Genomic DNA, 46,720 nt, shown 5'->3' on the forward strand with positions numbered 1-46,720 from the left:
GCTTGCAACTTTGGCCGTTGGTGATTCAACTCTGATCCTTGGACGCTCCGGCTCGCAGCAAGTCCAATTCGACCGCGCAATCGCAGACGAGAAGGAACTTCGCCAAGCACTTGAAGCCCGCATGGGTGTCAAGGTGACCGGAGTCAAGGTCATCAAACTCGACATGGTCAACGATCTCACCTTGGTTGACGTTCGCTACCGGGTCCCGGCCAAGCGCTGAACTTACGCAAATCGCCAGACCGGCCTCGACCTCGTGAAAGAACTGGAGGACACCATGACGCACGAACTACACAATCTGACGAACCTCGAACAAATCAGCCTCGATGACATGAACGCACGCGCCGCGATGCTCACGCGAGTCGACCGCAAGTACGTCGTGCCCACGGATTGCTTGGATGAGTTGCTCGCGCTCATGAACCCCGCAACACAGATCCTTGAAATCGGGGGGAAGATTGAGCAGCGATATGCCTCGTGCTACTTCGATACTCCCGAGCTGCACTCCTTCATGGACACCGCGCACAAGCGCCGCCGCCGCTACAAGGTTCGTACGCGCTCTTACCTTGATTCGGAGCTGGCCTTCCTTGAAGTTAAGACCCGAGGCCCGCGCGGGCACACCGTCAAGAAGCGCTTGGCCTACGACTTCGCTCAGGCAGCGCGGATGGAACTGAGTCGCGAGGGCAGGTTTTGGGTGGCCGAAAGGCTCGAGGCCGCTCAGTGCTTTGACGGCGTTGGTCGGGTTGATTCCCTGGTCTCCGTACTCTCTGGAACCTACACGCGTTCGACGCTTCTCATGGCAGACGGTCAGGGGCGCGCGACGATTGACACCGATCTGAACTGGGACTCGTGGGGACGTGAGCTTCAGGCTCCCCACATTGCGATTATCGAAACGAAGTCTGGTGCCGCTCCTTCTGAGCTAGACCGACTGCTGTGGGCAAACAGGATCCGTCCCTCGCGTATCTCGAAGTATGCGACTGCGATGGCTCTGCTGACTCCGGACTTGCAGACAAATCGGTGGACTCGGGTCATCGATCGTTTCTTCACGATGAGGCCGACGCTTCAGCAGGCACTTGCTGCATGAGCAGATCACGGGGTTGATCCCGTAACAAGCTGTCCCGCGAAGTGTGCGTGATGACCCAGAGGTGCTGCGCGGGACTAGGCTGGGGGGTGTGGAGATTCCACATCCCCCAGTTCTAATGAGATCGTGAGGAAAAAATGACACTGCCTTCAGAGAAACTTGCTGAGCTCGGCCTTGAACTGCCTGAGGTCGCTAAGCCTGTTGCCGCCTATGTCCCTGCCATTGAGGATCGCGGTGTTGTGCGCACCTCCGGCCAGCTTCCCCTGGAAAATGGCGAGCTAGCCTGCATTGGTGCGGTCGGTGAAGATGGTGCGGATCCCGAAGACGCTTACGAGGCCGCACGCATTTGTGCGTTGAACGCGATGGCGGCTGCAGCTGCAGTTGCGGGCGGTGTGGATCGTTTGGCTTCGGTAGTTAAGGTGACTGCCTTTGTTGCGTCCTTGCCGAACTTCTACGGACAAGCTGCTGTGGTTAATGGAGCATCTGAACTGCTGGGCGAGGTTTTCGGCTCGCAGCACGCGCGTTCAGCTGTGGGTGTTGCAGCCTTGCCGCTGAATGCCTCGGTTGAGGTCGAAGTGGAGTTCGCACTCCGATCCAAGTGAATGGGATCGCTCAGCGATCTATTTAGCAAGGATTTAAACTGAAATAAAGGTTTGCGTGCGGGCGTTCCTGTGAATACCCGCTGGTTAATAGCTTTATTCCAAGGAAGAGGACGAAATGGCAGAGACTTTGCCCGAGGCAGCAGCGCCGGGAACTGGACAGCAATTCAAGCTGGTTGACGTATCGACCACCCCCTCTGAGGGCGGTTGCGGTTGCGGTTGTGGCGGCCACGGAAAGAAGGAACAGGCTGCTCCTGCAGCATCTGCACCCGAGTCGCACGGAGGCTGTGGCTGCGGTGGGCACGGACATAAGGCCGAGGCTGCCCCCGCCCGTGAATCACACGGCGGTTGTGGTTGTGGCGGACATGGACACGGTGCTCAGGAAGCTCCAAAGGCTGAGGCAGCTGCTCACGGGGGCTGCGGTTGCGGTGATCACGGCCAGGGAACAGCGCACGTTGTATCGCAGGATCCCGCCGTTCGTGAGGACGAGCTTGTTATTCATTCCCTGCCTAAGGTTGTTCGCCATGCTCTGCTCTTTGCTGCGATGGATAACCTGCCGCTTGGTGCATCGCTGATTGTTGTGGCACCGCATCAGCCTGTCCCGCTGTTCAACTACCTGCAGGAAAGTGAATCGCACTACCGCGTTGAGACCATCGAGACCGGTCCGGTCGACTGGCGCTACCGCGTGACACGTCTGTCCTGATCATCGGACGCTTTATGCCCGCGAGCCCCGCGCTCGCGGGCATTTTAGTTTCAATACAAAAGCCCGAGATATCAACGAGGTTTTCGCTGATATCTCGGGCTTGTCTGAGCCGCCTGTGGGAATCGAACCCACGACCTATTCATTACGAGTGAATCGCTCTGCCGACTGAGCTAAGGCGGCCGGGCTTATCTGCACTTCACTACTGAGGTGGAGAAAAGCTACCTGAAGTACTTTAGCGGTTACCACTTGTGAGAAGCAAACGTTTCGTGACAGAGGTGATGTGGGATTGCCCGCACAGCAATGTGCGATACAAGAGTCAGATCGCTCGGCGAATGTTAGGCTGAATTGTGTTGACACAAGATGACGAAAAGTCAGAAAACCCGGCTGAGATCCCCGTAGTGCTCCTGGTTAACCTTGGCACTCCCGAATCGCCCAGCCCCAGCGATATTCGCCGTTTTTTGCGTGAATTTTTGAGTGATCGTCGAGTAATCGAACTTCATCCTCTGATCTGGAAGCCAGTTCTTGAAGGCGTGATTCTTCCTTTCCGCCCCTCTCGAGTCGCACCAAACTATCGTTCGATTTGGACTGAGCACGGTTCGCCGCTCATGGCGTATTCCATCGCCCAAGCCGAATCTCTTTCAGAGCTGCTTGGTGGTCAGGCGAAAGTTGCGCTCGCTATGCGCTACGGAAAGCCCTCTATTGAGAGCGTCCTTGATGATGTGTTCGCGAAGGGGCATCGCCGCGTCCTTCTTCTCCCCGCCTATCCGCAATATGCCGCGTCATCTGCGGGAACAGTCACTGACGCATTAGCGCGCTACATCCTGAAACGTCGCAATCATATGGAAGTGCGCACGATCCGTTCGTTCCCTACGGAACCCGCCTATATTGAAGCCCTAGCCTGCGCTATCGAGGAGGACTGGGCGCGCCGGGGTCGCCCTGATTTCGCATCTGGAGACCAGCTCCTTGCGTCTTTCCATTCCATCCCTCAGAAAATGCACGATGCGGGTGATCCCTACAAGCAGGAGTGTATGGCGACGGCAAATGCACTCCGAGCGCGCTTAAATCTCGACGAAGACCAGCTTCTAGTGACGTTCCAATCGGTTTTTGGGCCCGCGAAATGGTTGGGGCCGGCGACCATCGATACCGTCGCCGAGCTTGCTCGTCGCGGGACCCGGCGTCTTGATGTGATTTGCCCTGGCTTTATGACGGATTGCCTAGAAACCGTTGACGAGATTGCAAAGCTCAATCGTGATGCTTTCCTCGAGGCCGGCGGCACCGACTTTACCTATATTCCTTGGGGTAATGCATCTGCCGGTGCTGTTGATACTTTGGGTGCGATTGCCCGTCGTGGGTTAGCGGGTTGGGTTAATTTCTCTGACGAGGCCTAGCTGCTTCTGCGCTGTTGAGCTTCCTTTGCGCGCCATTTGTTCCAGATGCGCGCAGCGCCAACCCCGAGTCCCAGTGCGATGACGGTGGGCACAAGCAAGGTTGCGCCTCGGTGTGTAAATTCAATAACCAAGCACAGCGCCGTCAGCGGTGCGCTCATTGATGTGCCAAGAACGACCACGGCGCCGATGAAGGCGAAGCAAACGATTGCGGTCGTGTCGCCGGGGTAGATGTAGGACCAGAGAATCCCCAGAACCGCACCGCTAGATGCGCCTAGCGCAAGACCGGGGGTAAGAGTTCCACCCCATGCACCCGAGCGAATAGTGGCGAGCGTTCCGATAAGTTTTGTGAATCCATCGATTGCAAGAGAAGCAAGTAACGCGACTCCGATTCCCGCTGCCGCGCGGCCTCCCTGTCCCAAAACGGCTCCATCAAAAGCAAGCTGAGCGGTTGATTGTCCGTTTCCGGCAATTGATGGAACCCAGACAGTGATCACTCCGATGAGGGTGAAGATGGGGATCATCCAGGCAAGTAGACGCCAACCGGTGGGGCGAGCAGCAGAGCATGCTGAAACAGCGCTCTTGAAGAGGACTCCGATGATTCCAAGAACCGGTCCGATGATGACAGCCCAGAGTGTCAGTGATGCTGTCGGAAGGAGTTGGGTGGTCTCGGGAAGCGTGTAGAAAGGATCGCTTCGAACCCAGCCGTGTGCGACGAGGACTGCTCCGCCACTGATGATCAGTGCGGACCATACCGCGCTGGCTGTGACCTCGATGAGAAGAATTTCAAGTGCGAATACCGCTCCCGATAGAGGGAGCGAATAGACTGCAGCAAGACCTGCACCGGCCGCGCAGCCGACAATAATGCGTCGCTGCTCAGGCGGAAGATAAAGAAAATCAGCGATCTTTCCGCCCAAAGAGGCGCTAATCTCACGAGGAGCGACTTCACGGCCGATTGAAGCGCCCATGCCGACAATGACGATCTGGTTAATTGCGTGCCAGAAAGTCAGGAGAATCGGCATCTTCTGACCATTAACTGCTTTGGCCAGTGAGACGGGTCTGCCCCCGACGCGTGCATAGAGATACCAGGAAATTCCTCCGATAAGGCCTGCTCCTCCCAACGCGCAAACCCTGTGCCACCAAGGGACTGAGGAAATTGCGTGAAGAAGGGTGCCGCTTGCGTCACCAAAGACAAGGCCCTCGATCAGGTGGAGAAGATGCGAACACCCGGCACCAACTAGCCCTGCCGTTATCGCGGTCATAAGTACCGCTAGCCCCATGCGAATGCGGGGCGACAGCCGAGAGATTGGTATACCGGGTGTGCTCACACTAGTTGAGAGTACTAGCGCTTCTCGACTTCATCCAAGCGCGTATTAACGTCTGAACCAACGCGGATCAATACGTTGAGGTCTTCATCGGAGATGTCGTCACTGATAATGTCGCGCAGAAGTGCTCGCTCAGCCTGTTGGGCGGAGGTGACAAGTTTCTTGCCTGCATCGGTGATGGTGATTGTGCCACCGCGACGATCGAATTCGTAGGCGGTGCGAACGATGAGATCACGATCGGCCAGACGACGATAGGTGTGTGTCAGACGCGAAGGGCTAAAAATGACCGATTGGGCAAGTTCTCCCATGCGGATTCCAATTTTACCGGCTGAAGCGACCTCATCGAGGACGCGATATTCACCGAGTGAAAGTCCGAACTCGCGCTTGAGCGTTGCCTCCAGAGCCGCGGAAGCCCTAGTGATAGTAATGAAAAACTGTTCGATCTCGCGAGCCCGCTTTGCTTGGTTCATGTCCCTTCTCCGTTTTAGCCTTCATCCTTGAGGTTCTCTAACGAAAGGACAGTTTATAGGTTTTGATCAGGCCATACAACGCTTGAATCGAAAATGAGACAGGCAATTTTGAGGGTACAGAAAATTAATAGTTAATATCGAAAATGTGATAGCGTGGCTTCGAAAAGTGCATTACTCGATCGCAGAAAAAGAATTCTTCTCTGTGATTGACGTGTTTTCGAAGGGTGAAAACTGTGCAGAAGAAAGTCGTTGTATTAGTTGATGACCGTGATGGTTCGGTTGCCAAGCAGACAATTTCATTCGCATTCAAAGGCGTATCGTATGAAATTGACCTTTCCGACCAGAATGCTGAGCAATTTGAGCTCGATATGTCACCGTGGATCTCCGCAGCTCGCAGGGTGGGTGGGCGTCTCAACAGTCGCCGTGCCACGCCGTGTGGGGATGCTGAAGCAAAGAGTGTCCGCGTGCGTCGTTGGGCTCGTGAAAAGGGGATCGAACTGAGCGATCGCGGTCGGATTCCATCTGCCATTATTGAGCAGTTTGAAAAGGAAAATCGCTGATCTTTGTTCTGAATTACTTTGATATAAATGCGGGGTATTTCTCATTGAAATACCCCGCATTTATATTTGTATTCAATACGTTTTGTATCGAGTGGTCAGTTTTCGTAACCTGTACCGGTTTAGATTGACCTTGTATGCACTGAAATAGCTAAAACCGCAGGTCAGCTAGGCAATGCCTGGAAGGCTCACTTCACCAGCAATAGATCGATTCATCCACTGTGCGAACTCTTCACCCTGCAATCCCTGTGAGAGCAAAAAGATTGTCTTCGCATACAGGGCCTCAAGCGTCATGTCATGCGCGCTAATCGCGCCCAAGCGCGCCAGAGTGCTCCCGGCCTCGTAATGGCCCAACACAACCTCGGCTTGATGGCACTGCGATGCAACGATCAGGGGAACCTCGGCCTCGCGCAGTTCCTGCAAAACATCCACAAAACCCGGGTCTGAAGCGGGAATATTTCCTACGCCGTATGCACGGATGATGACGGCCTCGGGCAGGGGAGTGAACATGGAACGTAAGCGAGCAGCGCTTAGGCCAGGAACAATGTCCACAACTGCAACGTCGTGGCGGGCGTAAGGCGCAGGATTAGCCCAGCCCTCACCGGCCTCGACACTGTGATACCAACGCCAGGGGGCACCTGTACGTGCGACAGGTAGTGTCGAAGGTGAGTCAAAGCCAGCGAAGGCCCATGATGAGGTCTTCGTTGAACGATTTCCTGCCAGCAACATATGACCAAAGAACAGAGTCACACCGCTGACCTGGGAACTTCCAGCAGCGCGTAATGCGCCCGTCACATTCGCGGAGGCGTCGGTGCCGACGACGCCCAGCGGATACTGCGAACCCGTTAAAACAATGGGTTTTGTGAAATCAGCCAGCGCGTACGACAGCGCCGCAGCGCTATAGGCCATGGTGTCGGTCCCATGGAGCACCAAGAAAGCATCAGCTTCATCGCCGTGAGCGCGGATATCGTCGATGATCATCTGCCAGTGGGTCGGTGTTGTTTCCGAAGAATCGACCAGCGGTGAGAGCTGAGACATCGACACGTGCCCCGAAAGCTCGATTCCGTCGAATTGGGTGTTGAGCCATGACGCCATATCGGCGCCCGGTCGCAAACCATCAGGAGAATCAACCATCCCGATTGTTCCACCTGCATAAGTCACATGAATCCTCATAGTGCGTCCTCTTCCATCATTGGATAGCGAAAAGAAACGAGAGCAGAGGGGTGGTTATTCGCCTAAGTGGCGCGTGGCCTCGTCATTTGAAGAAAACTTACCCCGAATTGCATACCAACCACAAACCATTGCCACGACCACTACTCCGAAGAGCGCGAGAGTCCAACGGCCATTGGTGCTGGTGACATTTGAAGCGACGACAATCGCAAAGAAAGCTAGCGAGATGTAGTTTGTGAAAGGTGCACCCGGCATGCGGTATGAGGGGCGCTCCTCCTCGCCGGCGCGCACACGCTTGAGGAATGCGTTGAGCAGTACCCCCAGCTTCCTTGCTGAAAGTTAAATTCAGTGCCTCTATCAGTCTTCCGAGACGGAATTACCCGTACCGGAATCGCTGATGTCGGGGTCACCTGAAGTGTAGTGTACGACGTTCTGTGAACCCGTAAAGGTAATAGTCTTTGCGGATTCCAGGTTGACAGAGTTGTTTGATCCGTCGATGACCAGACTTGTGAGCGCGTGTGTGGATGTGAGCTTCACATTGGAGGACTGAATGTGTACGTTCTCGGCGTCACTCGGGACGGTGACAACGGTGTTGGAATCGGAGACTGTGAAAGTCTTTCCTGTTGTGCCCTTGGCAAGGTTCTTCGCCTGATCAGCGGCTTCGGATGCTCCTGCACTCGCATAGCTAGCAGCTGAAGAAGCGGCGGCCTTGCCTTGTTCGGCGGCATCAGAGGCGATGCTTTGGGCCGTCGCCTTTGCTGAATTTGCAACATCTGAAGGAGATTGGGTGATTGTCTGGCTACAAGCTGCAATACCCATAGTCGCAGCGAGTCCCAGAGTTGCAAAGAGGGCAAGCGTGGTGCGCGATGAAGTTGTGTGGGTCATTGATCAATCTTTCGTGTGGAAGGAAAGCGAAGTGGCTGGAGCGCACGGAAAAGGTGCGCCCCAGCCACTTGCTGTCAGAATGCGGGAATGAAGATCTCCACGCGGCGGTTTGCCTGGCGGCCGGCCGGGTTATCTGAACCATCGGAGTTCGTGTTGGGTGCAACCGGCTTGCTCTCGCCGAAGCCCTGAGAATCCAAGGTTGTAGTGACGCCGTCCTTCTTCAGTTCGTTGACGACGGCGGAAGCGCGTTCCTCAGACAGGGTCTGGTTGGAAGCATCGTCTCCAATCGAATCGGTGTGGCCGTACACGTGTGCAGCCGGGACCTTCGCATTCGTGAGGACCTCAGCAAGCTTCTTTAGGGTTGCTGCTGCCTCGGGACGAATATCGGACTTGCCGAAGTCGAAGAGAACGCCGTCTTCCAGGGTGATGGTCGTGCCGCAGCTCTCGACGGGCTTGAGGCTATCGACCTTGGGGAACTTACCAACCTTGCCAACGGTCGGGGCCTTGTCAGCCTTCACCTGCTGGCCGTTCACCATTGCGGTGCCATCGCCGTTGTTGATGATGTTCAAGTTTGGGCCGTTGTAGACACCGCCGCCCTTGCCATCAAGGTTGTAGTTCACCGAAGTCTTGCTGTTGCTGTAGTTGCCGGAGCCGTCGGAGCTAATCACGATGTTTTCACCGGTCTCGGAGTTGTTGTAGACGCCGGAACCGTCAGGGCTGATCGTGATGTTCAGGGTGCTTGAGGTGTAGGTACCGGAGCCATCCGCGCTGATCGTGATGTTCAGTCCGTTGGATGAATCGCTGTAGACGCCACCGCCAGTGCCATCGACAACAATGCTCACAGGTCCTTCGTTAATAACGCCGGAGCCGTCACCATTGTTGACGACCTGCTTGTCGCCGTTATTGGAGACACCTGATCCATCGCCGCCAAGGACAGTATTTCCGCCGTTGGTCACCAAGCCGGAGCCGTCACACACAGCGGGGGCAACGGTTACACCGGGAACTGAGGAAATCTTAGCGGTCGCGTCAATGACAGCCTTGTCGGCATTTGAAGCGAATACGCCGATTGGTGGAACTTTAAAAAGTGGAACTGGCGGAATCTCGCCGGGCTTGTAGCCTGCGACAGCGGGAACCGCGGAGGTGGCTGAAGCCGTTGCCTCGGGGGTTGCCTCACTCGTCGAGGAGGTCGATGCGGAAGGCGCGCTCTGAGAGCATGCGCTCAGCGAAACGAGTGCGGCCAAGGTGGACAATGCGGTCGCCGTACGGAAAAAGTGGCGTTTTGATGTTGTGTCACTCATGCGCAAAGTTTAAAAGGATCATGCTGGACACTTCCTGTATGGCCTCTACTGAGTCACTGATCGAAGTTGATCTGGTTGCGATTATTTGATGCTTGCGCGAGTGATGGGGTGTTGCAGACAGGGCGCGTTCAGGATGTCGCTATTTTTGTTTTTATCTCAGCGAAACAGGGGAATAATGCCGCACGCGTGACGCAGGTCCCGTGACACATATGCGAAAAGAATGAAAGAATATGTGCATGACCTACAAACTGGTGCTGCTCCGCCACGGCGAGAGCGAATGGAATGCAAAGAACCTCTTCACCGGTTGGGTGGATGTTCCGCTGTCGGACAAGGGCCGCGCGGAAGCAACCCACGGTGGTGAGCTCCTTAAGGAATCCGGTGTTCTGCCGGACCTCCTGTTCACGTCGATGCTGCGTCGTGCGATTATGACCGCGAACCTGGCACTTGACGCTGCTGATCGTCACTGGATCCCTGTTGAGCGCAACTGGCGCCTCAATGAGCGTCACTACGGTGCGCTCCAGGGCAAGAACAAGAAGGAAATCCGCGACGAGTACGGCGAAGAGCAGTTCATGCTGTGGCGCCGTTCCTTCGATGTGGCTCCGCCCGCAATCGAAGCAGGTTCTGAGTTCTCGCAGGATCAGGATCCCCGCTACGCCGGTGAGCCCGTTCCCATGAGCGAGTGCCTCAAGGACGTCATCGCCCGTCTGCTCCCTTACTGGGATGAGACCATCGTTCCTGCGATCAAGACCGGCAAGACCGTCATGATCGCCGCGCACGGTAACTCGCTGCGTGCGATCGTCAAGCACCTCGATGAGATCTCCGATGAGGACATCGCCGGAGTTAACATCCCCACCGGCATTCCGCTGGTGTACGAGCTTGACGAGGAAACCCTCAAGCCCATCAAGAAGGGCGGCACCTACCTGGACCCCGAGGCCGAGGCGAAGATCGCTGCGGTCGCCAACCAAGGTAAGTAATTTCTGCAATAAACGCGGCGGTTTCGAATTTCGGGACCGCCGCGTTTGTGTTACGCGCGTCCTTGCACAGCTGTTCACCATTCAAAGGCGCAGAAAGTGCGTGAACTGATAGAATATAGACCGCAGTTCAGCTGAAGCGCAGGAGTTTCTTCTATGTCATTTGAGATCGGTCAGACCGTTGTTTATCCTCACCACGGCGCCGCGAAGATTGAGGAAATTTCCACCCGCGTTATTCGCGGCGAAGAGAAGACGTACTTGACTCTGCGCGTAAGCCAGGGTGACCTCACCATTCAGGTACCCGCTGAAAACGTTGATCTTGTCGGCGTGCGCGACGTTGTTGACGAAGACGGTTTAGAAACGGTGCTCTCGGTCTTGCGCGCTCCCTACATTGAAGAGCCCACAAACTGGTCGCGTCGTTTCAAAGCCAACCAAGAGAAGATCGCGACGGGCGATATCGTCAAGGTTGCTGAGGTTGTTCGAGATCTTACTCGCCGTGATGATCAGAAGAAGCTCTCCACCGGAGAGAAGCGCATGCTGACGAAAGCGCGCCAGATTCTCAGCTCTGAACTTGCACTTGCTCGCGATATCGATAAGACCGCTGCGGCTGCGCGCCTTGACGAGGTCTTGGCTGAGGGCTACGATGAGTCCCTCGCAATCGCGGATGACCTCCCGGAAGAAGACACGGAACAAGAGTGACCTCAACATCCCCGGCTCAGGTTTTCGCGGTCATTACTGCGGCCGGATCGGGTACGCGCTTGGGCTCAGATCGCCCGAAAGCTTTGGTTGACCTCGATGGAATGCCTTTGGTTGAGCACGCGCTTAGGAACCTTCATTCCGGCGGCGTCGATTGTGCTGTTGTGACAGCGCCTCCAGATCGTTTTGATGAATTCCAAGCACTTCTGGATACTGCTGAATTTCGCGATATTGTGCGCGTTGTTCCGGGTTCGCCCCTGTCCAGGCAGGCTTCCGTCGCGGCCGGACTCGAGGCGCTTGCCCAGACGGCGGACACTCTGAATGATGACAGCCCCGTCTTGATTCACGATGCAGCCCGCCCTTTGGTCTCCCCTCAGCTGGTTTCTCGCGTGATTGCGGCTCTTCGTGCAGGTGAGCAGGCGGTGATCCCAGGCCTCGCGGTGGCGGATACGCTGAAGAGCTTCCGTGAAGTTCCCGAGGCCTTGGCAGGGCAAGCGCAGGACGCGCGCTATGTTGACGCGACAGTTGACCGCGCGGGTTTGGTTGCCGTTCAGACTCCGCAGGGTTTCCCCTGGAAAGTGATCCGTGAGCTGCATCGGCGTGCCACGGCCTCGGCGAATAGCGAAGCCACAGCGCTCACTGACGATGCCGGGCTTGCTCAGCAGGCGGGAATTCCCGTCCGCATTGTTGCCGGTGAAGGTCGCGCATTGAAGATTACGACGCCAATCGATCTGGTTTTTGCGCGCGCAATCATTGCTGAAGACGCTCGGGCGTGACGACCCTTACTTGTATTTTTTCTTTTTCCTTGCTTCTCCGTGATAGTTTCACTGGTAGGCCTACGGTGGTAGGCATATAAGGAGTGAACATGAGTGAATCGACGACCCCCCAATCGATGGCACCTTCGGAGAAGAAGAAAACATCGATTCTGACGAAGCCGGTCATTGAATGGGCTTTGTGGGACTGGGGTTCGGCAGCATTCAATGCTGTTGCAACGACTTTCGTCTTCTCGGTCTACCTGACCAGCGATGGGACTTTCACCGATAAGGGAACCGCTAGTGATTACCTTTCGTGGGGTCTTTTTGCTGCAGGCATCATCATTGCGCTTCTCGCACCGATTACCGGTCAACGCGCTGATCGCCGCGGAAAAGGCGGTCTTGCCCTGACAGTGTTCACGATCTTGGTCGTTATTTGTCTGGCGCTGATGTTCTTTGTCGCTCCGGAAGGACCTTTGGGGCCGCGCGGAGGCCTCTTCCTTGGCATTACGCTTTTGGGCATTGGCAATATTTTCTTCGAATTTGCATCGGTCAACTACAACGCGATGCTTAACCACCTCTCAACCAAAGAGAATATGGGTCGAATTTCCGGTCTGGGATGGGGATCGGGCTACGTCGGTGGCATTGTTTTGCTGCTGATTCTCTACGTTGGGCTGATCAGTCCCGAGGTCGGATGGTTTGGCATTACCCACGCGAATGGATTGCATATTCGCGTCTCGATGGTGATTGCTGCAGCGTGGATGCTGCTGTCTGCACTGCCTTTGATGCTTCACCCCGTGAAGCCTCGGCATATTGACGAGCACCACGGTGAGCATGAAACTCTGTGGGATTCTTACCGAAAGCTCTGGAGCACGGTGAAGTCCCTGGCGAAGGAATCGCCACACACGCTGTTCTTCCTTGCGGCCTCTGCTGTGTTCAGGGATGGCCTTGCGGGTGTGTTTACCTTCGGTGCGATCCTTGCGGGAACTGCTTTTGGCTTCTCATCTGGCGAGGTGATTATCTTTGCGATTGCTGCAAATGTTGTCGCAGGAATCGCCACTATCGCCATGGGTGCCTTGGACGACATCATCGGACCGAAGCGCCTCATTGTGATCTCGCTGAGCTGCATGGTGATTGCAGGCATGAGCGTCTTCTTCTTGCACAATGGCGGAAAGATTATTTTCTGGACTTTCGGTCTTGCCCTCTGTGTTTTCGTCGGCCCGACTCAGTCTGCATCGCGATCTTTCCTTGGACGCATGATCCCCGAGGGGCGTGAAGGTGAGGTCTTCGGGTTGTATGCGACGACCGGTCGCGCGGTGTCCTTCCTTGCGCCAGCAATGTACGGCATCTTCTTGGCGTTTGGTCGCAATTGGACGCCTGCCGGTGCGGACTACACCTACTGGGGAATCCTTGGCATCATCTTGATCCTTGCCTTGGGATTGGTGATGACTCTCTTCGTTCACCCGGCAAAGGCAAAGATTCTCTGAAGTAGCTTTAGAGCATGCGTGAGGAGAGCTTAGGCTCCGCATTGTTTGTGCACGTGAAACTCACGTGAAGTGCGCTGTCACTTTCGATAGATCAGAGCCGTAGCGCTTGCAGCGATACCTTCACCCCTACCAGTGAACCCGAGGCCGTCAGTTGTTGTTGCTGAAACAGAGACGGGGGCCCCAAGAATCTGGCTCATCGCCTGCGAAGCTTCTTCGAGGCGTTTCATCATGCGCGGACGCTTTGCAATGACTTGAACCGTGACGTTCCCAACGAGCCAACCGGCATCTGCCAGCATTCGGCGGACTTCTTCAAGAAATGCCCTCCCTGACGCTCCTGCCCATTCGGGGCGATCGGTTCCAAAATTTGTTCCGAGATCTCCCAGTCCTGCGGCGGCCAAAAGTGCATCGCAGGTGGCGTGTGCGGCAGCATCGCCATCCGAATGCCCTTCAAGAGGGATTTCTCCCGGCCATTCAAGGCATGCAAGCCACAGCGTTTTCTCCCCGAAATCTGACTGCGGATCTGCAAATGCATGGACATCAATTGCTTGCCCAACCCGGTAGGGGAAAGGAAGCGAAGACATTTCACTCATGCCAGTAGCCTAAATCTCCTGGCGGGCATTTGCGTCTACTTTCTGGCTCTCTGCCCAGAGCGTCTCACATGAAACGGTTCATCCTTCCCCGGCCACCCGCTCACGGTAGGGTGAGAACGTGCGTTACATTTCGACCAGAGATCCCCAGGCCGCTTCCGCCTCCTTCTGCGATATTTTGCTCGCAGGTCTTGCGCCGGACGGTGGGCTCTACCTGCCCGAAACATACCCTCAGCTCAGCGCTGAGCAGCTGAATCGTTGGCAGGATGTGCTTACTCAGCACGGCTACGCCGCGCTTGCTGCTGAGGTACTGTCGCTCTTCATCGATGACATTCCGCGTGAGGATCTTGAAGGTATCTGTGCTCGCGCCTACCGCACCCCCGTATTTTCGGACCCCGAAATCGTGCCGGTTACGTGTGTAAGCACAGAAGAAAACCTCTGGCTTGCCCACCTGTCTAATGGTCCTACGGCTGCGTTTAAAGACATGGCAATGCAGCTTCTTGGTGAGCTATTCGAATATGAGCTGGGACGACGCGGTGATTGGCTGACCATTGTTGGTGCAACCTCGGGTGACACCGGAAGCGCTGCGGAATACGCGCTCCGAGGCCGCTTAGGGCTCAGTGTCGTCATGCTCACCCCCGCCGGACGCATGACTCCCTTCCAGCGCGCACAGATGTTCTCCCTCCTTGACGACAACATTGTCAATGTCGCAGTCGACGGCGTCTTTGATGACTGTCAAGATCTTGTTAAAGCCGTCAACATCGATGCCGACTTCAAACAGCAGTGGCATATCGGTGCGGTTAACTCCATCAATTGGGCCCGTTTGCTGGCACAGGTTGTGTATTACATTGCGTCTTGGCTGCGCATTCGCCTTCAGACAGGCAAGGCTGACCTGCGCCTCAATGTCGTCGTTCCCAGTGGTAATTTCGGCAATATCTGTGCGGCGCATATTGCCCGCCAAATGGGGCTTCCCCTGGAATCTCTGGTCGTTGCGACAAACGAAAATAACGTTCTTGAGGAGTTCTTCCGAACGGGCGTCTACCGGGTTCGAAGCAGTGAAGATACTCTTGCGACCTCCTCGCCTTCGATGGATATCTCGAAGGCCTCGAACTTCGAACGTTTCATTTTTGATTTCCTTGGACGGGACGCGGTCCGCACGCGTGATCTTTTCAACCAGGTTGCCTCGCAGGGTTATTTCGACCTTTCTGGAACCGAAGAATTCGCAAAACTTCAGCAGAACTTCGGCTTCTGCGCGGCCTCGTCCACGCACGCAGATCGGCTGGCCCAAATTCGGCGCACCTGGGAGGAATCGCACTACCTCGTGGATCCACACACCGCCGATGGGGTGCAGGTTGCTCGCCAATTGCGCGAAAAACTTGATGGCCCCGTTGTGGTGATGGAGACTGCGCTTCCCGTAAAGTTCGAAGAAACCATTGCCGAGGCCGTTGGTTTCGTCCCGCCAGTACCGCCCCGTTTCGCGGATATTGAAGGGCACGAACAGAGGGTTGTTGAATTGCCTCGCGACGTTGATGCTTTGAAAGAGCTTATTCGTAGCAAGGTCAAGTCAGAGCGCTAATTTCTTCGTTACACGGTCCCGGAAGTCGAACCGGTCTCCAAATGAAGGTGGCACCCTTTACCATGAAGGTATGAGCCTTCACCTGTACGATTCGAAAACCGCACGCTTGCAGCCACTGAATCCAGTGGTGCCCGGACATGTGGGAATTTACCTGTGTGGTGCAACGGTTCAGGGATCTCCCCACGTTGGGCATTTGCGTTCTGCGGTTGCCTTCGATTCCTTGATTCGCTGGCTCAAGCGCAGTGGTCTTGAGGTGACCTACATCCGTAATGTCACGGATATTGATGACAAGATCCTTCGTAAGTCAACAGAGGCCGGTGTGCCCTGGTGGGCATGGGCACAGCGCTATGAGCGCGAATTTACTGAGGCTTATCACAAGCTCGGTGTGCTTGACCCCACCTATGAACCGCGTGCGACCGGACACATCCCAGAACAGATTGCTCTGATCCAACGCTTGGTCGATCGCGGTCACGCGTACAGCGATGGCGCGGGAAACGTCTACTTCTCGGTGGCTTCGCAAAAGGACTATGGATCGCTGACTCACCAGCGCCTTGAAGACATGCGTACGACCGAAGACGAATCGCAGATCGATTCCGCGACCGAGGCTGGGAAGAAGGATCCGCGTGACTTTGCCTTGTGGAAAGCCGCAAAACCAGAGGAACCCGTAACCGCATCATGGGATTCGCCCTGGGGGAGGGGACGTCCAGGTTGGCACCTCGAATGCTCTGCAATGTCCTACCGCTACTTGGGTGAAGCCTTTGATATTCACGGTGGTGGCATCGATTTGCGCTTCCCTCACCACGAAAACGAACAGGCCCAATCGCACGCTGCGGGATGGGATTTCGCGCAGTTGTGGGTCCATAACGCCTGGGTGACCACCAAGGGCGAAAAGATGTCGAAGTCTTTGGGAAATGTCCTTTCAATTGAGACTTTGACACAGGATTTCCCCGCGGCTGCAGTGCGTTGGGCGCTTTCAACGGTGCATTACCGCAGTGCCATCGAGTGGGGACCCGACACTCTTCCGGATGCAAACGCCGCCTGGGAGAAGTTCTCAGCTTTCGTTACCCGATCAATTGAGGCCGTTGGTGTGGCAAGCCCGGAAGAACTTCAGCTGACTCCGGCTGAGCTCCCCGAAGCCTTCACCAATGCCATGGATGATGATCTCAATGTCGCCGGTGCATTGGCGGCGGTTCATGAGCAGCTCAAACTGGGCAATATTGCCTTGGCTGAAGGGGATACTCAAGCGATTAAGCGCCAGCAAATCCTGGTCCGCTCCATGCTCGATGTGCTCGGGCTGGACCCGGCATCACCCCAGTGGGCAAATGCTGGAGCGGGAGTGTCGGCCTCGGGAGAAGCGGCTGAGGATCCGCAAAACCATGCGCTTGACGTGCTTGTTGGAGCATTGCTTGAGCAGCGTGCTCAGGCGCGTGCTGATAAGGATTGGGCTACTGCCGATCAAATCCGTGATCGACTGGCCGAAGCCGGTGTTCAGGTTGCCGATGGAAAAGACGGAGCAACCTGGAGCCTTGGATAATTCGGCCGGTTCGCGGAGGTGACGAGCATGTGGGTGCGAAACCGATTAGCGCGCGCCCTAGCCGCCCCGATGCGTACCTGACACCGTATGCTTGTGTCAGTTCACGAAGAAACAAGGAGACACGATGGCTGGAAATGATGGACGTCGCGGCGCCGTAAGGAAGCCTGGCTCGAAGAAGGGCCCGAAGGTCGGCACCGGTGGTCACTCGCGCCGTCGCCTCGAAGGTAAGGGGCCAACCCCCAAGGCCGAAGACCGCACCTACCATCCCGCGTTTAAGCGTAAGAAAGCGCGTGAAGTTCGCGAGGCCCAGGAAGCCGCAATTGCACGCGCTCGCGCGAAATCCTCCATCAAGATCGCCGAGGGGCATGAACTCATCGCCGGTCGTAATCCTGTTGCCGAGGCCGCGCGTGCGGGAGTGCCTATCGAACGTGTTTTTGTCCTCGATAACGTTAAAGACGATCGCGTTGAGGAAGTTGTCCGCCTGGCCTCGGGACTGGGCGCACCCGTCTACGAAGTGACGCGCCGCGACCTCGATGTTGCCACCGATGGCGCAGTGCACCAGGGCGTTGCTATCGAAGTGCGCGGTTACGAATACCGCGATGTTGAGGACCTCATTGCAGATTCTTTGCAGCAGCTGGGTATTCCGCTTTTGGTAGCACTGGATCAGGTCACCGATCCGCATAACCTGGGCGCTGTCTTGCGTAGTTCCGGTGCCTTCGGCGCTGATGGTGTGATCATCCCAGAGCGCCGCAGTGCGGGTGTGAATACCACTGCGTGGAAGGTCTCGGCCGGTGCCGCTGCTCGCGTGCCCGTTGCGCGTGCTACAAACCTTGTGCGAGCACTCGAGGACTGCAAGAAAGCCGGGTTCTTCGTCGTTGGCCTCGATGGCGGCGGCGATACTGAACTGCGCGACCTGAAGCTGGCGGATGGACCGCTCGTCGTCGTCACGGGTGCTGAAGGCAATGGCCTTTCTCGCCTCGTTCGCCAAACCTGCGATCAAATCGTCTCAATTCCGATTGCTTCCTCGGTTGAATCGCTGAACGCAGCAGTTGCAACGGGAATTGCCCTGTACGAGGTCGATTCACTTCGTCGCGCTCGCGCAGAAAAGTAGCGCTCATTGCGAATAATGCCCCCTGCCTACGCAGGGGGCATTTCCTTAAATCTTGCCTTTGCGTCGGCGCTTGACATCCCTGTGGATGCAGTAGATGTTTTGCGTCTCTAAGAAATGGTCTTTCGGCAGGTCGTCGGCGTAGAAATACGTTGCACCCCCGCGCAAGAGACCAGTGCTTTGGTATTCCTCTTCAAACTGGTGCAGTGTCACGTATAAGACATCGTTCAGAATCGAGTCATTATTCGCGATGATGTCGCTTGGCGTGCAGAAAAGCTCTGTAAAGAACTCGCCTTCGGCGGATGCGCGGCGTGCGGCAACCAGAATCCGGTTCCTCCCCAGCATCGAACGCTTGAGTTTTTGCGGGAATAAACGTGGCGCGATGTTCACCCAATCATCAGAAATTCCCCACCATAGGAACTCTTTGAGGTCGGAGCCGATGATGATCTCGGTCCCGGTCCACCCGTGAAGGGCAAGCTCCTCCCTATAGCCGGGAGTTTCGCCGCGCGCACCAAAGCGATTCCAAAAATCAAGGCAGCGTCCCACAGCGTGCTCGGGTGATTCATTGACCGGGTACATCGCTGAATAGCGAGCGACCGACGTTGTCAGAATACCGGGATGCTTATTGGGATCTCGGCGTTTAATGAAACCCATTGTTCACTCCTTTGCGGGGGTACTAGGTCAATCATGCCGTGAAAAATTCTCAATTCAAAAACGCATGATCCATTCATGAGTCTTACAGCAGTCTTAGTCATCGCAGCCGTCATTCTCTTTGGCGTGATCGGTGCGGTTGTCCAAGTGTGGCCGTCTTCCCCCTTCGTTGGCGGCGCGATTTTGGTGTGGGCATGGATGACCGGGACACGCAGCGCGTGGATTATTTTCGCTATTTCCGCTGCCATCTTGATTCTGGGAACAATCCTGAAATACATCATCCCCGCCAGAGTAATGACCAAGGCAGGAATTCCCCAATCAACCATGGTGTGGGGAGGTATCGGCGGTTTCGTCGGTTGGTTCATTGGTCTGCCTCTGGGGCTGATTTTGGGCATGATTGCTGCCATCTTCATTGTGGAATATCTGCGTAACCAGGACACTCAGAAGGCTTGGAAGGCCACGGTGGTTGCACTCAAGGCTTTTGGTTGGACCATTGCGATTGAATTGATTGCCGCTCTGAGCGCCGCGACATTGTGGGTTGTCGGCCTGCTGCTCCAGGGTCCCGCTGCAGCCTAAGCAAGGACTGAGGAAAGCGCGGACGAACCGCGACCGCTGCTCAGCGGCCTCGCCCGGAGGTCCCTCTCACCTCGCGCGCTCCTCGGCTAAACTTGAATCCGTTGCGCCCTGCGCACGCAACAACTTCATACCCGCAATGCATTGAAAAACGGAGAAAATATGCCCGCCGTCATCGTTCTCGGCGCCCAATGGGGCGACGAAGGCAAGGGAAAAGCTACCGACCAGCTGGGACAACACACCGATTACGTCGTTAAGTTCAACGGCGGTAACAATGCAGGTCACACGGTTGTTATTGACGGTGAAAAGTATGCGCTTCACCTACTTCCCGCGGGAATTCTCTCCGAGGGTGTCACCCCGATCATTGGCAATGGCGTCGTCGTCGACCTCGATGTTCTTTTCGAGGAACTTGCCGAAATCTCAGGCCGCGGTGTGGACTGCTCGCGACTGCTCATTTCGGCGAATGCACACATCATTCCCGCGTATAACCGCCTGATGGATCAGGCGAATGAGCGTGCTCGCGCTAACAATCAGATCGGCACGACAGGTCGCGGTATTGGCCCGACCTATGCCGACAAGATGAACCGCATTGGCATCCGCATTCAGGATCTTTTCCACCCCGAGGCCCTTCGCGCCAAGGTTGAAGCCGCTCTGGCTCCCAAGAACACGATTTTCGAGGCCGTGGGCTTGCCCACCCTGGACCCCACCGAAGTGACCGATCACCTTCTGTCTTTCGCAGACCGTATCGAACCGATGATGTGCGATGTGTCCTTGGTTGTGAATGACGCTCTCGACCGCGGCGAAACCGTTCTTTTCGAGGGTGGTCAGGCGACCATGCTCGATATCGATCACGGAACCTACCCCTTCGTCACCTCCTCCAACCCGACCGCTGGTGGTGCGCTCGCGGGTGCAGGTGTTGGCCCGACTCGCATTGATTGCGTCGTTGGCGTGGCGAAGGCCTACACGACTCGTGTGGGCGAGGGGCCCTTCCCGACCGAGCTTGATGATGAAGTCGGCGAGGATTTGCGTACGCGCGGTGGTGAGTTTGGCGTCACAACCGGCCGTCCGCGCCGCACCGGTTGGTTCGATGCCGTTGTCGTGCGCTATGCGGCACGCGTGAATGGTTTGACCGACCTGTGCCTGACCAAGCTGGATGTCCTCACTGGTTACAAGGAAATTCCCGTGTGTGTGGGGTATGAACTTGACGGCATTGTCGTCGATGAAATGCCACCGGACCAGGTTGATTTCGCTCGCGCAGTCCCCGTTTATAAAATGGTTCCCGGCTGGAGCGAAGACATCACCGGATGCCGGAGTTTCGATGAGCTTCCCGAGGCCGCGCAGGCCTACATCCTGCGTCTTGAGGAGCTGGTGGGCTGCCGAATTTCCTCGATTGGGGTTGGCCCTGGCCGCGAGGCGACCATTATCCGTTTCCCGCTGTTGGGGGAGTAACCCTCTGCGCAGCGAGTGATTTTTCGAGGCCGACGCCGCGTTCCCATTGTGTGGGGCGCGGCGTTGGTGCATTTCGGGTATAAAAAAGCGCGCACCGAGCCGAAAGCGCCTGTCGGCGCGAAGGCCGCTCGTAGCGGCAGAGGTTGGAGCCCGGGGCTTAACAACTCGGTACGCACCACCGAGCATAGAACACAGCACTGGTCGACGCATTCCGTGCCGCTGAGGCCTCAATTGCAGCCATGTGGGACCATAGAGGAATGGAGCATCTTGAGCCTTCCCCTGCGAAACTGCCCTCGCGCCGCGAGCGCCAACGGCAACGCGCAGCAGCACAAGCGCAGGAAAGCGCTCAAAGTACAGGTGAGAAGCCGGTTTCTACGGGTCGTCACTCACATGAGCAAGATGCGTCTCATCGGACTGCAAAGCATGAAGCCAAGGAATATGACCCCACGCGTGAGCATGTGAGCACTCACACGGGGATTATTCGCATCCGACATGGAGTTCGACATGCTCCGGACACCACGCGCGTGCCCTATGCGATGAGTGAGAGTGAATCAATTAACCCCGCTCTGCGTCGAGGGCTTCACACCTCTGCACTTACCGTTGCAGCTCTTTCGCTGGCGACTTTTGTTCTGTGGTTCACTCCGTGGGAATCATGGGCCTGCTCTTTAGTCGTCGCGTTGGCCTCGTGCTTGCTTGCCGCAGGCTGGCCGTCTCTGACGAATACGAAGGTGACGGTTCCGGCTCAAGTGACCGTCGGCCTCGCCGGCTGCATTGCGGCCTTGGTTGTGACGATCAGTGCTGACTTGATGGCGGCCAGTGCAGTCATGGGCTTAGGGACAGTTGCGGTTGTCGCGGTGGAAGTCTTCACCGCCTCAACACCGCGCGATTACTCTTCCAGCGGTCACGGTTCTTGGGCGACGCGCTCAACGACGGCCTCGTTAATGAGCTCGATTACTGCGCTGCTTGTCGTGGTTTCGGGATCCTCGTGGGTGACGCTTGCATCTTCGCAGGGCTGGAGGATTGCGGTTCCCATCGCCTGTGTGATTGTTTCGTGTACCGTGTGGGGCGACCAGATTGGAGCGGGTTTCCGTTCGCAATCCCTAGGCGCTCTGGGTGCGGCGCTGCTTTCTGGAGTGATCGCCTCGGTAGCGGTGTGGAAACTGGGTCAAAGCGCAGATCTCAGTCCGATCGTTTTGCCCGGGCTTGCGGCCTATTCGGGACTGACAACCGCTGTTGCAATTCTCGGTATTTTTACGGGAATTGCTGTTGCTTTGGTTGTGATTGTTCTGGATGGTTTGATGGGCGATACCGAATGGGCGCGGCCGACGATTGGTGCGATTGCGCGGGGGAGTGCGAAGTTCCTCATGGCCTCGCTGCCGGTGTACATCATGTTCCGAATCGGTGGAATTTAATCCACACTCAGTTCGCAGATGGGGGTGTGGCCGCTTAGGCTGGAGTCATGTTCTCGATTCCAGAAAACCTGCCCCTAGAAATCGCTCCTTTGGCTTGGATGCTTGGCCCGTGGAAGGGCTGGGGAATGCTCAGCATCGACGAAGGTGATGACCAGCCAATTTATGAAGAGGCAGAAGGTACGATCTGCGGAAAGCAGATGAAGCTTGTCACGCGAATCTACTCTGCAACTGCCCGCGAAAGTATCGATCCGATTTGGGATGCGGCCCGCGGTATTGCGGCGCTGGAAATCGGCGAACTGATGCGTGAAGAAACTTTGTACGTCTCCTTGCTTCCCGGTTCCGGTGTGCTGCCTGAACCCGGTCAGTATGAAACCCGTGAAATGGTCGCGCAGGGTGCTCAAAGTGATGGTTACAGCGCTCGCTGGGTTGGTCGTTCCATGGGACCGCGAATTCAGATGGAGACTGATCTGCTGATTCGTGACCCAGAGGCCGCAGAGTTTGAGCGTTTTTCGCGCATGTATGGCCTGGTCGCGGGCGAAATGCTCTGGGCGAATGAACGCCAGGGAAATGACCATGAAAGTCATGTTGAGCTTTCTGGACGACTCATGCGCGTTGACGTCGTCGATGAAACTGAGCAAAAGGATGGCGAGTAAGTGACACAGAGCGAAACGCAGTGGAAGTCTCCTCTGGCGACGCTTCCGGGCGCGGTCGCCCTTGAAGACCTAGAAGGCGATGTCGCTTGTGGTGTAACTGCTCACTACGGTGATCCTTCTGGGGAACAGTGGGCCCTAGAGGCAGGTCGAGCAATTACCGACCGTCCGGACCTAGCTGTTGTCGAAGTGTCTGGTCCTGATCGACTGACGTGGCTGACCTCAATTTCAAGCCAGGTTTTAACGGGAATGGCTCCCGGAGAATCACGCGAACTGCTGATTATGAACCCCCAGGGGCATATCGAGCACGCATGCGGGGCCATCGATGATGGTGAAATTCTCTACCTCATAACCGAGGCTTCTGACGCCCAAGCATTGGCTGATTGGCTCAATTCCATGCGTTTTGCGCTTCGTGTCGAAATGACGATTTCACAGCGCTGGTGGTTGGTTGGAAGCATCGGGGATAGTGGAGTTTCCCAGTGCGATCAGGTCGCGCTGACATGGAATGATCCTTGGCCGGGAGTTGTCGATGGGGGAGCGGCGTATTACCAGGGGAAGCACCCGGGCGAATCACTTACCTTCCATATACACCTTGTCCCAAGGGAGCAAGCCTCCGAATTTTGGCGCGCGTGGAGTGAAGCTGCGCCAAAGCGTCGGGCAGCGGGAATAGCAGCATGGGAAGCAACGCGGATTGCTGCGTGGCGCCCACGTTTGGGACATGAGACTGACGCGCGCTCGATGCCGGCCGAACTGGACTGGTTGCGTACTGCGGTTCACACCAATAAGGGGTGCTACCGAGGACAAGAAGCTGTTGCTCGGATCTTGAACCTCGGGCGTCCCGCAAGGCGCTTGGTCTTCCTGCAATTGGATGGTTCCAGGGGAGATCTTCCAAATCCGGGACAATTCATCGAAGTGGGTGGACGTCGCGTGGGTGTGGTGACATCGGTTGCTCGTCACGCTGATATGGGGCCGATTGCTCTTGCTGTGGTTTCACGCGCGCTCTCACCTGATGTCGTTCTGGACTTGGATGGAATTGCAGCAGCGCAAGAACTTATTGTCCCGATCGACGGGAAGTCCTCGGTGTCACCGAAGGAACGTCCGGGGGCAGAACTGCACAATCCAGATCTGCGCCGGCCAGATGTTCCCGCACTCGGCGGAAAATCAATCGGCGGACGGTAACAGACTCACTCATCTGCGGAATAATCTGCGGACGAACTGGCGGACGGGCCAGCGGACACAACACTTAGGAGCCAAGGAGCACGTCCATGCGTGGAATTTTGCAGCGCGTCACTCGCGCCTCGGTATCGGTTGATGGTGAGGTAATCGGCGAGTGTCCGGGGCCGGGAGCTCTTGTCCTTGTCGGTGTCACTCACGAGGACACCCTCGAACAGGCAAAAACTCTTGCGCGAAAGATCGCAGAATTGCGGATCTTTGAGGACGAGACGTCTATTCAAGATCGCGCAGAGGAAGCCAGCGTCCTGGTGGTTTCGCAATTTACGCTCTACGGAGATGTGCGTAAAGGGCGGCGTCCTTCGTGGTCGAAGGCGGCGCCGGGACCCGTCGCAGAGCCTCTGGTCGATGCCGTTGTTGAGGAACTGCGGAACCGCGGAATCCACGTCGAAACCGGGCGTTTCGGCGCAATGATGTCCGTGGAACTAGTAAATGACGGCCCCTACACCCTGGTTATTGAGGTTTAGAGAATAGGCCAGATGCACGTCTGGGAAGACGCGGAGTTTCCTCAATGGGCGCTCGCGGAACTCGCGTCAACCGATCGCATCTGCCCTTGGTGAACAAACGCGCGCACGGCCTCGCTACCCCGTAGTGTGGGACTCAGTGAAAAGCAGGTCGCGTGCTTGCGACTGCGACCTGAATCAGAGGGAGAAACGATGTTTGAACGCTTTACGGACCGAGCCCGACGGGTCGTCGTCCTCGCGCAAGATGAAGCGCGCAGCCTCAATCACAACTACATCGGTACCGAGCATCTTCTGCTCGGCCTGATTACCGAGGGTGAAGGCGTGGCCGCGAAGGCCTTGGAAAGCCTTGACATCAATAAGGATGCGGTTCGCGCAGCAGTCATCGACATTATCGGTGAAGGCGAGAAGCCGGTCGAAGGACACATTCCCTTCACCCCTCGCGCCAAGCGCGTTTTTGAGCTGAGCCTGCGTGAGGCACTGCAGCTCGGCCACAACTACATTGGTACCGAGCACCTTCTCCTTGGTCTGCTCAAGGAAGGCGAAGGCGTTGCCTCTCAGGTCCTCATCAAGCTGGGTGCTGATCTGGGCAAGGTTCGCCAGACCGTCATCGAACTTCTCTCCGGCTACCAGCGCAATAGCGATGATGGTCGCGAAAGCGTCGGTGTTGGCGCTTCCTCCACTGGTTCAGGTCAGACGAACTCGGCGATTCTCGAACAGTTTGGTCGTAACCTCACCCAAGCTGCCCGCGAAAACAAGCTCGATCCGGTGATTGGCCGCCGGACTGAAATGCAGCGCGTCATGCAGATTCTCTCGCGCCGCACGAAGAACAACCCGGTTCTGGTTGGTGAACCAGGCGTTGGTAAGACCGCCGTTGTCGAGGGCCTTGCCCAGGCGATCGTTGCCGGTGACGTGCCCGAAACTATCAAGGACAAGCAGATCTACAGCCTGGATATGGGCGCGCTGGTCGCTGGCTCGCGCTACCGCGGTGACTTCGAAGAGCGCCTCAAGAAGATCCTCAAGGAAATTCGTACTCGCGGCGACATCATCCTCTTCATCGACGAGATCCACACCCTGGTCGGTGCAGGTGCCGCGGAAGGCTCAATCGACGCCTCGCAAATGCTCAAGCCCATGCTTGCGCGCGGCGAGCTGCAGACCATCGGCGCAACCACCAGCGACGAGTACCGCAAGTACATCGAAAAGGATGCGGCTCTTGAACGTCGTTTCCAACCGGTGAAGGTTGACGAGCCCAGCGTCGAAGAGACCGTGGGCATCCTCAAGGGCCTGCGCGATCGCTACGAGGCCCACCACCGCGTCATCATTACCGACGCTGCGATCAAGGCCGCCGCCGAGCTGGCCGACCGCTACGTCTCTGATCGCTTCCTTCCGGATAAGGCTATTGACCTGATGGACGAGGCCGGCGCTCGCCTGCGTATTTCCCGCATGACCGCGCCGCCGGAGTTGCGCGAGCTGGACGAGAAGATCGCCGAAGTGAAGCGCAACAAGGAGTCGGCGATCGACGATCAGGACTTCGAGAAGGCCGCTGCTCTTCGCGACGAGGAGCAGAAGCTGACCGAAGAGCGCAAGCAGAAGGAATCCAGCTGGCGCGATGGCTCGCGCGAGGCAATTGCCGAGGTTGGCGAGGATGATATCGCCGAGGTTTTGGCGATGTCGACGGGTATTCCGGTCTTCAAGCTGACCCAGACCGAGTCCGCGAAACTGCTCAAGATGGAAGACGAGCTGCACAAGCGCGTCATCGGTCAAGATGCCGCGGTCAAGGCTTTGGCTCAGTCGATCCGTCGTACTCGAAGCGGCCTGAAGGACCCGAAGCGTCCCGGTGGCTCCTTCATCTTCGCCGGCCCGACCGGTGTTGGTAAGACAGAGCTTGCGAAGGCTCTGGCCGAATTCCTCTTCGGTGATGAGGATGCGCTGATCCAGCTCGATATGTCCGAGTTCTCTGAGAAGCACACCTCCTCACGTCTCTTCGGTGCTCCTCCCGGCTACGTCGGTTACGACGAAGGTGGCGAGCTCACCGAAAAGGTCCGTCGTCGTCCCTTCTCTGTCGTCCTCTTCGATGAGGTCGAGAAGGCTCACCCGGATATCTTCAACTCCCTGTTGCAGATTCTGGAAGAAGGTCGCCTGACCGATTCGCAGGGCCGCAAGGTTGACTTCAAGAACACCGTGATCATCATGACGACGAACCTGGGTACGCGAGACATCAACAAGGGTGTCCTCACCGGCTTCCAGTCCACCGAGAACATCACTCACGACTACTCACGCATGAAGGCCAAGGTTAACGAAGAGCTCAAGCAGCACTTCCGCCCTGAGTTCCTCAACCGCGTGGACGAGGTCGTTGTCTTCCCGCCGCTCGACAAGGAGCAGATCAAGCAGATCGTGGATCTGATGATCGCCAACCTTGCCAAGCGCATGGAGGCTCAGGATATGAAGCTTCAGATCACCGACGAGGCGCGCGAGCTGCTTGCGGACCGCGGTTTCGATCCGGTTCTGGGTGCTCGTCCGCTGCGTCGCGCGATTCAGCGTGATATCGAAGATGCGCTTTCCGAGCGTATTCTCTTCGGCGATATCCTTCCGGGACAGGTTGTCACTGTCGGCGTGAAGGGCGAAGGGGCAGAACGCGAGTTCACCTTCAACGGTCAGTAAGACCAATAGCGGTGGTGCTCCTTGGGTAGTCCCCCTTGAGTTCGCCGTGACTTGTTGTACGAGGCCGGGCGGGGGTCTGCGAGAATTGTTGCGCAGGCCACCGCCCGGTTTGTGTTCGATTCAAACTGAGGCACTCAGTACATACATGAATGTAATTTGTAAGAGTTTTTCCGCGAAATATTGCGGAAGAATTAAAAACAGTCAATGTGATCTTTGACTTTAGTTCTTCAAATGAGGGTGCCTCGTGGGACACTAAAAGAGGTCAAATAGAAGAATAACTTCCCCTACCCATCAGCAAGAGTGGTGAAAAATATATGAAGCAGCAGCATGGTGCATCCGCATCGCGCGTTAATCGACGCCGTCTTCCGGCTGCGTTGGTTGCTGCTTTTACTGTTACCGTCTCGACTCTTGCCATCCTTCACCAGGGCGTAACGACCGCTGAAGTCGATGTCGATGATGGCGGAATTTGGGTGACAAACTCTTCGAAACGACTTGTTGGCCACCTGAACTATGATTCTCGGATTCTTGACGGTGCCCTGCGCACAAAAACAACCGAATTCGATATCGGTCAATCGGGCAATGACGTCAGCTTCACGGATAAAACAAGCCACTCCGTTGCCCCCATTGACGTTGCTCAAGTTTCGGTAGGAGCTGCGACCTCGCTTCCTGAAAATACGAAGGTAGTCCAAGGTGGATCACGACTTGCGGTTATGGATCCTTCCCAAGGTCAGGTCTGGCTTGCTCAAGTGTCCAGTCCTTCCGGTACTGCCTATACAGATGAGGGCGCGCTGGCAAGCGATATGGAGCAGGGCGCTGTTGCTGTTTCGCAGAAGGGCACTCTTTTTGCGATTTCAGCCCAAGCCGGCCGCCGTATTACCGTCACCCGCGAAGGCCAACTGGACCGCCTGAAATCGCAGGACGTTGAGGGGCTTTCAGGCAACGCTGAACTGGTCATGACTGCAGTGGGAGAACAGTCCGTTGCTTTAGATAAGCGAAATCGTGTTCTGGTTCTTCCCGATGGAAAGCTTCGCAACCTTGCCGATGATGGCATCAGCGGAAACATCGCTCTGCAAGAATCTGGTCCGGAATCGTCGTCTGTGCTTCTTGCAACCGACCGTGAATTGATCTCCATCCCTCTTAAGGGTGGAGCGGCTACGAAGATTCCGGCGTCGAATGATGGTGCATCGGGTACGCCTTCTCGTCCTGTCTTCCATAAGGGTTGTGGCTACGCCGCATGGTCAAAGTCCGGTGCATACCTGCGAAACTGCACCGATCCCAGCCTCAATAAACAGATGACAGTTGACTCACTGAAGTCAGCTCAATCAATTGTTTTTAGAACAAACCGCACGCGCATTGTTCTCAATGACACCACATCGGGATCGGTGTGGATGCCCGAACACGACATGGTCTTGATGAACGATTGGGACCAGATCGAATCCCAACTTGAAAAGAAGGAAAAGCAAGAGGACTCTCCTCAGGTCACGGATCAGATCGCAGACCCAGAGCGAAAAGAGCAGAACACTCCTCCCGATGCGGTTAATGACGACTTCGGCATTCGCCCCGGTCGAACCACTACGCTTCCCGTCCTGAACAATGACTCTGATGCGGACGGCGACGTCCTGACCGCTCGTCCAGTCACCGACCCGCAGTTTGGGAAGGTCACGCGTACCCGCGGCGGGCGAGCTCTTCAAATTACGGATGTTCCCGATAATCAGACCGGCAGCACGTCCTTTACTTATGAGGCATCCGACGGTAAAGCGGTTGCCACCGCTCGCGTGAATGTGAGTGTCCACCCGTGGGAGATGAATTCGGGGCCAAAGCAGCTTCGCGATCCCGGCGTCACTCTGGGTAACCGTGCTCAAATTGAGTACAACGTGTTGAATGACTGGCAAGACCCAGATGGTGACCCCATCTTCTTGGCGAATGCTCATGCGCCAGAAGGTATTGAACTTCAATTCCGCGAGGAAGGAACCCTTCAAATCCGAGATCTCGGTGCGAGCGTGGGTGCGCACACGATCACCCTTGAGGTCTCAGACGGCCGTCAGAGTACCACTGGCACCCTCACTGTTAATGTTCAGAACCCCGGAAACTTGCCTCCCGTAGCGAACGCAGACTTCTACGTCGCGCGTGCTGGTGAAGTAGCGACAATTTCCCCGCTAGCAAATGACACTGACCCCAACGGAGACAACCTGTCCCTGGTTGCTCTTTCAGTTGCGCCCGCGGGAAGCCAAATTACACCCGATCTTGAACTGGGAACGGTAAATTTCGTTGCCCAAGCTCCGGGTTCCTACCAATTCACCTATACCGTTTCCGACGGTCCTTCGACCGCTCTGGGTGTTATTCGCGTTGACGTTGTCGAGGCCGATCAGCAGGCAGTTCCCGTCGCTGAGGATGACCTTGCCGTCCTGCCCGCAGGCGGCTCTGCACTGGTTGCGCCCCTGAATAACGACTCAGATCCCGCTGGTGGCGTGCTGGTCGTCCAAAGAGTTGAAGTTCCTGCAAATCTCGGCTTGGAAGTGACTCTGGTCGACCGCCATCTGTTGCGCATTACTGCCCCCGGCGGCCTCGAGAGCTCAGTGTCCTTCGACTATGTCGTCTCCAATGGTACGAATACCGCTAAGGCACGAATAACCGTCGTTCCAACTAGCGCACAGGACACGAAGCAACCTCCCGAGTTGCAGCCAGACCGCACGCGCGTACGTGTTGGCGATATCGCCTCGGTTCCAGTGCTTGCCAACGATCGTTCTCCTTCCGGTTTGACCTTGAAGGTCGACCCGAACCTCCAATTCACCCCGAACGAGGCCGTGGGCACCCCCTTCGTGACGGGCAACTTGGTCCGCCTTGAAGCGGGGAACACCCCGGGCGTTATGCACGTTGCCTACACGGTGCGCGACAGCGCTGGAAATATGGCGACGTCGACCGTGACCTTTGAGGTTCTTCCCAAGAGCGGAACCAATGCACAACCGCAGCCGAAGGCACTGACTGCCTGGGCTGTGAGCGGTGAAACGACCCGTATTCCGGTGCCTTTGAACGGCATTGATCCCGATGGTGACTCAGTGACTCTGGTTGGTATTGAACAATCCCCAACCAAGGGCACTGTCGAGCTTGGCGTGGACTGGCTGCAATACACCCCGGCGCCCAATACGACGGGTACCGATGTCTTTACCTACATCGTTGAGGATCGTCAGGGGAAGCAAGCTTCTGCACGTGTACGCGTGGGCATTGCCCAGCCTGCAACAGTCAACCAGCCTCCGACGGCGGTCCCAGATACCGTCCTGACCCGTCCGAACAGGCAACTGGGCGTCGCGGTGCTCCAAAACGATATTGATCCTGACGGCGATCCAATCTCGATCGTCCCCGGTTCTCTTCAGACTGCGACCGCAGAGCTAAAGCCTGAAATTCATGGAAATTCTATTGTTTTGACGACCCCCGCGCAGGATGGTTCCTACCTGGTGTCCTATGAAGTCACCGATAACCGCGGTGGTATTTCACGTGGAACATTGACAATCAACGTCGCAAATGACGCGCTGCTCCAAGCTCCTATCGCGCGCGATGACGTTGTTGCGGCCTCGCAGCTGCCGGCAAAGGGTGGCACTGTGAAGGTCCCGGTCTTGGCAAATGACGAAGACCCGGATGGTGATGTCAACAACCTGCGTGTGTCCACGAAGGCCGCAGGCGTCGAAGTGAACGGCTCCGACCTGATCATCACTCCACAAGAAGAGCGCATGATGGTCGTCTACACGGTTACTGACGCCGACGGTTTGAGCTCTTCGGCAGTTGTTTCCGTACCCGGACTTAAGCACAACCAGCCGACCATCGATACCACGAAGGTTCCCGTCAAGGTGCGCGCCGGTGAAGACGTCACCCTAGATATTTCCGACTACGTCATCGTTCGTGAAGGACGCAGCCCGCGTATCACCAATGCTGCAACGCTTCGTCCTTCTGCCGGCATCGATCAGGGAATGACCTTGAGCGATGAGCGGCACGTGAGTTTCCATGTGAATTCGGAATGGTCAGGGAAGTCATCCTTCTCCTTCGAAGTCTCTGACGGAGCTGCGGGTGATGACTCGGCCCTGACTGCGACCTTGACTTTGCCGCTGAAGGTAGAAGCCACGCAAAATCAGCCGGTTTCCTTCATTCCTACCGCTATTAGGGTCGCTGCCGGAGAGGAAGCAACTGCCGTGGACCTCGCGCAGATGGTGCGAGATCCAGAAGGTGCAGACCCAGCGGGATTTAAGTACGACATTTCGAACCTTCCCGAGGGCGTTGCAATCAGCCTCGACGGGCATATCCTGCGAGTCCGAGCTGATGTGGACCGACCAAAGGGTTCTGTCGGTTCGGTAACCGTCAGCGTTGATGACGGTGCGGGTGCAGTGAGCGCTCAGATTCCGATCACTGTTGTCGCATCGACCCGACCGCTAATTCAGGTCTCGGATGCGCTTTTGGAAGCGGCACGTTCGGGTGGCCTTGAGGCCGTTGACCTGACGCGCTACACGATCAATCCCTTCCCTGAGACGCCAATCCGTATTGTCGGCGCTTCAATTCAGATCGGTGAAGGAACCGTTGACCCCCAGGGAACGAACCTTAATATCACTCCTGCGGTTGGCTTCCGCGGACAGATGACCGTCCGTTATCGCCTGATGGATGCAACGGGAGATCCTGACCGTATCGTTGAAGGCAAGGTGCGTTTGGTGGTCCGTGACCGTCCTGACGCTCCGACGAATGTCTCACTGACTGCGACCGGCCCGGGCAGCGCGCTGGTGACCTTCCAAGCGGGTGCCGATAACGGTGCGACCATTACCGGTTTCACTGCGACGGACCGCGCAACGGGTCGTAGCTACCCCTGCGAGTCCGGCTCATGTGAACTCAGGGGTCTTGAGAACGGTCTGCGTCACTCCTTCACCGTTGTTGCGCATAACGCGGTCGGTGCTTCAGATCCTTCCGCAGCCTCTCCCGAGGTCCTCATCGATATGCGTCCCGAAGCGCCCCTGGCGCCTAGAGTTGAGCCCGAAAACGGTGCAATTGTCGTGAAATGGACACCACCGACCAACCAGGGTTCCGCTATCAGGAACTACACGCTTTACGTGTACGAGAACGGCGGTGCACGCCAGATTGAGGTCCCAGGCGACGTTACCGAATGGCGCGTCGATGGATTGCGTAATGGCCAGACCTACTCTGTCGCAATCTCCGCAAAGAACGGTGCAGAAGAACCTTCACCGACCTCGCAGAACTCCGCGAAGGTGACACCCTTCGGTCCTCCGGATCGCACCGATGGAGTCCGCGTCGAAAACATCGGTGGACAGGGCAATACCGGACGCGTCCGTTTCACGTGGACAACACCGCGCACAAATGGCGCAGAAATTACTCGCTACACCATCGATGTCAACGGTCGAACCGTTGGTGAAGCTGGTGGGGATCGCAATGACTACGCTACCGATCTGCCCGTGGGTGAGAACTATCGGGTGAAGATTCGCGCGTACAACTGGAAGAACGACAGTTCAGAATCCGACGAAGTCGCCTTCCAGGTCTTCACCTCGCCTCTCAACCCGAATGTTGGCTCCTTCTCCTCGACGCCGACCGGTGACCATGGAATGACGAAGGTCAGTGGCCTCTCTGTTAATCCTGGACAGGGCTTCAATAGCCGTAATCTTCACCTCGAGTGGTCGCACAGCGCTGGAGGCCCATGGAACTCCGTGACCAGTGGTGAAATCATCAATATTGGTTCCGATGGAGATGTCCAGATCTTCATTCGCCAAGTTGGCAACGTCAATGGTCAAGAGGTTGCTGGTGGAGCGGTTCCTGTGACTGCGAAGGCGAACTCGAAGCCGGCACCTCCCACGTACAGCATGGTCTTGAACGGTACCTCAGTCGTCGTTAGCTGGGATGCAACCCCGCCCGCTGGCTACCTTGCCCCAGATGACGTCATCCTTTGGTACAAGGACTCTTCTGGCCCTACCAGCCCCACGCAGGGCAAGGTCCTGCAGGGAAGCGCAACCGTGAGTGCAAGTGGTGGGCAGGTCCTCGAGGTTTCTGTCGGTTCTCGAAACTCTTTGGGAACGACTTGGGGTCGTCTCTCGGGAACCAACATTGAGACCGCAAAGATTAACGTTCCCGGTACATTCAGCGGTTCAACATCTCAATGCACTGCCGCGAATGCTCGTGGGGCAGAGCTAGCGGAATGCCAGATGGTCAGCATTACATTGCCCTCGACATGGGCAAGCGATGCAGTGCCACTGCGATGCTCGATGTGGGATGACTTCTCGCAGAGCTACGCGACCTTCACTCCTCGAGGAGGACCAAATTCCACCTTCGAAACGGGCGTTCGACTCAGTAAGGCAAATTCGGGTAATCTTCCGATTCTGCTCGGCCGAGTCACCTGCTCAGTTGCGAGGTAGCCGTGCCGCTTTTCGTTTCCAACTCATACGGGGGACTAACCCCCACCCCTCAACAAGCCAATCACTCGACACTGAAAGATGAATGGAGTCCCTCCCATGGCGCTTAGCTCGCAAGATGCCCAGCGTTTCGCCGAAACCTTCGCCGGTTTGGTCGGCGGTATCTCCCAGGCACTGCTGGACAAAGAACCGGTTATTCGCCTGGCTCTGACGACTATGTTCGCCGGGGGACACCTTCTTCTTGAAGATGCTCCCGGTACGGGAAAGACCGCTCTTGCTCGCGCGATCGCAGCAACAATTGCGGGCACGCACTCTCGTATTCAGTTCACCCCCGATATGCTCCCCGCGGATATTACGGGCGTGAATGTCTACGACCAGAAGAACAACGAGTGGCATTTCCGTTCCGGTCCGATCTTCGCCTCTATCGTCCTTGCCGATGAGATCAACCGTGCCTCGCCGAAGACTCAGTCTGCTCTCCTTGAGGTCATGGAAGAAGCACAGGTGACGGTTGATGGCGTCACCCACGCCGCGCCTCGTCCCTTCATGGTTATTGCAACGCAGAACCCGGTGGAACAAGCTGGAACCTACCCGCTGCCCGAAGCGCAGCTCGACCGCTTCTTGATGAAGGCCTCGGTCGGCTACCCCTCGCGCGCGGCGATGGCTGAAATTCTTGACGGTTCTGCGGCCCCCGACCGTTCTAAGCGCCTCAAGCCGCTTCTTGAGAGCGGACAGGTGGTTCGCCTTTCCGAACTCGCCGCGCAGACGCACACCGAGCGCGCAGTGTTGGATTACGTTGCCGCCCTTGCCGAGGCCACGCGCGACGACGATTCCGCTACCTTGGGTGTGTCGACCCGTGGTGCTATCGGTATGGTTCGCTGTGCACGAGTATGGGCCGCAGCTCAGGGCCGTCACTTCGTGCTTCCCGATGACATCAAGGCCTTGGCAGCTCCCGTGTGGGCACACCGAATTGTTGTCGATCCCGACGCGGCCTTCTCCGGTGCAACCGCTCAAGGCGTTATCGCGCGTGCTCTTTCCTCCGTTCCCGCCCCGGCGGTGAGCGCCTGAACATGCGCATCAAGGAAGTCCAAGGCGTGAAGGTGGGTGATCGTGGCTAAGCATTCGGCTCCGAAAGCTCCTGCCGCACCGCGCACCTCCGGTTCGCGCCGCGGTGCAAAACACCCCGGAGGAGAGCACCTCGACAGCGGAAAACGTCGTCGAGGAAAACGCTCCTCCGCCAAACGAGGCGCAGGTTCAAACGACGCAAGCGCACGCTCGTCAAAGAGCTCAGTCTTCGCCTCGGCGCGTGCGAATGTGAAGACAAGCTTGGGCGGGCTTCGCCAGGGTATGTCGCGTTTCGCGCAATCTCTGGGGACTGCTCCGGGTGTGAAGTACCTGCGTCATGCGGCTCGCTCGGTGACCTCGGTTGGCTGGGTCGTGCTTTTCTCGGCCCTCATTGCAGCCATTGTGTCTCGTGCTTTTGGTTGGGTCGAAGCCTTCTTCGTCGCCTGCGCATGCCTTCTTGCCTTCCTCATCGCCGTTGTGTGGGTGATTGTTCCTTCCCCTCACAAGGTTTCAGTGCGACTTCCGCGTCAGCGTATTGTTGCTGGTCAAACCGCCGTTGGTGAAATCACCGCTGAGAATATGTCGGATCGCCGCGCGCGCTCTGGTCTTATCGAACTTCCAATTGCCTCATCTGCACTTCAGTTCCTGGTTCCTCCTCTTCCTGGAAAGGGAGTCTGGAGTGAAGTGTTCTCTGTCGTTACCCATCGCCGAGGCCTGGTGACCGTTGGCCCAGCACGTGCACTTCGCGCTGACCCGCTGGGTCTGATTCGTCGAATTGGCACGTGGTCGCAGCCGGTGACCCTGTACGTCCACCCAAAGACCATTCGCGTTCCTTTCGATGCGACGGGTATCCACGCCGATGTTGAGGGTGTCACGACGGCGAAATTGTCATCCTCTGATGTTTCATTCCACGCGCTTCGTGACTATGTTCCCGGTGATGATCGCCGAAATGTCCACTGGCCGATGACCGCTCACATCGGACGCCTTGTTGTTCGTCAGTTTGAGGAAACGCGCCGTTCGCACCATTTGGTCGTTTTGGATACGCGACTGGGACATTGGAATGACCGCGATTCTTTCGAAAATGCTGTTTCGATTGCGGCTTCTTTGGTCGTTGCCGACATGGCTGCTTCTCGAACCGTGTCCTTGACGACCGCCACCGATTGGGTGACGACCAGTGCTGCGACGCGCATGCTCGATGCGATGTGCGCAATTCATGACTCGGGCGAAGCCGATCTGATGGCACGTCTGCGTGAGGCAATTGCAAAGCGTCCCGGTCTTTCGGTTGTCACGATCATTGCTGCGCCAACGGTTGATGACGATCAAGCCTCGCACCTGTTGAACGCCATTCCGGTTGATGTGCGCAGTGCGGTGGTTCGAGTTCGCCCCGGCCATCCGAAGCTGCGTCGCTTGAGCCACGGAACTTTGGCAGATTGCCCGACTCTTGAGGATCTTCCTCGATTGGTTGCTGCGGGAGGTCTGGCCTGATGTCTCAAACCACCACCGGTTTTCACCTGGGCGCTCGCGCTGGTTTCCAGGTCTCTCGTCGAGGCCTGCCGTCCTGGTTCCTCATTGGTTTAGTTCTGCTTTTCCTTCCCACCATTTGGGTTCACGAGGCCGTTTTTGGGTCGTGGGTCGGCTTGCGCGCCGCTGCGGCTGGCGTCGCTGCGGGTCTTTTCATCGCCTGGGCCTCGAGCTTCTGGCGCTGGGATTGGCTATCAACTATTGCCGGGCTGATCGCTGCTCACTTCCTTATTGGCGGTGTTGCGGCGTACCCCTCGACGACTTTCTACGGGCTTCCTACCCCACGCACCCTGCAACTCTTGGTTTTGCAGGTGGTCTATGCGTGGAAGGATCTGCTGACAATCACCCCGCCGGCCTCGGCCTACGTCGGTCCATCAATGGTCCCGTGGCTGAGCGCTCTGCTGTGCTCCTTCATCTCGGCGCTATTGGTCCTTCGCGCTGGGCGTGCAATTGCTGCGGTTATTCCCGTGGCCGTTATGGGAGTTATCGGCATTGCTTGGGGTAAGGGCGGTACCTTCCCGAATATTTGGCTGATCGCCGCCTGGTGGGCACTTGCCTTGGGCTGGTGTGCATGGGCAGATCAGTACCGTCGACTCGAAGCCGGCTTGGATGTTCGTGTCGGTGGGGCAGCCGCATCGGATACCTCAGCGACGCTGGGGGAGACCACTCAGGGCGGCTCTCAGGGCAGTATCCACCTGGGCCGCCAAATCGCAGGTGGCGCACTGGTCATTGCAGTTGTTGCAGCTGCCGCTATTCCGCTCACTAATGCCTATGGCCCGTGGTACACCCGAGTTGTGCTTCGCGATGTTGTCCAACCTCCGCTGGATGCGCGTCAGTATCCCTCTCCGCTGTCTGCTTTCCGTCACTACAACGTTGACTTGCAAGAGCAGAATTTGATCCACGTGGATGGCCTTCCAGAAGGCGCGCGCGTGCGTATCGGTGTCATGGATAGTTACGACGGAACGACCATGACAATGAGTGCTCCGGGAACTGGTCCCTCCGATGGCTTTATTCACGTGGGATCGACCTTGCCGCAGCAGCAGGCTCCCGAAGGTAGCTCGTCAGCCCATATGACCTTCACGACCTCGCAGCTCCTTGGCCCGTGGGTTCCAATCGTCGGTACGCCTTCGACCATGAATTTTGATCAATCTGCATCAGCTTCTGGTACCCAGGCGAACCAGCAAGAGGGTAATCCGAATGCCGCTGTGGTGAGCACCCTCTCTGATGGTCTCTACTACGACATGTGGGCAAACGCTGCACTTGCAACATCGAAGAACGTTCAGGGCGGAACCATGGTGTATTCCATGGATTCAACGGTTGTTCCGATCTGGTCGGATGGCCAGCTCTCAGGAACCCGTGCTGTTCCCTATCGCGGCGGAGATAAAGGCGTTCCCGATTCGGTTCGTGATCTGGCAACTCAGACCTCAGCAGCCGAGCAGGGTGATCTTGCAAAGGCCCGCGCGATCGAACGCTACCTGAAGGAAAAAGGCTTCTACTCGAATGAAGACAACGCTCAGTCGCGCCCGGGTAACCGAGCAGACCGACTGAGTCGCATGCTTGAAAGCGAGCAGATGATCGGTGACGATGAGCAGTACTCCGTGCTCATGGCGCTGATGCTGCACAACCTCGGCATGAACGCCAGGGTCGTCATGGGTGCGTATCCGAATGAATCGAAGGGCGGCGATGTCGATCTACGCGGTTCGGATGTTCACGCGTGGGTTGAGGTCGAGTTCCAAGGAGTTGGTTGGGCGGTTTTCGATCCGACCCCGCCGCGCGACCAAGTGCCTCAAACCGATGTCCCGAAGCCACGTTCTGTGCCGCGTCCTCAGGTTCTTCAACCGCCAGAGCCGCCTGAACAGCCCGCAGAACTTCCGCCGACAACTACCGATCGCGGTTCAGATTCGAACGATGACTCGCGCCTGAAGATTCCGTGGCGAATCATTGCAACCGGTAGCGGAATTCTTGCGATCATCGCAATCCCGCTTCTGGCTATTCTTCTGGCGAAGAGTCGCCGTACCAAGAAACGTCGTTGGTCCGCGCCCCCGCAGGCGCTCACCGGTTCGTGGGACGAGGTCGTCGATCTCGCGCGCGATGCCGGCGTTGTCGTGCCGACCGACCTTACTCGTCAAGAGGCCGCGTGGATGCTGACGACATCACCTCTGTGGCCAGCAAGTGCTGCCAAGAGCAGTGCCTCAACCCCTCAGTGGTATGAATTTGGCGAGGAGCTGCCCAGGCCTGTTCGGGTTGCCCGTTGGGCAGATACGGCTGATTTCTCCGGTGATGAGGTCCGGCCCGAACAAGCGACTGATTCCTGGCAGATTGTTGATGAGCTGACTCAGGAGCTGCGCGAAAATGCAACTCGCTGGACCCGGATTCGCCGTGCGCTTTCCTTGTCCTCGCTGAGTGCACGCTACCGCCAAAAGCACGGTACTTCACCGATCGGTGTACTTCGTCGCCGTCTTCGCCACCCCTTCAGAGGTAAGCAATCATGACCCCTTCGGTTCCCTCTAGGCGTCTTCCTCCTCCCGAGCTTCCCGGTCACACCTGGCTGCGAGCCCTGGGTTCTGGAGGTTTCGCTGACGTTCACCTCTACCGCCAGGAGCTTCCTGCGCGTGAAGTTGCGGTGAAGGTCGCGCGCTCGGTGGGCGACCAGGTTGAGTACGCGCAAATCCGTCACGAGGCCGACGTCATGACCTCCATTGCCGGCCACCCCGCCGTGGTGGAGTTGTATTCGATTGGGACTTCACCCGATGGCCGTCCCTATTTGGAAATGGAGTTCTGTCCGGTCGCAAACGTTGCCGAGCAGGTACGCCGAATGCCGATGGCGGTCGATCGAGCACTTGATGTCGTGATTCGCCTGTGTGGAGGCGTTGAGATGCTCCACCGAAATGGCTATGTCCATCGCGATATCAAGCCAGCGAACGTCATGTTCGACTCCTACAACTACCCGGTCTTAGGAGACTTCGGCGTTGCCTCTCGCATTGGGGCTTTGGAAAAAGGAAGCCTGGATGGCTTCTCAGTGCTCTGGGCTCCGCCTGAGCAACACAATCGTTCCACCCACGCACATCCGACTCAGGATGTGTGGGCGCTGGCAACAACCTTGTGGACATTCCTTAGCGGGCGTAGCCCATTCGAGGATCCGGTTGGTGACAATAGTGCTGCCTCGGTGGCTGCTCGCGTCTATGAGGGGCGCATTCGTGGGCTTTCTCGCCCGGATGCCCCGAAGGAACTTGAGCGCGTTTTGCGCCACGCGATGCAGCTGGATCCCCGGAAGAGGACTGCATCAGCGGCTGAACTAGGCCGTCAGCTTCAAGACATTCAGACCCTCATGGGGCGCCCGGTCACCAAGATGGAGCTGCGTGACGGTAATACCGTGGGCAGTTTCGGGGCTCACGGCTCTTCGGTTGGTGCCGCTGATGATGGAACGGCTGCGTGGGGTGCGGTCCAGGGCGAAAATTCCCCGAATGCAGCTCAAGATGAGGCAACCCGCCTGCGTGCGATGCCTTCGATCGATGCCGAGCGAACGCGTTTGCGTGCGCCTTCCCTTGACCTGGCTCAGGCTGCCTCTTCTTCCGCTGCCGAGGCCGCAGCCCCTTCGCCTGCTTCCGTAACCAATCCGTTCGGCGCGAACGCCGCGGGCGAGAGTGCTTCTAGCGGGATGCAGTCGCAGCCCACCGATGCCTCGCTTTCGGGTATGCAAGGCCCGGGTATGCAAGCTCCGACACCAACCTCGGAAAACCAGCAGGATTTCGCTGGTCTCCACCAACAGGATGCCTCAGCGGTTGACGCATCCAGTGAGCAATTTGGTGCCGGATATGCACCTGCGCCAGACTCGTGGCATGCCCCGGGGCATACCACTCAAAACACCTTTGATACCGGTCATCCCTTGGGTTACCTCCCAGATGGTCGACGTTCAGGTCCGAAGAGGACCATTGCGATCATCGCGCTTGTCGTGATGGCGATGGTGGTTTTGGGTGCCGTCATTGTTGCAATGCTGACGGGCGGAGGCAGCATCATCGGGGTGGGCAATCAGACTGCTTCCCCTACGGCCTCGGCAAGTAGCTCTTCCACGCAGGGATCGCAGGGTGAAGACCCGATTGCAGTTCCTCCGCCTGCGGTTGACCAACTGGTTGCACGCGTGAATGGCGAGGATATCCAGTGGAGTTGGACTGACCCCGCGGTCGGGACGACGTCGGCCGGACATCGGCGTTATGTCTATACCGTTTCAAAGCCGGGGGCAGATGATGCGGTTGCTGAGACGCGCCAGAATGCGGTGTCGGTAAAGGCTGTTCCCGGTGAAGTATGTATCGAGGTCGTGTCAGTGGCCGAAAATGGGCGCGCCTCGCAGCCCACTAAGAACTGCGTGACAATTCCCGAAAATGGCAACGCTCAGAACCAAGAGGGCGATAAGAACCAGCAGGGTAATGGCCAGCAAGGTAATGGGCAGAACCCACAGGGCGACGCAAATACGAATAAAGAGCAGCACTAACTACTCTGAAATTCGGCATACGCCACTTCACGCCTCTTTACTGCGCAACCTGCGAATCAAGAGCACTGCGACAACAATCGTGAGGCCCGCGCCAGAGATTCCCAATGCCCACATTCGACGCGGAGTCGTCGTATCAACCGGAAGATCAGGTTTCACCATAACCGGATCTGCGGTTTTTTGAATCGGTGGATACAAGGGGTTTGTGGGCCCTGGCATCTTCCCGTCGTTGACGAAATTCAATGCGTTAAAGGGTGCGACGATTCCCCAGCCCTCTTCGGCAGTGCGCTGTGAAGGGGTTGGGCGAAGTGCGGTAGCCAGAAGGCGATACTTCCACTGATCGGGGGTCTCGTTCGGATACCTTGCAGCAATCAAGGCAACAATTGCGCCCACGTATCCCGTCGCATAAGAGGTAGAGGCTCCCTGCGTTGCGAACATGCAGTCACCGTTTGCAAAGAAGGTCGACGCAATTTGCGAACCGGGTGCAGCGATTTCTACGTGGGTTCCATGGACGACGGACTGGCTGGGGTTACCTTGCGCATCGACCGCGGTGACGGCCAAGGCCTCGGGATATCCCGCGGGGAAGCGTACCGCGGTGTCTTGTGAACCGGAGTTTGTATTCTGTTCGACGTTTCCAGCCGAAGCGACGACCAGCGCACCCTTTGAGTGCGCGTACTGGGTGGCTGTGCGCAGGGCAACATCGTCAGAGGTCAAGGATTGCGGAACAACGATCACGTGAATTCCTTGATCCGCAGCCCAACGAATACCATCGGCTGTGCGCGCAACTGTCGGCCCCTTGCCCGCGCGCTTGGCGTCGTCACTGGAGTCAACGTAGACGCGCACGGGAACAATGGTTGCTCGCGGTGCGAAGCCGACGACACCGGAACCTGAGACCTCGCGCGCGGCGATCTGCCCCGCGATTGCGGTGCCATGTCCAAAAACGTCTTTTCGTCCGTCACCAGACTCAACCAGGTCGGTACCCGGCTCAACTGCGTCCTTGAAATGGGCATTTCCAGCGGCAACACCCGAATCGACGATCGCAACGCGCACTTGGCCCTGTGACAGTTTCAGGGCCTCTTTCATTCCGAGGAACGAGTAGGCCGAAGGTGGCTGAGTGATCCACTTATCGATACCTATTTGGCAGCCCTCTTCGGGCTGCTTTGTGGCGGATCCACGCTTTTGCTGCGAGTTCGTCTGGTCGTTTCCTTGAGTCTCGCCCGGTGTGGGCGTATCCGCGTATGCGGAAGGAAGCGCAACTGCGCCACACAGCGCCAGTGCGGCAAGAGCGCTCAGCGTGCAATTTGTCAGTCGATTCACTGAGCACCAACCGTTTCCCAAGCAGCAGCGGAAGTGAGTTCTTGCCCCTCAGGAACGAGTGCAAGCCATGCTGCCGGAATGGGAGAGACCGCAGTTTCGGGCAGCCCCAAGCGTTGCAGTGAATCGCTGGGGTTATTTCCCAAACCGTGGACCTTCCCGATGTCAGAGACAAACACGATAGGACCGCTTGAACCGCCGGAGGAGGAACGGACCAGTGCACCTGAACCGCCTCGAACATTGACCTCGCGCGGGTGAAGCTGAGCGAGCTCGGAGGTGGGAATGGACTTAAGAACGGTCTCTGCCTTGGAGTGGTTCACAACGAGCTGAGCGCATGGCGCCGCATCGGCCCCCAGAACTTCACCGACCTGGCTGGGCCAATCCGAAGGGATAACGCCCTGGTTATTCACCGTCAGTGATGCCAGTTCTGAGAGGTCAATTATGAGGTTTTGCGGACTTCCGCGGTCTGCCCACGAGGCCTGGTAGAGCTTGTAGGAGAAATCCGTTAGCGGAGTAATAGTTCCGTCGTCAGTGATGACGTAGCGACGCGGTGTTCCGGATTCGTCGACTTCGATGACGGTTCCGATCTGTGCTGCGGTGATTCGCGGCGACATGCCTGAAACCGGGCGACCCAGGTTCGGGATATCGACGGGTGCCAAAGTTGACCCTTCGGTGAACAAGTTCAGCCAAGCTGCACTCACCGGGGTGATGGTGCGACCGGACAGGTCGAGCACGTTAACAATGGCTTGTGCGTGCGCGATTTCGATGGGATAGCGGACCCCGCCTGTGACCAGGTAGAGCCTTCCTTCGTTGGAAACAAGGGCGCTGGTTGCGTTGCTGAGGCCCTCGGGGTTACCAGCGACCCAAGTTTTGATTCCTGACGAGGCCGCGCATGAGGTCCAGTCGTAGGAGTGCAGTTGGTCTGCAGTTGGGATGTCGTCGGGCACATCGCTCAAACCGATCGCGCTTCCACGGGGGATTCCCTCCAGCGAGGAGGTCGACACCGAGGAAGTCACAAGCTTTCCGCTTTCGCTGAGGAGCTTGGCGGAGGTGACGTTAGAAACGGGGCGAAGTGTTCCTTCGATCGAGTAGTAGCGTGCACCTTCACCCTTCGTGATGATGAGGTGCGAGTCTTGCCAGCCGCTGGGAAGCGTCGGCACGAACCTACCGACAGCAACTGCAATGAGAACTGCAAGTGCGGCAAGCGAGGCCCCGACGATTAGAGGGCGAGTGGTTGATTTTGATTCGAGTTCTTTTCCTCCGGGAGTACCAGAGGTGAAGGCTGTGACCAGGCGGCGACGATTGAAGCGCTGTGCTTCAAGGATGTCCTTATTTGATGGCATTACAGGATCCCCCATACCAGAGTCGTGATGGGTACCAATGCCAGCAAGCTGATGAGCGAGAGGGTGTCAGCGATTCGAGTGACCCAGGGGCGCATCTTCGGATCGATAACGGTCAGTGCCAAGACAAGGCCGGTTGCAATGAAGAGCAATAGGACAATCGGAATGAGTGCCTGGGGCATGAGGATTGCGCTACCGATCGCGCTAACAAGGATCAGGATGATGCCTAGAATCGCGCCGATCAGGACCTCGACTCGCGAACGCAAGGATCGCGTTGAAAGCAGAAGAGCAACGCCTCCGCAGATGAGAAGGAGTAGTGAATAGCGGGTATCAAGGAGGAGCGGAACACAGATCAAGATTCCCAGCGAAGCGCCAGTTTTAAGGGAGATGGTCAGGATATGACCGTCGTTTACCTTGCGAACAACCTGGTAGGCATCGATAGTTTCGGGGTTTCCTGTCACGCGAATAGGAATTCGGGCCATCGCAAACCAGGGGGCGATCAAAATAAGCACTATTAATAAGGTATAGATTGCACTTGCTGAGCGCTGGGTTGAAAGGTGTCCAAATCCCGTAAGCAGGCCAATTGTTGCGGCTGAAAAGCCATAGGTGAGGGGCGCAACAATGGAGCCGTGCAAGGTTTTGGGAAGAATGATCAGAAGAATTGCTGCGCTGACGATCGCTGCAATTCCAAAGCCAGCCAGCGGAAGGGCTGACCAAGAGCCAGGGATTGCGCTCATGACCGCGCTACCGGCAAGGATCGGAATTGAGTGCGCAAGAGAGAGGGGAGCAAGGCGCTGGGTTGAGCGTGAAATCAGTGCGCAGGCTAGAGAAGCCAGCAAAGTTCCGGCCAATCCGGTAATTAAACCAAGGTAGCTTCCTCGGCCTCCGGTGAAGATCAGAACGGCTGCAGTGAGGACTAACAGCGCTGAAGCATGTGTGCTAAGATCTACCGAATTGTCAGAATTCCATGGAGCCTGATCATTTTCGACCGCGGTTCCCACGGCCTCGACCAAGTCGTCATAGCGCAAATCCTGTGTGCTGTCGCCGATTTTCGACAGAATCAGAACGGATCCGGCTTGGATTCCCTGGTTGATCAGGGTCTGGCTTTGATCAAGAACTTGGCCCTGAGAATTCGTAATTCGGTATCCCTGAGAGGCAGAACTGGCCGATAATTGTGTGATTTGCGACACAATATTTGGGGCAAATTCGGCCAGTGCAACGTTCGTTGGGACCGACATGTCGACGGTGCTCTCACCCATGCGAATGCTAACGGGCATAAGGGCTGGAGGCCTGGATGCGGTAGTGCTTGCCATGAGGTTCCTTTGCTCAATAGTGCTGCCTTAAGCCTAGCTGGTTTCATGAAACCTGTATTTGCATTCCCAGATCCCTTCGATAATGTAATACCCGACATCGCGATTGTGCCCTCCGTTACAGAGGGTCGATCAATGCAAGACTTCGGGGGGACCCGAACGAAAAACTAGGAGGGTGGACCATGAGCGGTGCAAATATTTCTGCGGAACAAGCCAGCTATGATGCCATTCGCACAGCTGTCACTAACCTGCAGGCCTACCTGCAGGGCCTGAACGCAAAGGTTAAGGGTGAGGTCGCTACCGCTATCGGTGGTTGGCAGGGTGGCGCCTCGCAGGCGTTCAACTCCGTCATGGAGCAGTGGGATGCTGGCTCGTCCAAGACCACTCAGGCACTGACCGATTTCGAAAGCGCACTTGCCTCGGTCGGCGCTCAGACAATTCAGAACGAACAAGATGCCCAGCAGTCTGTCGCCAAGACCGGCGCTGCAATGTTGAACATCTGAGCAGATTGGAGTAGGAAATGAACGGTGGAGATTTTCGCGTAAGCCCGGAGCTGCTCCAGCAGGTCTCGGCTGATCTGCGCACGCAGGCAACCGATCTGCTCAGCCAGCTTGATCAGTTCAATAAGGACGTTGAAGCACGTAGCGCCACATGGGAAGGTGCTGCGAAGGAGTCCTACGCCCAGAAGCATGGTGAGTGGACCGCTGGTATGCACCAGATGCAGCAGGCTCTTGATGCCTTCGCAGGTCTGGTTGATCAGCTTGCTGGCAACTACGTCGTGACCGATAACACGGGTGCGCGTACCTTCAATGGCCTGGCTACTGGCCGCTGATACAACTCATGCGTAGCGCTCGTGAGTGTTGCGCGTAAACGGCGTGTGGGTGAGTAGAGAGATCTGCTCACCCACACCCATATCCTCAACAAAATGATCAGTCGTTGTGGACTGGTCTTCGAATCGGATCCCGTTCAAGGAGTCACTCGTGGTTTCGATCAGTCTTATTTCTGGGGAGTATGACGCTGCTGCGACGACGATGTCGCAGGTTTCAAATGAACTTCAGGGCGCAAAGATCGACGACCTTTCAGAAGCTGTTAGCGAAGCGATGAAAGGTGCAACTTCGATTTCAAAAGCGGAAGAAGTTGAACGTCGATACACCGATTTGCTTCGTACTCACTCCTCAGTATTGATGGAGCTTGCATCAGCTGCAAAAGATGCAGGCATCACTTTGCAAATGGGAGAAGCAGAGAATACGGCCACTGTGCACAAGCAGGGGGAAGTAGCGCTTCTCGCTCTAACGCGGTCGCCCGCCCTTCAACAACGTGCAGCCGCGCTCAACGGTGGCGGGTATCTTCGCCCTGAGCCTCTCTAATACCCAGTCGGGTTTGCTTACAGAAGCCATTTTGCCTTGATCTGTCAACGATAGCTGTAGGATTTTGAGAGAGCAGCTGTGGAGGAATAACTGATGTCTTTAACTTGGGGACAAGTCAAGACTTGGACGTCGTCCAGTTTTTCGGGCTATGTAGGAACTGTTGGTGCGCGGCGTGACACTGTCGTTCAACAAGCCGCCAGTCTCCAAGCGCGTATGAGCTCATTCCAAGGTGAGGGTAAGACTGCTGAAGCCTTGCGCAAAAAAATGGGTAAAGCTCATGAAGCTCTGACAACTCTTGCCGATGACTTGGCAGAGGTTCAGGATGCGGTGAGTGCCGCAGCCGAAAACGTCTCTGAAGTGGAAAGCGCTGTTAAAAATGCGATTTCTACAGCCTCACTTAACGGTTGCAAGATTTCGGACAATGGTAGCGTTTCGTGTCACATTCCCTACGGAACTGATGGTACAGCTGCAATCACTAATGCGATTGCAAAAGTTGAAGTACTTGTTCAAGAAGCTCTCGCACTTGCAGATTATGCGGATGCATCATTCCAAACGCGTTTAAGTTCAGTGGGTACTGACGGAAGTACCTCTTCGGCTTCTGGTCAAGGAACTCATGCTTGGTCGAAGAAAGAGCAAGATGCTTTTCAAAAAATGTCGCCGGAG

At 56.8% G+C, this 46,720-nt stretch carries 39 protein-coding genes, 1 tRNA gene and 1 pseudogene (1 of these 41 only partly in view); 29 read left to right on the top strand and 12 right to left on the bottom strand.

Features of this window, described 5'->3' with window-relative positions; all coding sequences use genetic code 11:
• The 4 genes from ADG72_RS05220 to ADG72_RS05235 form a co-directional block, all read left to right on the top strand.
• Nucleotides 1-220, top strand: partial view of a DUF4956 domain-containing protein gene (locus ADG72_RS05220; RefSeq protein ID WP_048712913.1) — the final stretch only. 341 nt of this gene lie to the left of the window's left edge; only the last 220 of its 561 coding nucleotides appear in the window; its start codon lies beyond the left edge, outside the window; it ends in the stop codon at nt 218-220.
• A gap of 54 nt (nt 221-274) precedes the next feature.
• On the top strand, nt 275-1,078 hold the full coding sequence (locus tag ADG72_RS05225) for a polyphosphate polymerase domain-containing protein (protein ID WP_048712916.1): 804 nt from the start codon (nt 275-277) through the stop codon (nt 1,076-1,078).
• Between the two features lie 134 nt (nt 1,079-1,212).
• The gene (locus ADG72_RS05230) at nt 1,213-1,677 is read left to right on the top strand and encodes a RidA family protein (protein ID WP_009408440.1); all 465 of its coding nucleotides are present in this window, start codon (nt 1,213-1,215) and stop codon (nt 1,675-1,677) included.
• A gap of 115 nt (nt 1,678-1,792) precedes the next feature.
• A complete protein-coding gene (locus ADG72_RS05235) occupies nt 1,793-2,377 on the top strand; it encodes a DUF2249 domain-containing protein (RefSeq protein ID WP_048712920.1) in 585 nt (194 codons plus the stop codon).
• Nucleotides 2,378-2,484: 107 nt separating this feature from the next.
• On the opposite strand, the gene ADG72_RS05240 is transcribed toward ADG72_RS05235, so the two are convergent.
• Nucleotides 2,485-2,557: transfer RNA gene (locus ADG72_RS05240), tRNA-Thr, on the bottom strand.
• Nucleotides 2,558-2,724: 167 nt separating this feature from the next.
• On the opposite strand from ADG72_RS05240, the gene hemH reads away from it, so the two are divergent.
• Nucleotides 2,725-3,765, top strand: a complete 1,041-nt coding sequence (gene hemH / locus ADG72_RS05245; protein WP_048712923.1) for a ferrochelatase — start codon at nt 2,725-2,727, stop codon at nt 3,763-3,765.
• On the opposite strand, the gene ADG72_RS05250 is transcribed toward hemH, so the two are convergent.
• Both ADG72_RS05250 and ADG72_RS05255 read right to left on the bottom strand, forming a co-directional pair.
• Nucleotides 3,762-5,024: a chloride channel protein gene (locus ADG72_RS05250; RefSeq protein ID WP_239667667.1), complete on the bottom strand. Its 1,263-nt coding sequence runs from the start codon at nt 5,022-5,024 to the stop codon at nt 3,762-3,764. The genes hemH and ADG72_RS05250 overlap by 4 nt on opposite strands.
• 80 nt (nt 5,025-5,104) lie before the next feature.
• Nucleotides 5,105-5,557 carry a MarR family winged helix-turn-helix transcriptional regulator gene (locus ADG72_RS05255; RefSeq protein ID WP_048712929.1) on the bottom strand — a complete coding sequence of 151 codons (453 nt, stop codon included), beginning with the start codon at nt 5,555-5,557 and terminating at the stop codon, nt 5,105-5,107.
• Between the two features lie 233 nt (nt 5,558-5,790).
• Between ADG72_RS05255 and ADG72_RS05260 the strand changes: the two genes are divergently transcribed.
• Nucleotides 5,791-6,117: a histone-like nucleoid-structuring protein Lsr2 gene (locus tag ADG72_RS05260; protein ID WP_065427157.1), complete on the top strand. Its 327-nt coding sequence runs from the start codon at nt 5,791-5,793 to the stop codon at nt 6,115-6,117.
• A gap of 165 nt (nt 6,118-6,282) precedes the next feature.
• Here the strand turns inward: ADG72_RS05260 and ADG72_RS05265 are convergent, their stop codons facing one another.
• The 4 genes and pseudogenes from ADG72_RS05265 to ADG72_RS05280 form a co-directional block, all read right to left on the bottom strand.
• Nucleotides 6,283-7,287 carry an asparaginase gene (locus ADG72_RS05265; protein ID WP_048712934.1) on the bottom strand — a complete coding sequence of 335 codons (1,005 nt, stop codon included), beginning with the start codon at nt 7,285-7,287 and terminating at the stop codon, nt 6,283-6,285.
• A 54-nt stretch (nt 7,288-7,341) separates the two neighbouring features.
• A pseudogene (locus ADG72_RS05270) lies at nt 7,342-7,590 on the bottom strand (L-asparagine permease); the annotation flags it as partial.
• Nucleotides 7,591-7,641: 51 nt separating this feature from the next.
• On the bottom strand, nt 7,642-8,169 hold the full coding sequence (locus tag ADG72_RS05275) for a DUF3060 domain-containing protein (RefSeq protein ID WP_048712938.1): 528 nt from the start codon (nt 8,167-8,169) through the stop codon (nt 7,642-7,644).
• Between the two features lie 74 nt (nt 8,170-8,243).
• Complete coding sequence (locus ADG72_RS05280; RefSeq protein WP_048712940.1) at nt 8,244-9,467, bottom strand: OmpA family protein; 1,224 nt, start codon at nt 9,465-9,467, stop codon at nt 8,244-8,246.
• 236 nt (nt 9,468-9,703) lie between these two features.
• Here ADG72_RS05280 and ADG72_RS05285 point away from each other — a divergent pair, with 236 nt between their 5' ends.
• The 4 genes from ADG72_RS05285 to ADG72_RS05300 all read left to right on the top strand — a co-directional run bounded on the left by ADG72_RS05285 (nt 9,704) and on the right by ADG72_RS05300 (nt 13,373).
• Entirely contained in the window at nt 9,704-10,441 is a 738-nt protein-coding gene (locus ADG72_RS05285; protein ID WP_048713089.1) for a phosphoglyceromutase, read from the top strand.
• Nucleotides 10,442-10,594: 153 nt separating this feature from the next.
• On the top strand, nt 10,595-11,137 hold the full coding sequence (locus tag ADG72_RS05290) for a CarD family transcriptional regulator (protein ID WP_009408452.1): 543 nt from the start codon (nt 10,595-10,597) through the stop codon (nt 11,135-11,137).
• Nucleotides 11,134-11,910: a 2-C-methyl-D-erythritol 4-phosphate cytidylyltransferase gene (gene ispD, locus ADG72_RS05295; protein ID WP_048712943.1), complete on the top strand. Its 777-nt coding sequence runs from the start codon at nt 11,134-11,136 to the stop codon at nt 11,908-11,910. Before ADG72_RS05290 ends, ispD begins: the two co-directional genes overlap by 4 nt.
• Nucleotides 11,911-11,999: 89 nt before the next feature.
• Nucleotides 12,000-13,373: an MFS transporter gene (locus ADG72_RS05300; protein WP_107070844.1), complete on the top strand. Its 1,374-nt coding sequence runs from the start codon at nt 12,000-12,002 to the stop codon at nt 13,371-13,373.
• A gap of 77 nt (nt 13,374-13,450) precedes the next feature.
• Here the strand turns inward: ADG72_RS05300 and ispF are convergent, their stop codons facing one another.
• Nucleotides 13,451-13,954, bottom strand: a complete 504-nt coding sequence (gene ispF, locus ADG72_RS05305; protein WP_048713093.1) for a 2-C-methyl-D-erythritol 2,4-cyclodiphosphate synthase — start codon at nt 13,952-13,954, stop codon at nt 13,451-13,453.
• Between the two features lie 127 nt (nt 13,955-14,081).
• Between ispF and thrC the strand changes: the two genes are divergently transcribed.
• The 3 genes from thrC to rlmB all read left to right on the top strand — a co-directional run bounded on the left by thrC (nt 14,082) and on the right by rlmB (nt 18,181).
• Nucleotides 14,082-15,536, top strand: coding sequence for a threonine synthase (thrC, locus tag ADG72_RS05310; RefSeq protein WP_048712946.1), 1,455 nt, complete (start codon nt 14,082-14,084; stop codon nt 15,534-15,536).
• Nucleotides 15,537-15,606: 70 nt separating this feature from the next.
• Nucleotides 15,607-17,070 (top strand): cysteine--tRNA ligase, encoded by a 1,464-nt coding sequence (cysS, locus tag ADG72_RS05315; protein WP_048712949.1) that lies wholly within the window; start codon nt 15,607-15,609, stop codon nt 17,068-17,070.
• Between the two features lie 124 nt (nt 17,071-17,194).
• On the top strand, nt 17,195-18,181 hold the full coding sequence (rlmB, locus tag ADG72_RS05320) for a 23S rRNA (guanosine(2251)-2'-O)-methyltransferase RlmB (RefSeq protein WP_048712953.1): 987 nt from the start codon (nt 17,195-17,197) through the stop codon (nt 18,179-18,181).
• A 45-nt stretch (nt 18,182-18,226) separates the two neighbouring features.
• On the opposite strand, the gene ADG72_RS05325 is transcribed toward rlmB, so the two are convergent.
• Nucleotides 18,227-18,832 carry a hypothetical protein gene (locus ADG72_RS05325; protein ID WP_239667668.1) on the bottom strand — a complete coding sequence of 202 codons (606 nt, stop codon included), beginning with the start codon at nt 18,830-18,832 and terminating at the stop codon, nt 18,227-18,229.
• 75 nt (nt 18,833-18,907) lie between these two features.
• Here ADG72_RS05325 and ADG72_RS05330 point away from each other — a divergent pair, with 75 nt between their 5' ends.
• The 12 genes from ADG72_RS05330 (at nt 18,908) to ADG72_RS05385 (ending at nt 40,729) form a co-directional block, all read left to right on the top strand.
• Nucleotides 18,908-19,405 carry a DUF456 domain-containing protein gene (locus ADG72_RS05330; protein WP_048712956.1) on the top strand — a complete coding sequence of 166 codons (498 nt, stop codon included), beginning with the start codon at nt 18,908-18,910 and terminating at the stop codon, nt 19,403-19,405.
• A 159-nt stretch (nt 19,406-19,564) separates the two neighbouring features.
• The gene (locus tag ADG72_RS05335) at nt 19,565-20,851 is read left to right on the top strand and encodes an adenylosuccinate synthase (protein WP_048712958.1); all 1,287 of its coding nucleotides are present in this window, start codon (nt 19,565-19,567) and stop codon (nt 20,849-20,851) included.
• Nucleotides 20,852-21,108: 257 nt separating this feature from the next.
• The gene (locus ADG72_RS08820; protein ID WP_239667669.1) at nt 21,109-22,263 is read left to right on the top strand and encodes a hypothetical protein; all 1,155 of its coding nucleotides are present in this window, start codon (nt 21,109-21,111) and stop codon (nt 22,261-22,263) included.
• A gap of 47 nt (nt 22,264-22,310) precedes the next feature.
• Nucleotides 22,311-22,916, top strand: a complete 606-nt coding sequence (locus ADG72_RS05345) for an FABP family protein (RefSeq protein ID WP_048712961.1) — start codon at nt 22,311-22,313, stop codon at nt 22,914-22,916.
• The gene (locus ADG72_RS05350; RefSeq protein WP_048712964.1) at nt 22,917-24,092 is read left to right on the top strand and encodes a YgfZ/GcvT domain-containing protein; all 1,176 of its coding nucleotides are present in this window, start codon (nt 22,917-22,919) and stop codon (nt 24,090-24,092) included. It abuts the gene before it with no gap.
• A gap of 86 nt (nt 24,093-24,178) precedes the next feature.
• Nucleotides 24,179-24,610 (top strand): D-aminoacyl-tRNA deacylase, encoded by a 432-nt coding sequence (gene dtd, locus ADG72_RS05355; protein WP_048712967.1) that lies wholly within the window; start codon nt 24,179-24,181, stop codon nt 24,608-24,610.
• Nucleotides 24,611-24,799: 189 nt separating this feature from the next.
• On the top strand, nt 24,800-27,265 hold the full coding sequence (locus tag ADG72_RS05360; protein ID WP_048712969.1) for an ATP-dependent Clp protease ATP-binding subunit: 2,466 nt from the start codon (nt 24,800-24,802) through the stop codon (nt 27,263-27,265).
• A 314-nt stretch (nt 27,266-27,579) separates the two neighbouring features.
• On the top strand, nt 27,580-33,660 hold the full coding sequence (locus ADG72_RS05365) for an Ig-like domain-containing protein (protein ID WP_048712972.1): 6,081 nt from the start codon (nt 27,580-27,582) through the stop codon (nt 33,658-33,660).
• A 96-nt stretch (nt 33,661-33,756) separates the two neighbouring features.
• Complete coding sequence (locus ADG72_RS05370) at nt 33,757-34,722, top strand: AAA family ATPase (protein WP_019126856.1); 966 nt, start codon at nt 33,757-33,759, stop codon at nt 34,720-34,722.
• A 42-nt stretch (nt 34,723-34,764) separates the two neighbouring features.
• Nucleotides 34,765-36,204, top strand: a complete 1,440-nt coding sequence (locus ADG72_RS05375; RefSeq protein WP_239667670.1) for a DUF58 domain-containing protein — start codon at nt 34,765-34,767, stop codon at nt 36,202-36,204.
• On the top strand, nt 36,204-38,732 hold the full coding sequence (locus ADG72_RS05380; protein WP_048712975.1) for a transglutaminase-like domain-containing protein: 2,529 nt from the start codon (nt 36,204-36,206) through the stop codon (nt 38,730-38,732). The genes ADG72_RS05375 and ADG72_RS05380 overlap by 1 nt, the downstream gene beginning before the upstream one ends.
• Complete coding sequence (locus tag ADG72_RS05385; protein ID WP_048712979.1) at nt 38,729-40,729, top strand: serine/threonine-protein kinase; 2,001 nt, start codon at nt 38,729-38,731, stop codon at nt 40,727-40,729. Before ADG72_RS05380 ends, ADG72_RS05385 begins: the two co-directional genes overlap by 4 nt.
• A gap of 27 nt (nt 40,730-40,756) precedes the next feature.
• Here the strand turns inward: ADG72_RS05385 and ADG72_RS05390 are convergent, their stop codons facing one another.
• From ADG72_RS05390 to ADG72_RS05400, 3 genes are read right to left on the bottom strand one after another with little or no spacing between them, the layout of a single operon-like run.
• The gene (locus ADG72_RS05390; protein WP_048712982.1) at nt 40,757-42,043 is read right to left on the bottom strand and encodes a S8 family serine peptidase; all 1,287 of its coding nucleotides are present in this window, start codon (nt 42,041-42,043) and stop codon (nt 40,757-40,759) included.
• Complete coding sequence (gene eccB, locus ADG72_RS05395; RefSeq protein ID WP_048712984.1) at nt 42,040-43,383, bottom strand: type VII secretion protein EccB; 1,344 nt, start codon at nt 43,381-43,383, stop codon at nt 42,040-42,042. Before eccB ends, ADG72_RS05390 begins: the two co-directional genes overlap by 4 nt.
• On the bottom strand, nt 43,383-44,693 hold the full coding sequence (locus ADG72_RS05400; RefSeq protein ID WP_048712988.1) for an EsaB/YukD family protein: 1,311 nt from the start codon (nt 44,691-44,693) through the stop codon (nt 43,383-43,385). The genes eccB and ADG72_RS05400 overlap by 1 nt, the downstream gene beginning before the upstream one ends.
• 179 nt (nt 44,694-44,872) lie before the next feature.
• Here ADG72_RS05400 and ADG72_RS05405 point away from each other — a divergent pair, with 179 nt between their 5' ends.
• From ADG72_RS05405 to ADG72_RS05420, 4 genes are all read left to right on the top strand, one after another.
• On the top strand, nt 44,873-45,193 hold the full coding sequence (locus ADG72_RS05405; protein WP_048712991.1) for a WXG100 family type VII secretion target: 321 nt from the start codon (nt 44,873-44,875) through the stop codon (nt 45,191-45,193).
• 17 nt (nt 45,194-45,210) lie between these two features.
• A complete protein-coding gene (locus tag ADG72_RS05410; protein ID WP_048712994.1) occupies nt 45,211-45,522 on the top strand; it encodes a WXG100 family type VII secretion target in 312 nt (103 codons plus the stop codon).
• A gap of 148 nt (nt 45,523-45,670) precedes the next feature.
• Nucleotides 45,671-46,057 carry a hypothetical protein gene (locus tag ADG72_RS05415; RefSeq protein WP_053090555.1) on the top strand — a complete coding sequence of 129 codons (387 nt, stop codon included), beginning with the start codon at nt 45,671-45,673 and terminating at the stop codon, nt 46,055-46,057.
• A 93-nt stretch (nt 46,058-46,150) separates the two neighbouring features.
• Nucleotides 46,151-46,720: WXG100 family type VII secretion target (locus tag ADG72_RS05420; protein ID WP_048712996.1), on the top strand; the 570-nt coding region annotated here is incomplete at its 3' end.

Origin of the sequence: Trueperella pyogenes, from assembly GCF_001070855.1 — a bacterium.
Lineage (GTDB): Bacteria > Actinomycetota > Actinomycetes > Actinomycetales > Actinomycetaceae > Pauljensenia > Pauljensenia pyogenes_A.

Coding starts and splice junctions, on each gene's coding strand:
- ADG72_RS05330 (WP_048712956.1), top strand. CDS start 18,908: ATGAGTCTTACAGCAGTCTTAGTCATCGCAGCCGTCATTCTCTTTGGC.
- ADG72_RS05405 (WP_048712991.1), top strand. CDS start 44,873: ATGAGCGGTGCAAATATTTCTGCGGAACAAGCCAGCTATGATGCCATT.
- ADG72_RS05300 (WP_107070844.1), top strand. CDS start 12,000: ATGAGTGAATCGACGACCCCCCAATCGATGGCACCTTCGGAGAAGAAG.
- ADG72_RS05335 (WP_048712958.1), top strand. CDS start 19,565: ATGCCCGCCGTCATCGTTCTCGGCGCCCAATGGGGCGACGAAGGCAAG.
- ADG72_RS05280 (WP_048712940.1), bottom strand. CDS start 9,467: ATGAGTGACACAACATCAAAACGCCACTTTTTCCGTACGGCGACCGCA.
- ADG72_RS05410 (WP_048712994.1), top strand. CDS start 45,211: ATGAACGGTGGAGATTTTCGCGTAAGCCCGGAGCTGCTCCAGCAGGTC.
- cysS (WP_048712949.1), top strand. CDS start 15,607: ATGAGCCTTCACCTGTACGATTCGAAAACCGCACGCTTGCAGCCACTG.
- ADG72_RS05225 (WP_048712916.1), top strand. CDS start 275: ATGACGCACGAACTACACAATCTGACGAACCTCGAACAAATCAGCCTC.
- eccB (WP_048712984.1), bottom strand. CDS start 43,383: ATGCCATCAAATAAGGACATCCTTGAAGCACAGCGCTTCAATCGTCGC.
- dtd (WP_048712967.1), top strand. CDS start 24,179: ATGCGTGGAATTTTGCAGCGCGTCACTCGCGCCTCGGTATCGGTTGAT.
- ADG72_RS05235 (WP_048712920.1), top strand. CDS start 1,793: ATGGCAGAGACTTTGCCCGAGGCAGCAGCGCCGGGAACTGGACAGCAA.
- ispF (WP_048713093.1), bottom strand. CDS start 13,954: ATGTCTTCGCTTCCTTTCCCCTACCGGGTTGGGCAAGCAATTGATGTC.
- ADG72_RS05400 (WP_048712988.1), bottom strand. CDS start 44,693: ATGGCAAGCACTACCGCATCCAGGCCTCCAGCCCTTATGCCCGTTAGC.
- ADG72_RS05250 (WP_239667667.1), bottom strand. CDS start 5,024: ATGACCGCGATAACGGCAGGGCTAGTTGGTGCCGGGTGTTCGCATCTT.
- ADG72_RS05255 (WP_048712929.1), bottom strand. CDS start 5,557: ATGAACCAAGCAAAGCGGGCTCGCGAGATCGAACAGTTTTTCATTACT.
- ADG72_RS05365 (WP_048712972.1), top strand. CDS start 27,580: ATGAAGCAGCAGCATGGTGCATCCGCATCGCGCGTTAATCGACGCCGT.
- ADG72_RS05275 (WP_048712938.1), bottom strand. CDS start 8,169: ATGACCCACACAACTTCATCGCGCACCACGCTTGCCCTCTTTGCAACT.
- ADG72_RS05285 (WP_048713089.1), top strand. CDS start 9,704: ATGACCTACAAACTGGTGCTGCTCCGCCACGGCGAGAGCGAATGGAAT.
- ADG72_RS05380 (WP_048712975.1), top strand. CDS start 36,204: ATGTCTCAAACCACCACCGGTTTTCACCTGGGCGCTCGCGCTGGTTTC.
- ADG72_RS05230 (WP_009408440.1), top strand. CDS start 1,213: ATGACACTGCCTTCAGAGAAACTTGCTGAGCTCGGCCTTGAACTGCCT.
- ADG72_RS05360 (WP_048712969.1), top strand. CDS start 24,800: ATGTTTGAACGCTTTACGGACCGAGCCCGACGGGTCGTCGTCCTCGCG.
- ADG72_RS05345 (WP_048712961.1), top strand. CDS start 22,311: ATGTTCTCGATTCCAGAAAACCTGCCCCTAGAAATCGCTCCTTTGGCT.
- ADG72_RS08820 (WP_239667669.1), top strand. CDS start 21,109: ATGGAGCATCTTGAGCCTTCCCCTGCGAAACTGCCCTCGCGCCGCGAG.
- ADG72_RS05385 (WP_048712979.1), top strand. CDS start 38,729: ATGACCCCTTCGGTTCCCTCTAGGCGTCTTCCTCCTCCCGAGCTTCCC.
- rlmB (WP_048712953.1), top strand. CDS start 17,195: ATGGCTGGAAATGATGGACGTCGCGGCGCCGTAAGGAAGCCTGGCTCG.
- ADG72_RS05325 (WP_239667668.1), bottom strand. CDS start 18,832: ATGGGTTTCATTAAACGCCGAGATCCCAATAAGCATCCCGGTATTCTG.
- ADG72_RS05370 (WP_019126856.1), top strand. CDS start 33,757: ATGGCGCTTAGCTCGCAAGATGCCCAGCGTTTCGCCGAAACCTTCGCC.
- ADG72_RS05265 (WP_048712934.1), bottom strand. CDS start 7,287: ATGAGGATTCATGTGACTTATGCAGGTGGAACAATCGGGATGGTTGAT.
- ADG72_RS05290 (WP_009408452.1), top strand. CDS start 10,595: ATGTCATTTGAGATCGGTCAGACCGTTGTTTATCCTCACCACGGCGCC.